Raw genomic sequence first — 55,293 nt, forward strand, 5'->3', positions numbered from 1 at the left:
TTCGACCTGGCATGCAACCGCGTCGCTACCGCCGGGGTGGCCGACCGGGTACGGATCCGCTTGCAGGACTACCGGGAGATCACCGGAACCTACGACGCGATCCTGAGCGTGGAGATGTTCGAAGCCGTCGGAATGGACTATTGGCCGGTGTTCTTCCGCACCCTGGAACGGTTGTTGCGTACCGGTGGACGGATCGGGCTGCAGACCATCACCATGCCGCATGACCGGATGCTGGCCACACGGCGTTCCTACACCTGGATCCACAAGTACATCTTCCCCGGCGGCATGCTGCCGTCCGTGCAGGCGATCGAGGATGTCCTGAAAAGGCAGACCGGGCTGCGGATCCTCGAGCAGCGTTCGCTCGGCGCCGACTACGCACGGACCCTGCGGCTCTGGCGTGAGCGGTTCCTCGAGCAGTGGCCGCGGATCGAAGCGCTCGGCTTCGACGATACCTTCCATCGGATGTGGGAGTTCTACCTCGCCTACAGCGAGGCCGGCTTCCTTGCCCGGTATCTGGACGACTGGCAGCTACGCATCGGGCCCTGAGACGGGCCGTCTCAGCTCAGCGGGAAGGCCATCAGCGGATCCGTCGTCGGCTGCGGGGAACCGCCCGCCGGTTCCAGGGTGAGGCCGACCTGCTCGGCACCCGGTACCGTCGGCGCGATCACGGGGGTGAATCCGTCACCGGCGCCGCGGTGCAGCAGCCCCGCCGAATACGCCTTGCCTCCGCCCATGAACCACAGCTGATAGACGCGATCAGCCGGGGCCGGTGGCATTCCGGTGACCAGCAGCACGGCCCGGTGCCTGCTCGGTGCGACCACGGCCGTGGCGGTGCCGCCGTTCGATGCGGTTCCCTTGGCCGACTTGGCATCCGGGGCGTTGATCACCGCACTCACGGCGGCCAGTCTGCTCTGTGTCCCCGCAAGGTCCCGGTCGGTGTGCCACAGGTCCACCCCGAGCAGCACGGCGGCGACCACCGCGGCGGCCGCGACCAGTCCGGTGATCCGCACCGTCCACCGGGCGGGCCGGGCCCGCCCGGCCCGCGGCCCGGCCGGGCCGAACTGTCTCGTCCGCGCCACCTCGGCGAGGACCCGTTCCCGCAGCTGCTCCGGCGTGCTGACGGCGGCCGCCACGCCGAGGCGTGCGGCGGTCTCCCGGAACTCCCGGACCTCACGGGCACAGTCCGGACATTCGGCGAGATGACGTTCGAACGAGGCGCGTTCAAGATCGTCGAGTGCGTCGAGCGCGTAGGCGCCGGTCAGTGTGTGCACGTCCGGATTCATCGTGCCACCCCCAAGCAGTCGCGCAACCGGATCAGTCCGTCCCGTAACCGGGTCTTCACCGTGCCGAGCGGGGTGTGCAGCAGTTCGGCGACCTCCCGATAGGTATACCCAGTGTAGTAGGCCATCGTCACCGACTGGCGCTGCAAATCGGTGAGCGAACCGAGACAGTGCCGGACCCGTTCCTGTTCGAGCCTGGCCACCGTCGCCTCGCTCACCTCGTCGTAGGGCCGTTCGGCCAGGACCTGCTCACGCTGGTCGCGCTGCTGCGCCGCCTGTTCGGAGCGCACCCGGTCGACGGCTCTGCGGTGCGCGATGGTCAGCACCCAGCTCTGTGCGCTACCCCGGGCCTCGGCATAGCGCGGCGCCTTCTGCCACACCTCGAGCAGCACCTCCTGCGCGACTTCCTCGGCATAGGCGGGATTGCGCACCACTCGTTCGATCACGCCGAGCACGCTGCCCGCGAACCGGTCGTAGAGTGCGGCGAATGCGGCCTGATCGCCGCGCGCCACGCGGTCGATCAGGTCCTCGGCGCTCGGCCGGTTCGGCCCCGCGGCCGCGCCGGCCGATGGTGCCCGCTCGTCCATGATGGCTCCCCTCAGGAGTCAGCGATGTCATCGATCATTCGGACTGACAACCGGGGACGGATTGGTGTCACACCCTGTTCGGGTGATCATCGCGGCATTTTCCCATCCGGCGGCAGTGCCGTTTCCGAAGTCCAGGCATGCGTCGAAGGCTGGGTTACGCGGCACGAGGAGTGGCGGCGGCGATGTTCGGGATCGGTATCGCCGAATTCCTCGCCGCCTTCCTCGGTGCGTCGTCCTCGCCGGTCGGGGCGGTCGCGCGGTTCGCCATCGACAGCGCGCCCGTGGCGGTCAAGGAATCCGCCATCCGCTGGTTCGGCACCGGCGACAAACTCGTGCTCGTCGCCGGGGTGATCCTCGTCCTGTTCGCCCTCTCGGTGGTCGCGGGCCTGCTGTGTCTGCGTTCCAGGGCGGGGGGCAGCGTGCTGATCGCGGTGCTGGGGATCGCCGGAGCGCTGGCGGCAGCGTCCGGTACCGGTGCGGGCCCGCTCGACGCGCTCCCCTCGCTGCTCGCTGCCTTGCTCGGTGCCGGTGTGTTGCGGGTGCTCACCAGAGGCCCTGGACCACAAGCGGTCGGCGAGCGAACCGGCGTGGACCGGCGGGTGGCGCTCGGTGCGTTCGCCATCGGTGCCGCCGGTCTGGCCGCCGGACGGCTCACCGGTGCCCCGGACCGGCCTGTGGCAGGAGTGCTACCCCGTGCCGCGGACCCGGCTCCGCCGCTGCCGCCGGGACATCGATTCGCCATACCCGGGCTGAGTCCGTTCCGGACCGCCAACGCGGACTTCTACCGGGTGGACACCGATCTGACGCTGCCCGCCATCGATCCCGGCGAGTGGGCGCTGCGTATCCACGGCGCGGTCGACAAACCGGTCGAACTGAGTTACCGCGATCTGCTCGCCAGGCCACTCGTGGAGCGGGACATGACGTTGTGCTGCGTGTCCAACGAGGTCGGCGGACCATATGTGAGCACGACGCGCTGGCTGGGGGTTCCCCTCGCCGCCCTGCTACGGGAGAGCGGGGTCCGGGCCGGGGCTGACCAGCTGCTGTCCATCTCCACCGACGGCATGACCATCGGCACCCCGACCGGGCTGGTCCTCGACGGGCGGGAGGCCATGCTCGTGGTCGGGATGAACGGCGAACCGTTGCCTCGCAAGCACGGCTACCCGGTCCGGATGATCGTCCCCGGACTCTACGGGTACGCCTCGGCGACCAAATGGCTCACCGAGCTGAAACTGACCAGCTTCGCTGCGGACCGCGCGTACTGGGTCCGGCGCGGTTACGTGGCGCAGGGTACCGCCAAGACCGCCTCCCGTATCGACGTTCCCCGTCCGTTCGCGCAGCTGCGGCCCGGTCCGGTCACGGTGGCCGGGATCGCCTGGGCCCTGCATCGCGGGATCGAGGCAGTACAGGTCCGGGTGGACGGCGGTCCGTGGATGCGCGCGGAACTGACCGCGGACGCCGGACCGGATCTGTGGCGGCAGTGGCGCTGGAGTTGGCGGGCCGACCCCGGCAGTCACCGCCTCGAGGTGCGTGCCGTGGACGGGAGCGGCCGCATGCAGACCGGCGACCGCGCCGAGGTCTTCCCCAGCGGATCGACCGGCTGGCACTCCGTGCTGGTCACCGTTTCCGAATGAAGTACGGATACCGAGAATGGAAGGAAAAGCCAATGCGGGCAACAAAAGCGGGAGTTCTCCTCATCGCCGGACTGGCCATGACCAGCCTGGCCGCGTGTGGTGGCCAGGCTGGCGAGAGCGGTCAGGGCGGGGCGAGCTCGCAGAGTTCCATGTCCAAGCCGGAACCGATGCCCAGTAGCTCGAGCGCGGCCGCTATGACCGGTCAGTTCGGACCGGCATGTGCGGCGGTCCCGAAGGAAGGAGCGGGCAGCTTCAGCGGGATGGCCGAAGCTCCGGTGGCCACCGCTGCGAGCAACAACCCGGTTCTTTCGACTCTGGTCACGGCGGTCAAGAAGGCAGGTCTCGTCGACACCCTGAACAATGCCAAGGGAATCACGGTGTTCGCCCCGGACAACGAGGCGTTCAAGAAGGTTCCCAAGCAGCAGCTCGATCAACTGCTCGCGGACAAGGACAAGCTCGCCAAGGTGCTCCAGTACCACGTGGTCGGTCAGCAGATCACACCACAGCAACTGGCAAAGGGCGAGTTCAAATCCCTTTCCGGGCAATCGGTGAGGACGAGCGGTTCCGGCGAGAACTTCACCGTCAACGATGCCGCGAAGGTCGCCTGCGGCAACGTCAAGACCGCGAACGCCACCGTATACATCGTGGACAGCGTGCTGATGCCGCCGATGTGACCGTCCTTGGTGGGTTTCCCGGGAACAGCGGGAAACCCACCCGGCCGAAGGGAGGGGATCTGTGCGACTGCTGGACACCGCGCTCGAGCGGCTTGTACTGCCGGGGTACAGCCGTATCGGCTATCGGCTCCGGGCGCGCGGCTGGCCGCGTGCGGATCCGCGTCCCGGTGCGCTGCGGGGCAGGACCGCGATGGTTACCGGAGCGAACTCCGGCCTCGGCATGGCCACGGCACGCGGACTTGCCGGGCTCGGGGCCACCGTGATCATGGTGGTGCGGGACCGGGAACGGGGTTATGCGGCGGCCAGGGCGATCGCCGCCGCGGTGCCCGGCGCGCGACTGCGCGTCGAACGATGTGATCTCGCCGATCTCACCGATATCGCCCGGTTCGCCGCCAGGTGCACGGGAACACTGGATGTCCTGGTGCACAACGCCGGGCTGTTACCCGCCGAGCGCACCGTGACGGCGCAGGGACACGAGCTCGCCTTGGCCACACACGTGCTCGGTCCGCTGTTGCTGACCGAATCGCTTCGCCCATCGCTTGCCGGGGGACGGGTCGTTTTCGTCTCCTCGGCGGGGATGTACACCCAGCCGCTTCACGATGCGGATCCCGAATACCGGACCGGGCGTTATCGTGGCGCGGTCGCCTACGCACGGACGAAGCGGATGCAGGCGGTACTCACCGCTCCGCTTGCTGAACGGCTTTCCGCCGACCGGATCTCGGTGTACTGCACGCATCCCGGTTGGGCCGACACTCCAGGCGTGGCCGAATCGCTACCCGGGTTCCATGGAGTGCTGCGGCCACTGCTGCGTGATCCCGATCAAGGGGCCGACACTGCGATCTGGCTCGCCGCGACGGACCCGGCCCCGGAAAGCGGCCGGTTCTGGCACGACAGGGCGCAGCGGCCGATCGACTACCGGCGCGGCACCCGAACCGGCCCGGACCGGGCCCGGCGTTTCCTCGACCGGTGCCTCGGCATCCTCGGGACGGCGCGGAACTGATGGCATTGCCGGGAACTTCCGGTGCCGCAGATGCGTATAGTGAGCATTCCCGGTGTGCGGTTTGCGGAGAGGAGTCATGGACCCGTCCCGATGTAGGAACGGCGGTGCCCATCGGCCGAGGCGGGTGGGCTCGTGTTCACCGCGCTGATCACGGTGCTGCTCGGGGTACTGGTCGTGGTCCTGGTGACCGCGCTGACCGGCTACTTCGTCGCCCAGGAGTTCGCCTATATGGCGGTGGACCGGTCCGGGCTGACGGTGCGCGCGAATGCGGGGGACGCCGGGGCCCGGCGCGCGCTGCGGATCACCCGCCGCACCTCCTTCCTGCTCTCCGGCGCCCAGCTGGGGATCACGGTGACCGGGCTGCTGGTGGGGTACGCGGCGGAACCGCTGATCGGGGAAGGGCTCGGCACGCTCCTCGGCGGTGCGGGGGTGGCCCCCGCGGCGGGGATCGCGGTCGGCACGGTGTTCGCGCTGGTGTTCTCCACGGTGGTGCAGATGGTGCTCGGCGAGCTGGTGCCGAAGAACCTGGCCATCGCCCGCCCGGAACCGCTCGCCCGCAGGCTGGCCTGGTCCACCGGGCTGTACCTGGCCGTGTTCGGCTGGCTGATCTGGCTGTTCGACCGGGCGGCGAGCCTGCTGCTCAAGGCGGTGCGGATCGAACCGGTGCACGATGTCGAACACGCCGCGACCGCGCGCGATCTGGAAGGCATCGTGGCGGCCTCCCGGGCGAACGGTGATCTGCCCGCCGAGCTGTCCGGGCTGCTGGAACGCACCCTGGACCTGTACGGGCGCACCGCGGGGCACGCCATGATCCCGCGCACCCGGCTGGTCACCATTCGCGCGGAGCAGCCGGTCGCCGAGGCCTACGCCCTGATGGCGGCCGGGCACTCCCGCCTTCCCGTGCTCGGCGAGGACGTCGACGATGTGCGCGGACTGCTGTGCCTGCGCGCGGTGCTCGAACTCGAACCGGACCGCGCGGTGACCACGCTGGCGGGTGAGCTGGCCACGCCCGCGCTCGTGGTGCCCTCGCTGCTGACCCTGCCCACGGTGCTGGACCGGTTGCGCTCCACCGGGAACGAGCTGGCCTGCGTGGTGGACGAATACGGCGGGCTTGCCGGGGTGATCACCGTGGAGGACATCGCCGAGGAACTGCTCGGGGAGATCGCCGATGAGCACGACAGCACCGAAGCCGACCGGATCACGCGCGCCGGTGATGCCTGGAGCCTTCCCGGGACCGCGCACATCGACGAGGTCGAGCGGCTGCTCGAACACCGGCTGCCGCGCGGGGACTACGAGACCGTGGCCGGGCTGGTGATGGCGAGCCTGCAGCGGCTGCCGGAGACCGGGGACACCGTGACCCTCGCGCTGCCCGCCCGGCCCGGCGCCGAGGAACCGGCCGGGCATCTCGTGGTCACCGTGGACGCGCTGGACCGGCGCGTTCCGGGGCGGGTCTCGCTGAGCCACTATCCCGCGGAGCACTCATGAGTACCGCGGTGGCCGTGTCGATCTCGGTGGCGCTGATCGTACTCAGTGCCTTCTTCGTCGCGGTCGAGTTCGCCCTCGTCGCGGCCCGCAGGCACCGGCTCGAAGAGGCCGCGGACACCAGCATCGCCGCGCGGATGGCGCTGCGCAGCGCCCGTGAACTGTCCCTGCTGCTCGCCGGTTCGCAGCTGGGCATCACGCTGTGCACCCTCGCGCTCGGCGCGGTCACCAAACCGCTGGTGCACGATCTGCTCACCCCGCTGCTGCACGGCACCGGGCTGCCCGCGACGACCGCGGATGTGCTCGCCTTCCTCCTCGCGCTGTTCGTGGTCACCTTCGTGCACCTGGTCATCGGGGAGATGGCGCCGAAGTCCTGGGCCATCGCGCATCCGGAGCGCTCGGCGACCCTGCTGGCGATCCCGATGCGCGGATTCATGTGGCTCACCCGGCCGCTGCTGCTCGGGCTGAACGACATCGCCAACCGCTTCCTGCGCCGCGCGGGTATCCAGCCGGTGGACGAGATGACCGCCGGGCAACGGCCCGAGGAACTGCGCCAGCTCCTCGATCACTCGGCACAGGCGGGCACCCTCGACCCGCGGCGCCACGAACAGCTCACCACCGTGCTCGATCTGCACACTCAGCCCATCGAGAGCATCGCCGGCGCCGAACCGGTGAGCATCCCGCCCGCGGCCACCCGCGAACAGATCCTGCGGGCCGCGCGGGAAAGCGGGCATCTGCGGCTGATCGTCCGGGACGCGCACCGGATCCACGGCATCGTGCACGTCCGGGATGTGCTCACCCGGCCCGCAACCACCACCGCGGCCGAACACCTGCGCCCGCACCTGACGCTGGCCCCGGAGACCCCCATCGCGACCGCGCTGACCGCGATGCGCCGGACCCATCAGCACCTCGCGCTGATCCGGACCGGCGAGCACACCCACGGCCTCGTGACGCTGCACGATCTGCTCGAACGGTTGCTGCCACAGACGCTGTCGCCGGAGGAAACCGCCTAGGATCCGGGGTCGTGACGAACCCGGAACAACCCTCGCCCCGGCCGGTAGCCCTGGTGACCGGTGCCGGGCGCACCGCGGGCATCGGCGCGGGCATCGCCGGTGCCCTGGCCGCCGCGGGCTGGGACATCGCGTTCACCTACTGGGACGCCTACGACCGGCGGATGCCCTGGGGCCCCGAACCCGGCGCGACCGAGGCGATCGCCGGTGCGCTGGCCGAACGGGGCGCGGCGCAGCTGGCCGTGGAAGCCGATCTCGCCGATCCGGACACCCCGGCGCGGGTGTTCGACGAGGTCGAGCGCGGCCTCGGCGCGGTCAGCGCTTTGCTGTTGTGCCACTGCGAATCGGTCGATTCGGATCTGTTCGGCACGACGGTGGAAAGCTTCGACCGGCATTTCGCGGTCAACGCGCGCGCCACCTGGCTGCTGATCCGGGAGTTCGGCCTGCGGTTCGCCGCGGCGCGGGGTACCGGCCGGATCATCAGCCTCACCAGTGATCACACCGCGGGCAATCTCCCTTATGGGGCAAGCAAAGGCGCGATGGACCGGATCACCCTCGCCGCGGCGCGCGAGCTCGCGCACCTCGGTGTCACCGCCAATGTCATCAATCCAGGTCCGGTGGACACCGGCTGGATGTCCGGGGAACTAAGAGCTCATTGCACAATGACGCCACCTGCTGCGCGGGGCCAGATCGGCGCCTCGCTGCGTTGTCGTCAATCACCATAGCTGCCGCTATGGCTCAATCCTCCGCCTTGCGATGCATCCAATCTGATCCCCGCTCGCGACGGAGGTCATTATGCAACGAACTCTGAAGGAAACCGTGCGGGATGCGACACCGCTCGGCAGGCTCGGCACCCCGCGGGACACCGCGCACCTCGCCGCTTTCCTCTGTTCGCCCGAAGGCCAGTGGGTGAACGGGCAACTGTTGCTGAGCAACGGTGGTCTCGTGGGAAGCTGAGCGCGGCACCGTGGAAAGGAGCGCGCATGCGCTGGAGTACCTTCGCCGACGAACAGGGCAGGGAACGGGCCGGAGCCTGGAGCGCGGCCGGACTGCATCCCGCGCCGGTCGGCGAGACCCTGCTCGGCCTGATCGAGGACGGACGGCTCCCCGAGGCCGCCGAACGGGCACTGGCCGAACCGGCGGTGGATCCGGATTCGGTCCGGCTACTGGCACCGATTCCCCGGCCACCGTCCATCCGGGACTTCATGGCCTTCGAGAACCACGTGGTCACCTCGTTCGCCGCGATCGGGGTCGAGGTGGATCCGTTGTGGTACCGGCAACCGGTCTTCTACTTCACCAATCCCGCAGCGGTGCGCGGGGCCACCGAACCGATCCCGGTCTCGCCGGGCAGCGCCGCGTTCGACTACGAACTGGAGATCGCCGCGGTGATCGGCCGGGAGGGCGCCGACCTCGATCCGCGCACCGCGATCGAGCACGTGACGGGCTACCTGTTGTTCTGCGACTGGAGCGCCCGGGATCTGCAGGGCGCCGAGATGAAGCTCAATCTCGGCCCGGCCAAGGGAAAGGACTCCGCGCACAGCTGCGGGCCGTGGCTGCTCACCGCCGATGAACTGGACGGTGCCGCGAGCATGTCCGCTTCGGTCAACGGCCGCCCGTACAGCGCGGGCAGTCTCGCCGATCTGTACTGGAGTTTCGGCGAGATGATCGCCTACGCCTCGCGCGGCACCCGGGTGCTGCCCGGGGACCTGATCGTCTCCGGAACCGTGGGCACCGGCTGCATCCTGGAGCTCTCCCGCACGCACGGCACCGAGGCGTATCCGTGGCTGCGGCCCGGTGACCGGGTGCGCCTGGAAGCACAGGGACTCGGCGCGATCGAGGCCCGCATCGAGGACGGCGCGCCCGTCGTCGCGCTGCGCGAGGGGGACCGATGACCGAGATCACCGTGCCGGGCAGGCCGCGGCTGCAGGAGGTTTCCGCGGACATCTACGCCTACGTGCAGCCGGACGGAACCTGGTGGATCAACAACACCGGGTTCGCCGTCGGCCCGCAGGGGGTGGCCGCCTTCGATTCCTGTTCCACCGAACGGCGCACCCGCGCGCTGCTCGAGACCATCGCCTCGGTGACCAGCGCGCCGGTGCGCACCCTGGTGAACACCCATCACCACGGCGATCACACCTTCGGCAACGCCCTGTTCCCGCAGGCGACGATCGTGGCCCACGAACGGACCCGTGCCGAGGCGATCGCGTTCGGCCCGGCACGGGAACTGCCCTGGTGGCAGAACCCCGAATGGGGCGAACTCCCGCTCGAACCGCCGTTTCTGACCTACACCGACCAGGTCACGCTGTGGTTCGGCGAGCTGCGCGCCGAGGTCCGCTATGTCGGTTCGCCCGCGCACACCAACAACGATTCGGTGATCTGGTTCCCCGAGCGTTCCGTGCTGTTCTGCGGGGACCTGGTGTTCCACGGCGGCACGCCGTTCCTGCTGATGGGCTCGGTCGCGGGCGCGATCGGGGTGCTGGAACAGGTGCTGCGGCCCTTCGGCGCGGAGACGATCGTGCCCGGCCACGGACCGGTCTTCCACGACGACGCGCCCATCGCGGACACCCTGGACTATCTGCGGTTCGTGCTCGATCTCGCCGAACGCGGGCACGCCGAGGGGATCCCGCCGCTGCAGGCCGCACGGGACACCGGGCTCGGCCGGTTCGCGGACTGGCCCGATGCCGAGCGCATCGTGGGCAATCTGCACCGCGCCTACGCCGAACTGGGCGGAACACCGCGCGGCGGCACCATCGACACCGCGACCGCGCTCACCGAGATGGTCGACTACAACGGCGGGAAACCACTGACCTGTCTGGCCTGAAGCCTCAGCCGATGGGCTGGCGCCGCCTGCCGATCAGGAACCAGCACAGCGAACCGAGGAACGGTGCACAGAGTGCGAAGATCAGCCAGACGATCTTCATCCCGCCGTCGATGTTCGAGAAGATGATGCTCACGAAGGCGGCCACGATGAACACCACATAGGCCAGGGCGATCAGGGTGAGGAAGATCGCCAGTCCGAATCCCAGTCCGGAGACGGAGTCGGCGAGGACGGTGGTGTGCGTGGCAAGCATGAGTACGTGATCCTTTCCCGATTGACGTCCTCACGCTAACCACACCGCGTGTTCTCCCACATCGGTCCGCGGTTGGATCGGCCATCCGACCGTGGACCGATGCTGACGAATGCCCTAGGATTAGGTCATGCGAACTGATCCTGGGTCGAGCGAACTGACGTTCACCGAGGTGGCGCGGCGCAGGCAGATCACCGCGGCCGCGATCGAGACGGTGGCCGAACTCGGCTACGGGAAGGCCTCGTTCGCCCAGATCGCCAAGCGCGCCGGGCTGAGCAGTCCGGGGCTGATCTCCTACCACTTCGCGAACAAGGACGAGCTGATCAGCCAGGTGGTCGCGGAGATATACGCGACCGGGGCGGAGGTCATCCACCCGCGCACGGACGGCGCGGAGACCGCCGGTGCCCAGCTGCGTGCGTACGTGGCGGGCAGCATCGCCTTCTACGATTCGCACCGCTCGCACATGCGCGCCCTGATGCAGATCCTGAACGGGCACCCGCAGGCGCGGGAACGCTGGTTCGACCGGCCCAACTCGGCCGAGCTCGACGGGCTGACCGAAGTACTCACCGAGGGGCAGCGCACCGGGGAGTTCCGCGATTTCCCGCCGCGCACGGTCGCGACGATCGTCCGGGATCTGCTCTCCGGCGCGCTGCTGCGGCTGCTCGGCACCCCGGATCTGGATGTTCAGGAATACACCCGCGAACTGGTCGCCCTGTGCCAGAGCGCTGTTCATGGAGGCTGCGCTGTCGAAGGGAACACGGCATGACCGAGATTCACGGCACGATCGCCCCCGGATTCGAGGCGGTCGGCGAGGCGTTCGCGCGCAACCTCGCCGAAGGAACGGAGGTGGGCGCGGCGGTGGCCGTGTACGCCGAGGGCAGGCCGGTGGTGGACCTGTGGGCGGGGCTCGCCGATCCGGAAACCGGCCGCGCCTGGGAACGGGACACCCTGCAGCTCGTCTACTCCACCACGAAGGCCGCGACCGCCGCCTGCGCGCTGCTGCTCGTGCAGCGCGGCGAACTGGACCCGGACGCGCCGGTCGCCGAATACTGGCCGGAGTTCGCCGCGGCGGGCAAACACGGCATCCCGGTCCGCTGGCTGCTCACCCACCAGGCGGGATTGCCCGCCCTGGATCGCCCGCTCGCCCGCGATGCCGCACTGGAGTGGGATCCGATGGTCGAGGCGCTGGCCGCGCAACGGCCGCTGTGGGAACCGGGCACCGCGCACGGGTACCACGCGCTCACCTACGGCTGGCTGGTCGGCGAGGTCGTCCGCCGGATTTCCGGGCAGAGCCTGGGAACCTTCTTCCGGGAGCAGATCGCCGAACCGTTCGGGCTGGACTTTCACATCGGGCTGCCCGTGCCGGAGCTGCCCCGGGTGAGCAGGCTCGTGCAGCCGCCACCGGACTTCGACCGGTCCATCGACCTGGACGCGCTCCCCGAACCGATCCGCGAGCTGGCCAGGGCGTTCGCCGATCCGGATTCGCTGACCCGGCGGGCTTACGGCTGCGTGGAACCCGCGCTCGACCACGACGCGGAGGCCGAACAGTGCGCCGAAATCCCCGCCACGAACGGCATCTGCACCGCCCGCGGGCTGGCGCGGTTCTACGCCGCGCTGATCGGTGAGGTGGACGGGCGACGGCTGCTCAGCGCGGAAACCCTCGCCGCGGCCACCACCGAACACACCAGGGGACCGGATCTGATCACGCACCTGCCGTTCCACATCGGACTCGGTCTCGGCCTGCCCACCCCGGAGACCGCCTGGTATTCGCCGAGCGCGTTCGGGTTCTCCGGGCTCGGCGGTTCGCTCGGCTGCGCCGATCCGGAGACCGGCCACGCCTTCGGGTACGTGATGAACCACATCCGCACCGGACCGGAGGCCGATCAGCCCGCGGCGAAGCTCACCGCCGCGTTGCTGAACGATTGCTGAAGATGCGCCCGGCAGGCCCCGGAAACTCAGGATTCGCACAGTTTTCCGGCTCAGCCTTGGCGTGGACGGCGGCGAACCGGTCGCCGCCGCACGCGAAGGAGGATGCAGATGCAGCACAGGACGAAGCTGGTCGGCGGGATCGCCGCCGCGGTGCTCGCGATCTCCGGTGTCGGTGCCGGGGTCGCGGCCGCGGAGACCCAGCCCGCCCCGCAACCCTCGGCAGACCAGCAGCAAGCCCAGAACCAGGACCAGAAACCGCAACCGGGCAAGAAGAAGCACCGGTCCCCGCTCGCCAAGGTCTCGCACGGCGAGCTGACCATGGAGGGCAAGAAGCACCGGGTGGTCGACATCCAGCGCGGCGCGGTGACCGCGGTCAACACCTCCTCGATCACGGTGCGCAGCTCGGACGGGTTCACGAAGAGCTATGCGGTGAACGACAAGACCAAGGTGCGCGCGGTGCCCGGGAAGAAACCGGAGAAGATCACCGATGTGCACACCGGGGACGAGGTCGGGATCCGCGCGGACAAGGCGGGGAACACCTCGACCGCGACCCTGATCGCCGACCGGGGCGCGGGCAAGTAGCGGCTCAGCCGGAAAGCGGCAGCGTGAGCTCGAACGCGGCTCCGCTGCCGCTTTCCGGTGCCACGCAACGAAGTTCGCCGCCGTGCGCGCGGGCGTAACCGCGGGCGATGGCGAGCCCGAGCCCGCTGCCCTCCGGGCGCCGCGCCCGCGCCGGATCGAGCCGGACCAGCCGGTCGAAGATGCGTTCCCTCTCCTGTTCGGGAACCCCGCGGCCGGAGTCGGTGACCCGCAGCAGGGCGAAACCGTCGGCAGCGCGGATATCCACGTTGATCCGGCCGTCCTCCGTGCTGGCCTGCGCGGCATTGTCCAGCAGGATGGCCAGGATCTGGGTGACCCGCGCCGGATCCGCGTACACCGTGGCCGTTCCGTGGACCGAGGCGCGCATCCCGTTGTGCGCCAACCGGATCCGCTGGCATTCCGCCTCGGCGAGTCCGTGCAGCTCGAGCGGTTCGCGGTCCAGGCCGATCCCGACATCCAGCTTGGCCAGATCGAGCAGGTCCTCCACGAGCTTGGCGGCGAGCCGGGATTGCCCGCGCAGCAGGGTGAGCAGCCGCTCCCGTTGCTCCCGTTCGAGTTCGCCACCGCCGAGCAGTACCTCGGCCACCGAGGACATTCCGGCGATCGGGGTGCGCAGCTCGTGTGCCGCGTCCGCGACGAACCGGCGGGTGCTCTGCTCCGATTCGCGCGCCTGATTCTCCGCGCCCTCCAAGGCGTTCAGCATCTCGTCGATGGCCGCGGCGGTGCGGCCGATCTCGGTGTCGGTGCGCCGCGGGGCGAGCCGGTTTCCCCGTTCACCGGCCGCGATCCGGCGCGCCATGCCCGCCATGGTGTCCAGCGGGGCGAGCGCCATCCGGACCACGAGGATGATCAGCACGGTGGTGGCGGCGAGCGCCACGATGCCGGTGATGATCAGTACCCGGATCAGCGTGCCCTGCGCCCCGGAGAGCAACCGGGTCTCCGGGGCGAGGATCAGCCGGGAGCCGTCGCGCAGCCGGACGGTCCTGCTGTCCTCGCGGTCCTCACCGGGCACCCGGCCGTAGACGCGGCCATCGGGCAGATCGAGCTCGGCGCGCACCGAACGCCGGTCGAGGCGGCGGACCAGTTGCTCCGGTGGTACCCCGCGCGCGTCGAGCTGGCGGGCGAGCCGCACCCGGTCACCGAGCACCGTGTTCACCGCTTTCGCCGATTCCGCGGAGAACAGCAGCCCGACGGCGAGCACGGTCGCGGCGAGGACCGCGAGGAACACCGCGAGCACGGCGACCAGCACCCGGCGCCGCAGCGAGGTCGTGACCAGGCCGGTCATTCCGCGGCCTCGGTGCGGAAGACATATCCGTTGCCGCGCACGGTGTGTACCAGGCGAGGGCCGTGCGCCTCCAGTTTCCGGCGCAGCGCGCTGACGTGTACCTCGACCAGATTCGGGTCGTACTCCTGATAACCCCACACCGCGTCGAGCAGCTGGGTCTTGCTGAGCACCCGCCCGCGGTGCGCGGCGAGGTAGTCCAGCAGGCGCAGTTCGGTGGCGGTCAGCTCGATCCGGGCACCGCCGCGCAGCACACTGCTCGACTGCGGATCGAGCACCAGCTCGCCGGTGTCCACCACCGCGGGCAGGCTTCCCGTTCTGCGCAGCACCGAATCCACCCTGGCGAGCAGTTCCTCCAGGACGAACGGCTTCACCACGTAGTCATCGGCACCGCAGCGCAGCCCGTGCACCCGATCGCCGACCGCGTCCCGGGCGGTCATGATCACCACGCCCGCGCTGCTGTGCGCGCGGATCAGCCCCAGCAGGGCGAACCCGTCCCTGCCGGGCAACCGCAGATCGAGCAGCACCAGGTCCGGATGGAACCGCACCAGTTCCTGTTCGAGCTCCGCCCCGTCGGCGCGGGCGAGCGCCTCGTGCCCGGCCCCGGTCAGCGCCGTCTGCACGGCGACCCGGATCGCCTCGGAGTCCTCGATCACCAGTACCCGTGCCATGGACACATTCTGTGCCCGGATAGGTGAAATCCGCTGAACGAGGGTGAGCGCACGCTCGCGCACACTATACGAACACGAGTGTTCGTGATACTTTCCGTGCCGGATTCGCCGCAGTCCGGAACTGCGGCACTGTGGAACGAGGGGACTCGTGATGAATCTGCTACGAAAACTGCGACCGATAGTGGTCGCGGGGGGGCGGTCCTGGCCCTGTTCGGGTCGGTGAGCGGTATCGCCTCGGCCGGGACCGCGGCACCCGAGGGCGGGGCGCACTACTACATCCTCATCGGCGGGACCTGCGATGGGCAGGCCGGAGTCTACGACCAGGCCTGGCTGCAGGGCGGGATCCGCAAGGTCGTGCAGTACCCGGCGGGAGCGGCCGGACTGCCCGGCTGCGACCAGACACCGATGGACCAGAGCGTCGCCGCGGGGCATACCGAGGGCGACCGGGTGGTGCAGGAGGCGTTCGGGGAGAACCCCGGCGCGGAATTCACCGTCGTCGGCTATTCGCAGGGCGCAGTCGTGGCCAACATGGTGCTGAACGACATCGCGGACGGGAAACTGGGCGTGGACAAATCCCGGTTCTCCGCGAAGCTCTACGCCGACCCGATGCAGCCGGTCGGCCCGCAGAGCAGGGGAATCAGCGCGGTGCTTCCCGCGGGGACCGGGGCGCCCTCACCGTTCGGCGGCTACGTCTCGTTCGGCCCGGGGCGCACCGACTTCGGCGGGATCCCCTACATCCGGTACTGCATCGAGACCGACGGGGTGTGCAATTTCGAAACCCCGGAGGCACCGGGCGGATACTTCGCCCAGCACCAGTGCTACCAGTGGCTGCGCCCCGACGACCACCGCTCGATCATGGGCGACACCCTGGCCGATGGCGTGTACAACAACGCGTCCACCCCGTTGCCAAGGCAGAACTGTCACCCGCCCACACCGCCCGCCTGATCCGCTACCGCTCGCCGAGCCTGGCCCCGAACAGTTCGCGGGCCAGGCTCACCAGCGGTTCGCGCAGTTCCGGAAGGCTGGCGCTGTCCCCGGCACCGAGCCGGGTGGTCACCAGCGAACTGGTCGCCGCGACAAGGGCCTCGCAGGCGAACCGGTCCCGTTCGGCGGTGACCCCGAGGATCCCGATCATCGCGTCCACGAACAGCCGCTGCACCGTGGCGCGTTTGGCCAGCGCCACCGGGCCGGCCGCGTAGACCTCGATCAGGAAGGTGCGGGCCAGTTCGGGCTCCGCGGCCAGGGTTTCCAGATAGCTCGCCAGTCCCCGGCTCCATCGCTGCAGGGCGGTACCGGTATCGCCGATCGCCTGCCGGGTCGCCGTACCGAGCCGTTCGACCACCGCGTCGTAGGCGGCGAGGAAACAGTCCTGTTTGTCGGTGAACAGCTCGTAGAAGGTCTCGCGCCCCACCCCGGAGCGCCGGAGTACCGCGGCCACCGAGGTCTTCACATAGCCCTGCTCGGCGACCACCCGCGCCATCGCATCGAGCAACCGGGCCCGCTGCACGGCGCTCACCTGTTCGCGGCTGAGCCCGTGCCGCCCGCGCGTCAGCTTGCCCTTCCCGTGCTCGCCGATCACGCTGACCACCGTAACAGCAACGGCTTCACGGCTCCGGCGCCGAGGAACCGAGTGCCGCTCGTGTCGCGTTCTCCCGCGGGTGGAACGCGGTTCTCGTCGGACTGCGCCAGCGGCCATCGGATGTGCGCAGCCAGGCCCGTGGCGCGGCGGCGAGCGCGAGCGCGGCGTCCAGCATCCGCAGCGGGAGATACAGCGGTGCCCAGAGCAGGTAGCGGAACCGCCTTTCGGCACAGGTCACGAACACGGTCAGGGCCACATCCGGGGCGAGCACCCCGATTCCGATGGTCTCCGGCGGTAGGACCGCGGCCACCGGCGGCAGCAGGAAGGACAGCACGGCGAGCAGCGGCGCGGCGCACAGCAGCACCCCGGAGAGCACCAGCTCGAAAAGATAGGCGGCGAGCGCGAAGCTGAACACGTCCGGGCGCGGCCGATAACGGCGCACCGCCTGCCAGAAACCGAGCGCCCAGCGGTGGGTCTGGCGGACGTATTCGCCGAACCGGTTCGGATCCTGGGTGGTGGCAACGGCATCGAGGACGAACGCGATCCGGCCGAGCCGGTTGCGGTGTACCTCGAAGGTCATGTTGAAGTCCTCGATCACCAGACCGGGTGCGTCGATTTCCAGGTAGGGCAGCACTTTCGTGCGGTACATGCTGGCGAACCCCGGCGCGATCGAGATGGCGTTCGCGTGCCGCCAGGCCTGGCCGAACTTCATCAGCCGCTGCAACAGGGAATAGACCCGGGCCCGGTGCGCGGTGAGCAGCTGGGCCAGCGGGGTGCGCGGGGTGGCGGACCATTCGGTGCGCGCGCAGCAGGCGACCACCACGATCTCCGGATCGTCGAACAACGGCAGCGCGCGCTCGAAATAACTGGGCGTGAGCCGGGAATCGGCGTCCAGCAGCAGCACCACCGAATACCCCTCGATCAGGCCGAAGTGCTCGATCCCGTAGCACAGTGCCCGTGCCTTGCCGATGTTCGCCGGGGTGCGGGCGATCCGGACCCCGGCGGATTCGGCGATCTCCTCGGTGCGGTCGGTCGAACCGTCCGAGATCACGTGTACCTGCCGCGGTGGCAGGGAAGCGGTGATCGCGGCGAGCGAATCGGCGAGTACCGGTTCCTCGTTGTGCGCGGCCATCAGCACCGCGACCTCGTCGCGCCCGACCGCACCCGCGCGCGGCCGGTGCCTGCCCGATACCGTGCGGTGCACCAGCCGCAGCCGGTCCTCGAGCAGCCGCAGCACCCCTGCGGTGGACCAGAAGGTGACGTTCGCGCCCACCACGAGCAACGCGAGCAGCCAGGCTGGGATCACGAAACGCTCCGCAGACTGGCGCGGTTCGCCGCGACGACCGATTCGATGATCTGCTCGAGCGAGTGCCGGGGCGCGAAACCGACCCGTTCGCGTGCCCGGGTGCAGTCCGGGATCCGGCTGGTCATGTCCTCGTATCCGGGCCCGTAGGCCGCGGAATAGGGCACCGTGACGATCTCGCTCGCCGATCCGGTCACCGCGATCACCCGCTCGGCGAGCTCGCGGATGCTGACCGGTTCCGCACTGCCGAGGTTGTACGCCGTGCCGTGCGCCGATTCCTCGGTGAGCAGGGCGTGCATCGCGGGCACCACATCGTCGACATGGCAGAAACACCGCACCTGACTGCCGTCGCCGAACACGGTCAGCGGCTCGTTCGCCAGCGCCTGGGCGACGAATCGGGGCAGCACCATGCCGTAGTGCCCGCGCTGGCGCGGACCCACGGTGTTGAACAGCCGCACCACCACCGCGCCGAGGCCGAATTCCCGGTGATAGCAATAGGTCAGCGCCTCGTCGATCGCTTTCGCGTCCGCATAGGACCAGCGATTCCGTTGCGGCGCACCGAGAACACGGTCGTCCTCCTCGCGAAGTCCCGGCTTGTCGTTCTTCCCGTACACCTCGCTCGTCGAGGCGAGCAGCATCGGAATACCGCGCTGGCGCGCCGCCTCCAGCACGGATTCAGTGCCGTGCAGATTGGTCCGCAGGCTGCGCAGCGGGTGGTCGAGGATCGCGAACACTCCGACCGCGGCGGCGAGATGGAAGATCCCGTCCACATCCCGGGCCGCGTCCAGTACGGTGCCGAGCTCGGCGGCCGAACCGGTGCGCAGCCGCAGCCGCGGATGCCCGGTGACCGCTGCGAGGTTGTGCTCGGCGCCGGTGGACAGATCGTCCAGCACCACGACCTCGTCGCCGCGGCGCAGCAGGTGCTCGCAGAGATGGGAGCCGATGAATCCGGCCCCTCCGGTCACCAGGTATCGCATGGGTACTCCGTTCCGTGTCATACGAGCAGGCCGGTGGTGCGCGGCAGCCGGTAGCTCGCGTCCAGCACGAGCGGGCAGTCGGCGAGCCAGTCGTAGTCGATGCCCTCGTGCAGGGTGTGCACCAGGACCAGATCCCAGTTCTGTTGCTGTGGCAGGGAAACCCCGCGCAGGAGCACGCCGTCCGCGCTCGGGAAGCTGTCCACGAGCGGGTCGTGGTAGCTGACCCGCGCGCCACGCTCCACCAGGCCGCCGATGATCTGGCGCGCCGGGGAATCCCGGATGTCGGCCACCCCGGGCTTGTAACTGACCCCGACCACGAGCACCCGCGCGCCCGCGGCCGCGTGCCCGGCATCGGAGAGCACGGTCAGCGCGCGGGCGACCACCTGCCCGGGACGGGCGGCGATCGCTTCCATGGCGGAGTTCAGCAGCGGGGTCGGATGGCGCGCGGCCCGCAGCTGCCAGAGCAGATAGTGCGGATCACAGGGGATGCAGTGCCCGCCGACACCGGGCCCGGGATAGAAGGGCATGTAGCCGTACGGTTTCGTCGCCGCGGCCTCGGTGACCGCGATCGGGTCGATGCCGAAGGTGCCGCAGATCCCGGCGAGTTCGTTGGCCAGCGCGATGTTCACCGCACGGAAGGAGTTCTCGTACAGTTTCGTCAGCTCCGCGATCTCCGGGGAATCGACGATGTGCGGATCGGGGGAGAACAGGGCGAGCAGTTCCGCGGCCCTTCGGGTGCACTCCGGGGTGATCCCGCCGACCACCCGCGGCGTCTCGACCTGGGTGTGCTCGGCGCGCCCGGGATCGATGCGCTCCGGGCTGAACGCGATGAACACCTCGGTTCCGGCCCGCAATCCCCGATCGCGCAAGGGGTCGGCGAGCAGTTCGCGGGTGCAGCCGAGGTAGGTTGTCGAGGTGAGCACCAGGGTCTGCCCGGGGCGTGCGGAGCGCACGACGTCCGCGCAGACCGCGCGCAGCGGGCCGAGATCCGGGGTGCGGCAGGCGTCCACCGGGGTGGGCACGCAGATCAGTACGGTGTCCGCCTCGGCCATCCGGTCCGGATCGGTGGTGAGCACGAATCGCGGGTCGTGCCGCGCGTTCCGGAGCAGCAGCCGGTCCGCGGGAAGCAGGTCCGCCGCGCCCTCGGCGATGACCGCGAGCCGTTCGGGACTGGCGTCGATACCGAGGATGCGGGTGTTCTCCCGCCACAGGGCGAGTGCGGTCGGCAGGCCGACGTAGCCCATCCCGAGCACGGCGACGGTGTGCGTGCCGGTCAGTACGGGTCTCGGTGCCGCATCGAGTGTGGTCATCCGGTTGCCTTTCGTCCAGTGCTGATGCCGCAGGAGCGTGCGATGTTGGCGGCCTCGAGCGCGTTGTGTACGCCGAGCTTGCGGAAGATGTGCCGCCGGTGCGTGCGAACGGTGTGTTCGGAAACCAGCAGTGTCTTCGCGATCGTGGGGGTGCTCTCGCCGGTGCTGAGCGCGGCCAGTACCTCGTGTTCGCGACCGGTGAGGCTGGCCAGTGGTCCGGCGGGCGATCCGGCGCGCAGCCGCTCGACGAGCGCGGCGACCTGTTCCGCGGAGAACCAGCAGGCGCCGGCAAGTACCGTTTCCAGCGCCGTGGTCAGTATCCCGGGTGCGGCTTCCTTGGCGACCCAGCCGTCGAATCCGGCGACCGCGGCGCGCACCGCGAGCTCGGTGCTCGTGCTCCCGGTCAGCGCGAGCAGCACGCAGTCGGGGATGGCGGTGGTGATCAGCCGGGCGAACACTTCCGGTCCGTGCGCCAGTTCCGCCACCTCGACGGTGACCACATCCGGGCGGGCGGCGTGCAGCCGGTGCAGCAGATCGGCGGCACCCGAGGCCGCGGAACCGGCGAGCACGACCCGGGCGGCGAGGCCGGGGATCTCGGTGCACGCGTGCTGCCGGTCGACGGCGAACACCCGGATGGTCTCCATGGCGTCCAAGCCAATCGCTTCGAGGCGCGGTTTTCCTCCCTCCCGCGCCGGAATTCCGGGCCATGCGGATCGATGAGCCGAACTCATGCATTCGCATGAGGCGGGAACCGCGCCGATCACGCAGGCTTGCGGGTATGCGCAAGCTCCTCGTGTTCGTGCTGTTGCTCGTGTTCGTCGCCGCGTTCGGCTCGGTTTCCGCCGCGTCCGCGACGAAGCCGACCGTGGTCACCCTGACCTTCGACGACGGCAACGCGGATCAGACCGCGGCGCTGCCCATCCTGCGGAAGTACGGCATGGTGGGCACCTTCTACATCATCACCGGATCGGTCGGCGAGCCGAACTACCTGACGCGCGCGGAGCTGGACAACATCGCGGCCGCGGGCAACGAGATCGGCGGGCACACGGTCACCCATCCCGATCTGACCACGCTGCCCGCCGACGAGGTCATGCGGCAGGCCTGCCTGAGCCGCTCGACGCTGGCCGGCTGGGGTTACCGGGTGACCTCCTTCGCCTATCCCTATGCCGCGGCGAACTCCGCGGCCGAGACCGCGGTCGCGAACTGCGGGTACAACAGCGCACGCGGGCTCGGGGACATCGCCTCGGCCTACGGCTGTAAGGGCTGCCCGCGCGCCGAAACGCTGCCACCGCGGGATCCCTACTGGTTGCGCGCGCTGGACGAGGTGGACCCGCGCTGGACGCTCGCGCAACTACAGGACACCGTGACCAAGGCGCGCGCGGCAGGCGGCGGACTGCTGCCGTTCACCTTCCACCACATCTGCGACGCCTGCGACGAGCTGGCCATCAGCCCGGCCCTGCTGGACCGGTTCCTCGGCTGGCTGAGTACCCAGAGCGGGGTTCAGGTGAAGACCATGGACCAGGCGATCGGCGGGCAGCTGCGCCCGATCGTGAACGCGCCGCCGGGCACGAACACCGGTCTGGTCAACGCATCCCTGGAGAACCCGGCGGGCGGCACCGGGCTGCCGGACTGCTGGATGGAAGGCGGCTGGGGCTCGAACAGCGCGACCTTCCGCAGGACCACCGACGCGCACAGCGGCAGCTCCGCCGAGGAGGTCCAGGTGACGAACTATCAGAGCGGGGACGCGAAACTGCTGCCCACGATGGATCTCGGCAGCTGCACGCCGAACGCGGTTCCGGGGACCGCCTATCAGGTAGGCAGCTGGTACAAGTCCACGGGAATCACCCAGTTCGCGCTGTACTACCGGAATTCCGCGGGCGGCTGGGCCTACTGGACCTCGAGCCCGTGGTTCGCGGCCGAGGGTGACTGGACCCAGGCGAGCTGGACCACCCCGCCGCTGCCCGCGGACGCCACCGCGGTCAGCTTCGGGCTCGCCCTGATCGCGAACGGAACCCTGGTCACCGACGATTATTCGTTCGGCCCGGCGCGGTGATCCGGCTCGCGCTGCCGGGAACGGTGCTGTTGCTGATCGTGCCCCTCGCGGGATGCTCGACCGGGATGGCCGAGTACCCGGTCCACCGCGACATCGTGGCGACGACGTTCTGGGTGGGTGAGCTCTTCGACGCGCGCGCGGCGGACGGCAGCCAGGTGTACTCGGCCTACGACTCGGCGTGGCGGCAGCACTACGGCGGCTGTGACGGTGTGGTCACGAATGGCAACTGTGAAACCGAACGAAGGTCATCGGAAAACGGTTACTTTCCCCGAAGGATGGTGCCGAAGGAAAACCCCTTCTATCTTGATTTGCCATTTGACGATATCGGTGATCCGCAGGCCTTCGCAATGCGTGCGCGGGTGGTGCCCTGGGCCGGGGAATTCGCCGGATCCGAAGGTGATCGCACGGTGAGCTTCATGAAGAACCGCTGGGTCCGGATCAGCAGAGGGCAGCGGGTCTGTTACGGCCAGGTGGAGGACGCGGGCCCCGGTGTTTACCACGACGCGGCCTATGTGTTCGGCACGGCGGCCCCGCTCAACAAACGGTTCAACGGCGCGGGAATGGATGTCTCACCCGCGCTCAACGGATGCCTGGGATTCACGTCGCTGAACGGACAATCCGATCAGGTGGACTGGCAATTCGTTTCCCGTGCGGAGGTCCCGGACGGACCGTGGTCACGGATCATTACCGAAAGTCCCGTCTTCCAGGGGCCTTAGGGCCATTCTTGAGTGAGGTTTCATCACCTCGGTAACTCCTCGTCGTTGGCGCCGATAGACAAATGTGTTGGCGTCTTGGCTCGCGCACTGGGAGGTCGCCGATGGTGTTGATTCCGTCCTCGCTGACGCGCTGGATGCCACCGGTCCGGATGCTGCTCTCCAGCGAGCTCGCCTGGTTGCTCGCCGTCATCGTGTTCGTGGAACTGGCGCTGCACGTGTTCCGGCTCGCCGAGGTTCCCGTGCTCGGTCTTCCCGGCACCGCGGTGGGAACCGCTCTCGCCGCCATGGGCGGAGTTCTCGCCCTGTTGTACGGGATGCTCGCCAGGGTGCACCGCGCCGATGAGCGGCTGCCCATGCTCGCGACCGCCTGGGCGGGTTTCGCGCTGATCGCACTGCCGCTCTGGGTGGTCGCCGCCGGTTCCGGGAACCGGATCGCCGAGGCAGGCAGGCTGTTCGCCACCGTACTGTTCCTCGGCCTGCTCGCCTGTGCGCTCGGTGCCCGCCGGTACCGCTGGATCTGCGGGCTGCGCGGGCTCGCGGGCACGCTGGTCCTGACCGTGGCGGTGCTCGTGCTGCTTGCGGTGACCCGGCCGGTGTGGCTGTGGCCGCTGACCGACTCGGTGATCCCGCTCGCCCTCGCGCTCGCCGCCGCGCTGGTGCTCGCGGCCGCGTTCGCCGTGCGGGGGGTGCGCGCGAAGGAACCCGCGCTGGTCCGGAACGGCCTCGGGCTGGCCCTGCTCGGCGCCGGCCAGCTGGCCGTGATCTCGGCGGGAACCGTGGCCACCGAGGCGACCTTGCTGCGGGTGCTCGGGCTGGCGGTGCTGATCTGGGGGCCATGGCGGGAACTGTGCGCGGCGATGCGCACCGATGCGGTGCGGGACCACGAGATCGGCAACGCGCTGGCGAATCTGGCCGCGGTCCCCGAACTGCGGGTGGAGCGCGAGGAGATGGCCGGTATCCTGCGCGCCGAACTCGGCAGGCTCACCGATCTCTACTACGAGCGGGGACACGAGCCGGGACTGGCCGAGGTCTCGGTGGTGCTGCACCGGCTCGCCGCGCTGCACCGGGTGCGCGGGATGGAGGTCAGCGTCGAGGTCCCGGAACGGTTGTGTGCCGCGCTGCCCGGTGCGGTGCTGACCCAGACGGTGAGCAACGCCCTGATCAACTGCGCACGGCACGCGGCGGGCGCTCCGGTGCGCATCGACGCCAGGGCGGACGGCGAACTGTGCCTGATCGACGTGACCGATTCCGGGCCGGGGCCGCGATCCCGGTCCGCTGCCGGTGGCCGGGGCATCGGTCTGGCGCTGAGCAGACGGCTGCTCGCCGGGCACCGCGGCAGCATCACGCTACGTCCCGCCGAGCGGGGTTTCGGCTGCACCGCACGTATCGCCGTACCACTCGCGGGCGCCCGCGCGTCATGAGCGCGCCGACCGTCCTGCTCGCCGATGATCACCGGTTGTTCGCCGAGGCAGTCGGTATCGCGCTGGTGGAGCGCGGTTTCACCGTGGTGGCGCGCGCGGGCACACTGGCCGAACTCGGTTCCGCGCTCGCCGCCTACGGGCCGGATGCCTGCCTGCTGGACCGGCATCTCGCCGACGGGGACACGCTGCCCGCGCTCGAACGGCTCGCCGCGGCGCACGAGCGGACGAGGATCCTGCTGTTGACCGCCGATTCGGATCCCTCCGGGGTGACCACCGCGCTGCGTGCCGGTGCCCGCGGCTATCTGCACAAGGTGTGCGGGATCGAACGGCTCGCCGCCGCGATCGCGGATGTGCTTGCCGGGCGGATCGTGGTCGAGCTGCCCGCGGGAACCGCACCGGAACCGGCCACCGGGCCGAGTGATCCGCGCAGGCTGGCCCGGCTGCTCACGCGCAGGGAACGCGAATGCCTCGCGCTGCTGGTCGATGGGCTGGACACCAGCGCCATGGCAGCGAAATTCGGCGTCGGCCGCACCACCGTGCGCAGCCATGTGCAGTCGCTGCTCACCAAACTCGGGGTGCACTCCAGGCTCGAGGCCGTCGCGATCGCGGTGCGTTATCAGCTGCTCGAGGAACGTGGCTCGTAGTCGGCGCGGAACAGGCACAGTGTGTTCCGGAACCGGTCGAACCGCCGCGCCATCCGGAGAACGGGGTTGCGGCCGAGTTTCGTCTCGCCGATCCGGTCCAGGATGGCGATGCGTTCACGGCAGCGCAGCCGGGGATTCCACCGCTCGATGTCCGAGCCGTCGCGGATTCCGGTCAGATACGGCGGATAAGCGTATCGGCGGCCGAGGACTTTCTTGGTCAGCTGGGTCAGCTTGGGCACCCAGGGCAGGAATCCGTCGAAGATCAGCTCACCACGGGGGAAGTGTTCGGTGAGCCGGTGCAGCAGCTGCCGTACCTCGTGCTCGGGCAGGTACATCAGCAGACCCTCGGCGATGATCAGCACCGGCTTTCCGGCGGGGATCCCGTCCAGCCACGCCTGTTCGGTCACCGAGGCGGCGATCATGTGGTAGTTCTCGTTCTCGCTGTAGAGCATGCGGCGCAGTTCGATGACATCGGGCAGATCGACGTCGAACCAGTGCACCCCGGTGGGCAGGGTGAGCCGGAAGGCCCGGGTGTCCAGCCCGCAGGCGAGTTGCAGCACGGTCGCTTCCGGGTTGTGCCGCAGGAAATCCGCGGTCCAGTCGTCGAACAGCTTCGGGCGCAGCGAACCGGCCGTCCGGCTGCGCCTGATGTGCGGCTTGTCGAGCTTCGCCCAGTCGTAGTCGATCCGCCGCACGGCCTCGGCCGCGAACCGGTCCCCGAGGATGGGCTCGGGATCGGCGCTGTCCAGGGCCCGCAGGTACAGCGTCACCAGCATGGTGGACTGCACACCGGTGAAATCGACCTTGTCGGTCCGCATCGCTCACTCCTCGTTGTTCGCGCGGTACTCCGCCCAGCGCTGCATGAAGCCCTCGGCGACCTCGGTCGCCGCGAACCGGCAGAAGTCCCGCAGGTCCGCGAGGCGCTCCCGCTGCTGGGTGCGCTGTTCACCGAGCACCGAGAGCCCGAACTCCGCGGCCTCGGCCCCGGCGTGCATGCGGGCGAGCTGTACCTGGAGCAGCTGGGTGAATCCGCCGGGCACGACCCGGTAGTAGTGCTCCCTCGAAGCCGAAGGGAGTCGTTCCACGAGCTCGCCCTCCTGCATCGGGCGGATCATGGTGCTGATCGAAGCCTTGCTCACCCGTAGCGCCGTGGCCAGTTCGGTCAGTGACTGCTCGGGCGGATCGCAGATCATCAGCCAGCCGTAGATCCGGCCGATGGTGCGCGGTGCGCCGACGGATTCCAGGAACAGCCCGATCCGTTCGACCAGCTCGGCCTCGCCCGAGGTCATCCATGCACCTGCCCGTCGTCATCGTTCAGAAGATTCTGAACGAACTGTACGACTGCGGAAGCGCGGCGGCAAGGGCTTGGCTGCCACAGAACAGCGGTTGACTGTGCGGGAATATCCGCGCTCTTCGATGGTCTGTTCGCGCCTGCGCCGCCTTACCGTGGACGACACGTTTTCCCGCTGTGCAAAGGAGCCGGCATGCCAAGCAGTTATGAGCACCTGATCGTCCGGGAGATGCGGAACTGCATCGGGGACTTCGCCAACGAGGGGGACGAGGCGGGCCTGCCGACCCCGGACAATCTGGGCGAGGGGCTGGCGCTGATGCGGTCCGCCGATGTGCCGGAGAGCCGGATCCACATGTCGCACATCTGGATCAAGGAGCGGGACACCCCGATCCAGTGGGTCGTCGAGCACGAGCACACCTACGACGAGGTGCTGATCTGGACCGGCAACAATCCCGATGACCCGCACGATCTGGGTGCCGAACTGTTCTTCGACATCGAGGGGGAGCGGCACATCATCAACACCAGCGGATCGGTGTACATCCCGGCTGGACTGCGGCACTGCCCGCTCGGCTTCAACCGGGTGGACCGCCCGTTCCGGTTCTCCGCGCTGTCGCTGAATCCCACCTACGTGTCGGACGAGCACGCGCGTCCCGCGTGAGCCCGCGATGGCACCGCGACGCGGCCGCCGGTTCGCGGTGGCCGGATTCCTGTTCCTGCTGCTGGGTTCCTGCGCGCCGCCGGTGACCCATATCGGCGCGGGCGGGATGCTGACGATCGGGATCCACGGCAACAGCGCGGAAACCCTCGATCCGGACAGCTCCACCTCGGCCGAGGCCGCGCAGGTACGGCTCGCCCAGCTGTTCGACGGGCTGACCAGGCTGACCCCCTCCGGGCAGGTGGTCTGGTCGCTCGCGATCGGCATGACACCGAACGCGAGCTTCGACGAGTGGACGGTCAACCTGCGGCCGAACGTGCGCTTCCAGAACGGGAAACCGTTCGGTGCCGATGACGTGATCTACAGCGTGCGCCGCACCCTCGATCCACGCCGGGCGGCCGCCGGCGCTTCGCTGATCGCGTTCGTGGACCCGGACGGGCTGACCAAGGTGGACGAGCACACCGTGCGGTTCCGGTTGAAGCGCCCGTTCTCGTTGTTCAAGCAGGTGTGGACGAGCTACTACCTGGTGATGCTGCCGCGCGGGTTCGATCCACGGCATCCGGTGGGTACCGGGCCCTTCGAATACCTCTCGGCGGAACCCGGCCGTGGTTCCACGTTCACCAGATTCGACGGATACTGGGGCAGGCGGGCGAAAATCGCGCGGTTGCAGGTGATGGATCTGCCGAGCAGACAGGCCGAGATCAACGCGCTGCAGGGTGGCCAGATCGACATCGCCGCACAGGTTCCGGCTCAGCAGGCCGATTCCGTGGCGCACACCCCCGGTCTGCGGGTGCTGGAGAGCCGCTCCAACTATCACATCTCGATCGGCATGCGCACCGATCTGCACCCCTTCGACGATGTGCGGGTGCGTACCGCGGTGCGACTGCTCGTGGACCGGGAACAGGTAGTGCGCAACGCGTTCAGCGGACGTGGCGCGATCGCCAACGATCTGGACATGCGCACGAATTCGTGTCCGCAGCCCGGTCCGGCACAGCGCGGGCAGGACATCGCCGAAGCGAAACGGTTGCTCGCCGCGGCCGGGGTACCGAACCTGGAGTTCTCCATCGCCACCGCGGACGATGAACCGGGGATGCTGGAACTGGCCCAGGTGGTGCAGCAGAACGCGGTGCGCGCCGGAGTGCGGGTGCACATCGACAAGATCGACACGGCCGGATTTCTCGCGCGCTGGAAGGAATGGCCGGTGGCGACCGGATACGATTCCGCGCCGTACGTGGACATCCTGCAGAGCACGCTTCTTCCCGAGGGGAGCAACAATCTCTCCCGGTGGGATGACAAGGAGTTCGGCGCGCTGGCGAACCGCTTGCTCAGTACCGGGAATCCGGTGGCACAGTGCGCGATCCGGCAGCGGATGGACGCGATCCAGCACGAGCGGGGCGGCACCCTGATCGCCGCGTGGAGCGACACGCTCACCGCGCATCGCGACACGGTGCACGGCCTGCCGGAGAGCCGATACCTTTCCCCGACCTATTACCTGACCGGTGTCACGGTCGGCGACTAGCTTTCCCGGCGCGAGGAGGCGCGGACATGGTGGCGAATGCGGAACCGCTCACCGGAAGCCGCCCGGTGCCGCGCGTGCTGCGCTGGCTCGGTACGCGGGTGCTGCTCGGGGTGCTGACCCTGTTCCTCGTGTCGGTGCTGATCTTCCTGGCCACCGAGGCGCTGCCCGGGGAAGTGGCGCGGATCGTGCTCGGGACCAATGCCACCCCGGAGAAACTGGCCGCGGTGCGCGTGCAGCTCGGCCTGGACCAGCCGCTGATCGCGCAGTACTGGCACTGGTTGCACGGGGTGCTGACCGGAGATCTGGGCACCTCGCTGATCAATCACTATCCGGTCGGCGAACTGCTCGCCGGACGGTTGCTCAATTCCCTGGTGCTCGGGGTGTTCGCGCTGGTGCTCATCCTGCCGCTCTCGCTGCTGACCGGGATGCTCGCCGCGCGGCTGCGGGACCGGTTCTACGACCGGGCGTTGCTCGGTTCCTCGATGATCGCCAACGCGCTTCCGGAGTTCGTCATCGGCACGGTGCTCGCCGCGCTGTTCGGTACCACGCTGTTCCACGTGCTGCCGCCGGTCGCGCTGATTCCGCCCGGTGACCTGCCCTGGTGGCATCCGGCGGATCTGGTGCTGCCGATCGCCGCGATGGTGATCATGGGCGTGGCCTATCTTTCCCGGCTGGTGCGGGTCGCGTTCCTCGATGTGCTGCAGAGCGAATACATCCAGCAGGCGGTGCTGAACGGGCTCTCGACGCGGCGGATCCTGTTCCGGCACGCCTTGCCGAACGCGCTCGCCCCGATCACCCCGGCCGCGAGCCTGGTCGCCGCGTATTCGCTTGCCGGGCTGATCGTGGTGGAGAACGTGTTCTCCTATCCGGGGATCGGCACCGCGCTCGTCGACGCGGTCGGTAACCACGATCTGCCGATCGTGCAGGCCATCGTGTTGTTCATGGCGGCGGCGTTCTATGTGCTGAACACGCTGGCCGATGTGCTGGCGAACCGGACGAGGAGGCGGCGATGAGCCTTGCCGCGGCAGGAAAGTATCTGCGCCCGGGTCAGGTCAAGGTCGGCCTCGTGCTGCTCGCCCTGATGCTGCTGTTCACCTTCCTCGGCCCGTTGTTCGCGCCGCACCAGCCGAACGGGATCATCGGCACCCCGTACGCGGAACCGGGTAACGGGCTCACGTTCGGCGCGGACACGGTCGGCCGGGATGTGCTCTCCCGAGTGCTGTGGGGCGGTTATCAGCTGGTGTGGATGTCGGTGCTCGCCGCGCTGCTCGGGGTCGCGGTGGGTGCGGGGATCGGGCTGCTGGCGGCGTTTCGCGGCGGGATACTGGAAACCTTGCTGATGCGGCTGATGGATGTGCTGCTCGCCTTTCCCGGGGTGCTGCTCGCGCTGCTGTTCGTCTCGATGCTCGGGCCGAGCAAACCGCTGCTCGTGCTGCTGGTCGCGGTCGGCCATCTGCCCGGGGTGGCCAGGGTGACCAGGGGCGCGGTGTTCCCGGTGCTGGAACGCGAACACGTGTCCTGGGCGCGCGCGGTCGGCCTGCCCGCGCGCACGATCCTGGCCCGGGAACTGCTGCCGAACGTGATGTCCCCGGTGCTGGTGGAATTCGGGGTGCGGCTGATGTGGTCGGTGGGCACGATCGCCTCGCTGAGTTATCTGGGCTACGGCATTCAGCCGCCGACCGCCGACTGGGGCGAGATGATCAGCAGCAACCGCAGCGCGCTCGGGATCCAGTCGCTGGCCGTGCTGGCGCCGATCGCCTGCGTGGCACTGTTCACGATCGGCGGAAACCTGGTGTCCGAAGGGGTTTCCCGGGTGATCGCCCGTTCGGAAGGGAGAGCCTGACATGCTCGAGGTGCGGGACCTCACGGTCGGACTCAGTGGTGGCGGCGCGGAGATCGTGCGCGGTGTCTCGCTGCACGTGCGGGCGGGCGAGATCATGGGCGTTGTCGGCGAATCCGGTTCCGGGAAGAGCACCATGGCCCTGGCGCTGCTCGGCTACGCCCGCCGCGGTACCGGGATCACCGGCGGCAGCGTGCTGATCGAGGGCACCGAGCTGCTTTCGCTGACGGGGCGCGAACTGCGTGCGGCACGGCGGGACCTGGTCGCCTATGTGCCCCAGGATCCGGGTGCCGCGTTGAATCCGGCCATCCGGATCGGGAACCAGCTCGCCGAGATCGGTGACCGCTCCGGTGTGGCTGAGCTGCTGGAGTCGGTAGGGCTGCCCGGTTCGCGCGAGTTCCTGCGCCGCCGTCCCGGTGAGCTTTCCGGCGGACAGCAGCAGCGGGTGGCGATCGCGATGGCGGTCGCGGCGCGGCCACGGCTGATCGTGCTCGACGAGCCGACGACCGGGCTCGACGTCTCCACCCAGCGCCGGGTGCTGGAACTGGTCCGGGAGCTCTGCCACGGTTCTGCGCTGGCGGGCGTGTACATCTCGCATGATCTCGCCGTGGTCGGCAATCTCGCCGACCGGGTCACCGTGTTGTACGCCGGGCAGATCATGGAGACCGGCGCGGTCGGCGCGGTGATCGGCGCACCGGCGCATCCGTATTCGCGCGCGCTGCTCGGTTCGGTGCCGTCCACCCGTGAACGCCGCGAACTGGTGCCGATCCCGGGGCGCGCCCCGCAACCGGGGGAAGCATCCGCGGGCTGCCGGTTCGCGCCACGATGTGCGCACGCGATCGACGAATGCCGCACCCGGGAACCCGCATTGACGCCCGCGGCTGCGGGGCATGCGGCGCGCTGCCTGCGTGTCGGTGAGCGGCTCCGCCGGGCGGAAAGCCTTGTGCTGCCTGCCAAGGAGATCACCGGGGACGCCGATGCGGTGCTCACCGTTTCCGGGCTGAACGCCCGCTACGGGGCGCGACAGGTGCTGTTCGACGTGTCCTTCGCGTTGCCGAGGGGGAACTGTCTCGCCGTGGTCGGGGAATCGGGCAGCGGTAAGACCACGATGGCCCGCTGTCTGATCGGCTTGCACGATCGCCAGGACGGGGAGCTGGGCTTCGCGGGGGACCGGCTGCCCGCTTCCGCGAGCGCGCGCGGGAAGGAGATGCAGCGCCGGATCCAGTACATATTCCAGAATTCGTACGGGGCACTGAATCCGCGGCATCCGGTCGGCGGTTCCATCGTCTTGGCGTTGCGGCATTTCTTCGGGCTGCGCGGCAAGCAGGCGGCCGAGCGGGTGCGGGACGCGCTCGAGCGGGTGGACCTGCCGGAGCGGTTCGCGCAGCGCTATCCCGCGGAACTGTCCGGCGGGCAACGGCAACGGGTCGCGATCGCCCGCGCGCTCGCCTGCGATCCCACGGTGCTGATCTGCGATGAGGTCACATCCGCGCTCGATGTCTCGGTGCAGGCTTCCGTGGTCGAGCTGCTGCGCTCGCTGTGCGATGACGGGCTTTCCCTGCTGTTCGTCACCCACGATCTCGGTGTCGTGCGCAGTATCGCGGACGGTGTGGTGGTGCTGAACCGGGGCCGGATCGTCGAGCACGGCCGGACCGATTCGATCCTGGGCGCCCCGGAACACGATTACACCAGGGCGCTGCTCGCGGATACCCCGGAGTTGTTCACGGCAGCCTCGCCAGGCGCCGTTCCAGGTTAGTCGGCCGGTATTCGGGTGGGGTGAATTCCGGTTTGCCGTTGTGGATGCGGACTTGCCATTCGGTGTGGTGGATGAGGGTGTGGTGGTGGGCGCAGAGCAGCACCATGTTTTCTTCGGTGGTGAGTCCGCCGTTGGCGTGGTGCTGGATGTGATGCGCTTGGGTGAGCGCCGGTGGTTTATCGCAGTCGGGGTGCGCACAGCCCTTGTCGCGGGCGATGAGTCGTCGTCGGAGTTTCGGTGGTGCGGTGCGATCCCGGCAGCCCATATCCAGCACTTCGCCTTCGCTGCCGAGGATGGTGGGGATAATTCCGGCGTCGCAGGCGATTCTGCGTAGTTGGGTGGCGGGGATAATGGTGCCGTCCATGGTTGTCGCGGTCCCGATGCCTTCGCGGAGTGCTTGTTCGGTCATGGTGACCATGATCGTGAACGGTTCCCCGCCGTTTTCGGGAAGACTCTCCGGGTTCGCCGCGAGCTGGACGATCTCGGCGAGGGCGTCGGCGTCGCGTTCGGCTGGGGTGCGGGTGTCGGGGGTGCCGCCGTTGGCTTCGCTGCTGCGGGGTTTCCCGAGCGCGTCGAGCACACTGCGGAGTTTCAACCCGGTTTCGTAGTCCAGGGTTCCATGTATGGTCCAGTTGTTGTGGCGCTGCTCGAGCCACAACTGTCGATCGGGCCGCGCCAGCTCGCGATCATCGGGTGCTTGCCCATCAGGGTCGAGGCGGGCACGCAGTTCCCGAATGGGTCGGCTCAACCCGCGTGGCCCGGCGTCACCGGCGATCTCGGCGAGCGCCTTTTCCGCGATCGGCCACGATTCACCGGTCAACACGTCCGCGGGAAGTTCGGCGGCAAATCTTCGTATCCGGTCCACATGCTCCACACCGACTTCACCACGGGAATACGCTTCCGCGGTGTTCGGCAAATCCGGCGCCAAAGGTTCGCCACTGATCCCGATCGTACCAAACAACACCCGCGCACGTTCGGCGATCCGGCGTGCTTCAGCACGGCTCACCCGCCCGATATCTTCCACCATCAAGGCAGGCGAACCGCGATACCCGAACTCCACCGAAGCGCCATGTTTGTCAAGCCACGCAACAAGATCCAGAACTGCGACCTCGGCGCGCCGCAATTCTGCGAACCGCTCACCAAGCTCGACAAGCATCTCCCGATTCGAGAGTGCCACTTCCATTTCCCCAGTGCTCATGACACCGATAATACCAGGAAAGCAGCGGCTATTCCGCAATCCCGGCGAAATAGCTCGAGTGGGTTAATTATGCGCGCTCAGCCATTCGATCACCGATCGCGCGGACCGATCGGGAGGAAAGATCGGATAGAAAACGTGCTCGATGGCGGCGTTACGGACGAGGAGTGCGCAGCGCCGGAACAGCCGCAGCCCGGCCGCGGTGAACGTGGGCAGTCCGGGGTCCCCGGCAAGGGCGAGGTCCGGGTCCGTCAGCAAGGGGTACGGCAGCCGCAGTGTTTCGGCGAGCGCGGATTGGTAGGCAAGGGGCTGACTGGAAAGCCCGTAGACCCGCTCGACGCCGAGCTGCACCAGTTCGGCGTAGTGAGCGCGCACATCGCAGTTGTGCGCGCTGCATCCGCGCGCCCCGGGAATACTGTCCCAGCCCTCGGGCATGTCCCGGCCCGGTTCCCCGGTCATGGGGAAGACATAGATCAGCGCGCGCCGTTCGCCGGAGCCGAGCCCGGCGAGGTCGACGGCGCGGTCGTCGGTCGAGGGCAGCGCGATCGCCGGGAGGCGGCGCCCCACGAGCCCGTTCGCCGCGCCGTCGTCGACCGGCCGCGGCAGGTCCGCGGGAAGGGTGAGTTTCGGGTTCCGCGCATCGAGCGGGCGCATGGTCTCGATCATGCGTTCGCTGGCCACGGTCAGCTGCGCGGTCAGCGCCTCGCGACGATCCAGAAGTGCGCGGACGGTGTCGTCCAGCCGCTCGATCGCACGCCGGTATTCGCCCAGCGTGGCCGGGCAGGAGTCCGCATGCTCGCTGCCCTCGTTGAGGCAGTCGACGAAGGGCCGGACGCAGTCGAGGGGGATCCCGAGCTCGTTGAGCTTGCGGATCTCGCCAACCAGGGCGAGCTGATGCTCGTCGTAGGTGCGATACCCGTTCGCGTCCCGTCCGGGAACCACGAGCCCGAGCGCCTCGTAACCGAGCAGCGCCTTGCGGCTCACACCCGAACGCTGCGAAATGGCGCCAATCCGAAAGCCAGTCACGGTCCGGACGTTAGACCTGTCCCCTGGGGGACAGGTCAACCGCGCGCTGCTCAGCCGAACTGGCCCGGCTGGTAGTCACCGGCGGGCAACTGAACGATGACGTTCATCCGGTTGTAGGTGTTGATGCAGGCGATCAGCGCAACCAGGGCACCGAGCTGTTCCTCGTCATAGTGTTCGGCGGCCCGCGCCCACACCTGGTCGGGAACCCCGCCGGCGGCGTCGGCGATCCGGGTGCCCTGTTCGGTCAGCTCGAGGGCGGCGCGCTCGGCCTCGGTGAACACCGTGGCCTCACGCCAGGCCGCGACCATGTTGAGCCGGGTCTGGGTCTCCCCGGCGTGCGCGGCGTCCTTGGTGTGCATATCGGTACAGAACCCGCAGCCGTTGATCTGGCTGGCGCGGATCTTCACCAGCTCCTGGGTGGCCGCGGGCAGTGCCGAGTCGTCGATTACCTTGCCGGCCGCCATGAGGTGCTTGATGAACTTGCGCATCGGGGCGTTCCCGAACGGGTTGAGGCGGGCTTCCATGCTGGGCTCCTCGGTCGTCTTCGATGGGACCCCCATGGGACAAGACGGTGAGCCCGAACGTGACAGGGAACCGAGGTGACCCGGATCGCGTCACAACTTTCATGATTCGCGATATAGGACGGTGTGGTCTTGTCGGGCTCGGGCTGTGCACGGTGCTCTCACTGACCGCATGCGGTTCGTCACCGCTTCCGCCGCCACCACCCGCGCCGAGTACCTCGGCCGAGGCCGACCCCGCCGTGGCGGACCAGCAGATCCCGGACGCGTTCGACAAGGCACGCGGCTGGAAAGCCGAGGATCACGGCACCGGGCTGGAGCGTCCGGTCGTGGCCGCGCGGTCCGGGTTGGTGCTGTTCACGAAATCGTTGAACGACGGGCGTATCCGCGTGCTCGCGAAGGACATGCGAACCGGAGCGACCCGGTGGACCAGCCGGCCGCTGAAGCTGCCGGACACCGGGCAGAACTATCACAGCGTGTCCACGAGCCTGTTCGGGACGACGAAGAACGGCAAGGAGTACGCGGTGCTCGCGGCCCCGGGGACTGAGGGTGGGGACACGGTGAACAAGCCGAAGGAGGTCACCACCCTGCAGATCTTCGATGTGGCCGATATGCGTGATCAGGGGACACCGGCCAGGGTGGTGACCGTGCCGGAGAGCGCGCAGGAGTTCATCCCGCAGAACGACGGGAACCTGCTGGTCCGGCTGGGTTCCTCCACCGCGGTCGTCGATGTGAGCAGTGGCCGGGACACCGGCTACCGGCATCAGGATGCCGCGCTGCACGCGCCGAAGGCCTGCGACTACGAGATCGGGGACTGCAATCAGGGCATCACGGTGTCCGGGATGACTCCGAAAGGCCCGCTGGTGCAGGGATTCGGCGCGTTCTGGGTACCCGGCGGCTGGTTCAGCGGGGATGTGCCGCCGCCCGGTGTGCATCCGGGTTCCGGCCTCGAAGAGGAAGTGCGGGCGATCGGAACCCCCGATGGGCGCTCGGTGGTGGCTGCCTGGCCGGGCGCGAACGATTCCTCGGACGACCGGGTCTGGGCGGTGCACGATGCGGCGACCGGGAAGGTCGAGGCCTCCGTCCCTTGTGCACAGTCCGATCTGGACGATTCCGGTTCGGGACGGCGCGGTGTTCCGGTGCTCTCCGGGGACGGCAGGTACCTGATCGCCGGCGAAGTGGTGTTCGATCTCGCCGCCAAGAAGGGAATCTGCCTTGCGGAGAACGAATCCCGCGAGGCGGTCACGGTTTCCGCGGTCGACAGGGACGGCACCGGCTACGGTACGGCGGGCAGTTCCCAGGCCACCGAGGGCGCGGTCCGGGTCTCGGTGGCGACCGGGAAGGCCACGGCACTGCCGGAGGGAACCAAGGCGCCGACCGAGATCACCGGACCTGTCGCGGTATTCGACGAGGAATCCGACGGCGTGTTCGTCTATCCACGGAAGCCGCGCTGATCAGCGCAGCCAGGGGCGTTTGCTCACCGCCATTCCGCCGCTGGTGACCAGTTCCTTCCACTTCGCCGCCACGCGCCCGGTCAGCACGGTCCGGTGTGGACGGTCGTCCGGGTAGACGAACTGGACGACGCCATCCCGGCGGCCGAGGCTGATGTTCTGCGCGAAGAACCGGAACCAGAGCGGTTTCGGCTGCTTCCCGCGCAGCGTATTGGCCAGCGCGTTGGCGGCGTAGAAGGCATTGGGTACACCGGCACCGCAGGCCATGCGGACCGTGGTACCGCGGGACTGCACCGCCGCGGCGTCCCCGACCACGGTGATCTCCGGGTAGTCGTGACTGCGCAGGAACTCGTCCACGGGAACCCGGCCGCTTCCGTCCACCGGGAGCCCACCGGAGGCGGCGATGTCCGGCGCGGCGAACCCGCCCGCCCAGACGGTCAGCTCGGCGGGCAGCGTGCCGGATCCCTCGAGCGCGGGACCGGCCGTGGTCACCCCGGTGCACTTCCGGCCGGTGTGCACCTGCACCCCGAGCCGGTCGAAGGCGGCACCCAAGTGGCGCCGCGCGGCGGGGGAGAGCCGGTGCCCCGGTTCGAACTCGTCGACGAGGTGCACCCGCAGCCCGGGATGGCACTCGGCCAGCTCGCTCGCGATCTCCATACCGGTGAGCCCGGCGCCGATCACCGCGACGCTTTCCTTGCCGGGCAAGGCATCCCGCAGCTGCAGCGCCTGGTCGTAGCCGGCGATGCCGTAGGTGTGCTCCGGTTCCGCGGCCGCGTGGCTGCCCAGCGCGTACACCAGACGGTCGTAACCGAGCATCTCCTCGTCCACGCGAATCTTCCGCGCGTCCGGGCGGATCTCGCCGACCCGGCCGATCCGCAACCGCACCCCGGGAGCAAGCAGGGTCTCCAAGGGGTGCACGCCGATGTCCTGGCCCGCCGCGATCTGGTGCAGCCGCACCCGTTCCACGAACACCTCACGGTCGTTGACCAGGGTGATCTCCGCCGCCGCACCGAGCAGCTTGGCCAGCCGGTTTGCCATGAACAGCCCGGCGTAACCTGCGCCGAGCACCAGGATTCGTGTCGTCATACCGAACAGACCGGGCAGCCCGCGCGGATCTGACAGAGTGTGCGCTGGATCACCGAAACCGGGCGACGAACTGTTGCAGCTCGGCGGGTTCGAACGCGGTCATACCGAGCTGACCGGCCAGGTAGCCGAGCTTTTCCGGGTTGAGCTGGATGTGCAGCTCGGTGATGCGCCCGTCGAGCACGCTGAGCCCGAGCGTGCCGAGCAACCGGTTCCCGGTGCCGATCAGCAGGGTGATCTCGCCGTTGGTCTCGATGAACCGCAGGAACGGGTCCGGCAGTTCGCCCAGCCTGCCGAAGGTGCCGCGCAGATACCGGGTGACCATGTCCCGGCCGGTGATCCGCTTGCGCGCGGCGGGCAGGTAACCGCCCGCGTCCGCGGTGGAGTTCGCGTCCTCGGCGAGCAGCCGGGTCAGGCCGTCCACATCGCCCTCGCGGGCCGCGTCCAGGAAGCGTTCCGCGATCGCGCGGGCCTGTTCGTCACAGGGTTCGAAGCGCGTCCGCTGATCCCGGACCAGTTGCTGAGCCCTGCGGTAGAGCTGCGCGGAATTGGCTTCGGAAATGCCGAGCAGTTCGGCGATCTCCGCATGCGGATAACCGAAAGCCGCGCGGAGCACGAACACCGCGCGCTGGGACGGGGTCAGCCGCTCGAGCAGGGTGAGCATCGCGATGCTGACCGCTTCGGAACGTTCGACCGTGCCCGGCACATCGCCGTCCGGTCCGGTGAGCACCGGCTCGGGCAGCCACTGGCCGACGTAGCTCTCCCGCTTCGCGGCCGCCGAGGTCAGCCGGTTCAGGCACAGATTGGTCAGGGTCTTCACCAGCCACGCTTCCGGTCGCTCGATCTCCGCGTGCGGCGCGCCCGCCCAGCGCAGATAGGCGTCCTGCACCGCGTCCTGCGCATCGGCCGCGGACCCGAGCATCCGGTAGGCGTGCGTGAACAACCGGGGCCGGGCCTGTTCGAACACCGCAACCGAATCCACGTCGCTCACCGTAGGTGCCCGGCAGCCTCCTGTCGAATAGCTCGCAGGGTTCCGGGCCGCGGAACCGGTGGTTGATCGGGTTCGAAACGCGGGTCTAGCGTCGATCCCGTCCTTACTCGGGGGCCGATTCTGCTACGGAGTGCGATCATGAACGGTAGTCAGAGCTTTGTCCGGCTGGACGCGGCGGTGTTGAACGGTGGCCCCTTCGCGGTTCCCCGGGTGTATCGCTTCGATCATTCCAGAGAACCCTCCCGGGTGGTCGTCGATTACCACGGTGGCCGGGAACATTTCGAGGAGACCGCGGAGACGATGCTGGTCGACGGCGACCGGCTGCCCGTGTACCGGTGGATCTACCGGACACGGACAGCCGAGTAGCCGTCATCCCTTGGCCGGGGGCTCGTACTTGATCGGATCGAGCGAGTTTCCTGGTGCGATCGAGGCGCAGTTGCTCTTCGGTTTCTCGCCGCGGAAGGCCTCCGGCAGTTTCAGTACCGTGTCCACGGCCCAGGGAATCGCGTCCCCACCGTGTTCGAGGGGACTTTCCTTGTACTCGACCGGGGTTCCCGCCGCGCAGTATTTCCGCGCGACACTGCGCACATCCCCGGCGACCATCACACCGTCGCCCCGGCCGATACCGGGTTTGTCGTTGTCGATGGTGCCGTTGAGCTCGCCGAAGGTGCCCTCGTGGAACAGCATCGGAACCGTCGGTGTGCCGTGACTGCTCATGATCACGTCATTGAGCACCTTGACCACCTCCGGAATGTTCTCCGGCTTCGGGTACCGCGGCTTGGTCAGGTCCGAGAACCTGAGATTGTGATGGACCTTGAGGAACGCGGTGAGTATCCCGTCCGCCATGGTGCCGACGATGCAGCCGTTCTGCGTCTTGGCGAACAGTTCCTTGCCGAGCGGGCTCAGGTACTTCTGGATGTCGATGCCGTAGGAGCGGGCGAGTCCGACGAAGGCCATCGGCAGTACGGCGGGCCAGACGAACTCGCCGTCGATGTACTTCGCGTTGTGGATCGGATTGGCGAAGACTCCGCCCGCGGAAGCGAGAACCAGGCGGGCATTGACATCCGGGGCGTACTTCGGTGCTTGTTCGGCGGCCCATTCGGTACCGATGGCCCCACCGGAATATCCGCCGAGCGCGACTTTCGCATCCTTGGTCAGCCCGGTGTCCGGGGAATTGACCGCGGCGCGCACGCTGTCCAGGACCTTCTTCCCGTTCTCCGGTCCGGCGGTGAAATGCAGTTTGGTGCCCTCGAAATCGGGAATGGCGACCGTGTAGCCACGGTTGAGGAATTTGAACAGCAGCGGTACGCCGATGGTTTCCCCGGTCGCGAGGAAACCCGGATCGAATCCGCCCGCGATCGCGTACGAGGGCTGGCAGTCCGGGCTCAGCGCGTCATAGGCGCTCTGATAGGAAACGAGCTTGTTCGAGGGTTTTCCGTTCGGTTCGTACACCGAGGTCACCGCGATATCGGGATTTCCCTTGGTGTCCACCGTCCGGTACTGCAGCTGAACGACCCGCACCGGAAGCGGAATCGTCTCCAGATGCAGATCGGTCGTCCGGGTCCGCAATACCGTTCCCGGCCGATAACTGCCCAGCGGTTTGTCCCCGGTGTACTTGTAGAACGGATCGTCCTGCGGTTTCGGCACCTTGCCGATTCCGAAAGTGGAGCTGTGCTGTGCGGCGCCGGTCCCCGCAGCCGCCGAGCCCACGCTGAAAACCGAGAGAGCGGCCACGCAGGCGGCCAGTATCCGAACCCGAAGACGCATCGTGCCTCCTAGAGTGCTGCCGGTGAGCAGTCAAACAAAGAGCCGATGATCTGACAAGACGCCTCACCAGTTTCGGGGAGGCATACGTGTGCCGATATCCGTTGCGCGGCAAGAGAAGTGGATCGTCAATCCGGAATTCCTCAAGAAGAGTCGAACGGTTGAACCGCCCGGAGCGATAGGCTACTCTCGAGTAGGTTCCGTGTCGAGCGCCAGGAAGCAGGCCTGATCATGACCGAGACCCTCGCGAAACCGGGGCGAGCCCGCCGGGACACGACCGAACCGCCCGCCATTCCCGGAGTGCGGCGCTCCTTCGTCACCGCGCGCTCGGTCGACTTCCACGTCACCGAATCCGGGCCGGAGGACGGGCGGCCGGTGCTCGCGCTGCACGGCTGGCCCGAGCACCACTACACCTATCGCGATCTGCTGGCGGATCCGCAGGAGGGGTTGCGGATCATCGCGCCGGACCTGCCCGGTTACGGCTGGTCGGGGATCCCGGCGCACCGGTGGAGCAAGGAGGACGTCGCCGCCGATGTGCTCGCCCTGATCGAGGCCATGGGGTTGCGGGACATCGTGCTGATCGGGCACGACTGGGGCGGAGTCATCGGCTACAAGCTGATTCTGAGCGCGCCGGAACACTTCGACGCCTTTCTCGCGCTGAACATCGCCCATCCCTGGCAGCGACTGCGCACCACGGTCCCTAAACTGTGGCGCTTCGCCAGCTACCAGGTTCCGATGGCCACGATCGGCGCGTTCCTCCAGCGCCGCACCAAGTTCCTGGAACGGGTGCTGTTCCCGCTCAGCGGCGGGGACGCGAAGGCACTCGATCCGGTCGCGGTACACAGCTTCTGCGAACGGTTCACGGTCCCCGAGCGCGCGAAGGTCGGCCAGGACACCTATCGGACCTTCCTGCGGCACGAGGCGGGGAAACTGGCCCGCGGTGCCGAGCAGCGCCGGGCGACGGTACCGATCAAGGCGCTGTTCGGCATCGAGGACTTCGCCATCCACCACGCGCTCGCCGATCCGCGCACCGCGAAGGCCGGGGAATACTCCCTCGAGCTGGTCGCCGGGTGCGGGCATTTCATCACCGAGCAGCGTCCCGATCTGGTGCGGGCGAGCCTTGCCGAGCTGGCGCGGCGGTATCCGGCGCCGCGCTGACCGCCTGCCACCGTGGTCGGGCAGCCATGCCGGATCTACTTTGGTCTATGGGCACACCGGCGGCGCTGACCTAGCCTTGTCGGGTGTCTGTGCCCCGCATGCCCGCGCTGCGCCGGTTCGCGCCCGTCCTGTTCCCGGTGTACGGCGCGCTGATGTCGATCACGCAGATCGTGGCGGAGGTCAGTTCGGGGACACCGCAGGGGGAACTGCTCGCGGACCTCGCCGTGCTGCTGCTCGCCTGTGCGTTGCTCGCCGGGCTGCCGCGCTGGCCGGTTCCGGTCGTGCTCACGCTGATCGTACTGACCGGGTTCGCGTTCACCGCGACCATTCCGGCCGCGATCGCGACCCTGGAGGTGGCTTCCCGGCAGCGTCCGAGGGTGAGCTGTCTCGTCGGTGTCGCCGGGATCCTCGCGCAGGCGATCTTCGGGCTGTGGCGGCCGATGCCGGGGCTGCCTTACGGCTGGTGGCTGGTCATCGTCGTGCTCGCGTTCATCGCCTTCATCGGTGTCGGGATGCTGATCCGGACCAGGCGGGCACTGATCGATTCGCTCGCCGAGCGGGCCAAACGCGCGGAGGCGGAACAGGGCAGACGGGTCGCGGAGGCGCGCATCGCCGAACGGGCCGCGCTGGCCAGGGAGATGCACGATGTGCTCGCGCACCGACTGTCCCTTGTGGCCACCTATGCCGGTGCGCTCGAGTACCGCGCGGACGCCGAACCGGCCAAGCTCGTCAGCGCGGCCGGGGTGGTCCGGGAAGGGGTTTACCAGGCCCTCGGTGAACTGCGCGAGGTGATCAGCGTGCTGCGCGAGGACACCGATGCGAGCGACCGGCCGCGGCCCGGGCTGGCCGAGCTGAACGAACTGGTGGCGGAGGCGCGCGCCGCCGGGACCCCGGTCCGGTTCGACTACCGGATCCGGGACGGGGAAACGCTTCCGCCCGCGACCGGGCACACCGGTTACCGGGTGGTGCAGGAGGGCCTGACCAATGCGCGCAAGCACGCCGCGGGGCAGGAGGTTCGGGTCCGGGTGACAGGGGAACCGGGAACCGGGGTGCGGATCGAGGTCAGCAACCCGGTAACCGGTGCCGATAGCTCGGATGGCCGGGGGACCGGGCTGATCGGGCTCACCGAACGCGCCCGGCTCACCGGCGGGAAACTCGATCACCAATTGACCGGTTCCGGGGAATTCCACCTCGATGCCTGGTTACCATGGGGCGGTGAGTCGTGAAATCCGCGTCCTGATCGTCGATGACGACGCTCTCGTTCGCTCCGGATTGACCTTCATGCTCGAAGGTGCGGACGGGATCTCGGTGGTCGGCGAGGCACCGGACGGCAATGCCGCGCTCGGCGCGGTCGACGCGCACGCACCGGACATCGTGCTGATGGACATCCGGATGCCTTCCGTGGACGGGCTCACCGCTACCCGAAGACTGCGCGCCAACCCGCAGCCGCCCGAGGTGATCGTGCTGACCACGTTCGACACCGATGAGAACATCCTGCGCGCGCTGCGGGCCGGTGCGGGCGGATTCCTGCTCAAGGACACCCCGCCCGCGCAGATCGTGGACGCGATCCACCGGGTGGCCACCGGGGACCCGATGCTCTCGCCCGCGGTCACCCGGAAGCTGATGGACAAGGTGGCCACCGATGCGAGCAGCTACGACCGGGCTCGCGCCGGGTTCGAGCGGCTCAGCGAGCGCGAACACGAGGTGGCACTCGCCGTGGCCCGGGGCAGGACCAACGCGGAGATCGCCACCGAGCTGCTGATGAGCGTGGCCACGGTGAAGGCGCACGTCTCGCGCGTGCTCACCAAACTCGAGCTGGGCAACCGGACCCAGATCGCGCTGCTCGCGCACGACGCAGGGCTGGCCTGAGACACCCGCCTCAGCCGCCCGGCTACCGGGCATCGACCGAAGGCTGATGTGCCCGCCCGGCGCGGGCTCTACCTTTCGTGGCAACCGAATGCGCTTGTCACGAAAGGGAAAGTCATGGTGCTGAGTCGCTGGGCCGTGATCTGCGGGATGCTGTCGGTGCTGTTCGGCAGCACGGCCTGTGCCGCCGAACCACCGCCGACGAAACCGGCGGATCCCGCGGTGGTGCACACCGATGCGGGATCGGTCCGCGGCACCGTGCGGGACGGAACCCGGGTGTTCCAACGGATTCCGTACGCCGCGCCCCCGGTCGGCAAGCTGCGCTGGCGGGATCCGCGCCCGGTCACCCCGTGGCCGGGGGTTCGCGATGCGACGAAGCCCGCCCCGTCCTGCGCGCAGAGCCCCGGGGCGATGGCGCAGCCCAGTGACAACGAGGACTGTCTCTACCTCAACGTCACCACGCCGTCGAAAAACCCGGGAAAGCCGAAACCGGTGATCGTGTGGATCCACGGCGGGGTCTTCATGAGCGGGACCAGCAACGGTTTCGACGCGAAGCGCTGGGCGAACCGCGGGGACGCGGTCGTGGTGACGATCAACTACCGGCTCGGCATGCTCGGCAACTTCGGGATCAAGGGGCTGCCCGGTTCCGGTACCTTCGCGCTGCGCGATCAGCAGGCCGCGCTGAAGTGGGTGCAGCGCAACGCGGCCGCGTTCGGCGGAAACCCCGGCAACGTCACCATCGCGGGCCAGTCCGCGGGTGCGATGAGCAACTGCGCGCACCTGACCTCGCCGACGGCCGCGGGCCTGTTCGGCAAGGTGATCATGCAGAGCGGATCCTGCGGGACGAACTGGCTGCGGAACTTCGACACCCCGCACAAGAAGGCGGGCGCGGTGTTCGAGCCGGTCACCGAGGTGCAACAGGAAGGAGCGCAGGCGGCGGCCGAACTCGGCTGTGCCGAACCGGATCCGCGTGCCACGATCGACTGCCTGCGCGCGCTCCCGGTCAAGCGGTTGCAACCGGTGCTGAGCCGTTTCGTGCATCCGGCCTACCACACCGCGGTGCTGCCGGAGAAACCCGCCGATGCCTTGCGGGAGGGCCACTTCCGCCGGGTTCCGGTGATCTCCGGGAACGTGCACGACGAGGGAACCATGTCCGCGGCAGGGTACGAGAACGGCGGGCCGATCAGCGAGCAGGCCTACGATTCCGTGCTCGGCGAGACCTTCGGTGCGGATCGGGCGAAGGTGGCGGCCGAATATCCGCGCGCCGCTTACGGTTCCGCGGCCGAGGCCTTCGCGGCGATCATCACCGATCGCAAGTGGAGCTGCACGCAGTACGCGGACTCGCGGAACATGGCCCGCTATACCCCGGTCCACCAGTACGAGTTCGCCGATCCCGCGCCGCCGCCGATGTGGGCCAAGCCGAAGATGCCGATGGGCAGCTACCACTCCTCGGACATCTGGTCCCTGTTCGATCTCGGCGGCTACCCACCGCCGTTCTCCGAGGACCAGCAGCGGCTCGCCGGGCGGATCGTGGACTACTGGAGCAGTTTCGCGCACAACGGCAAGCCAGTCGGCCCCGCGTGGCAGGCATTCCGCCCGGACACGAAGACGCCGTACGTGCAGTCGCTCGCCCCGGGCAAGGGCGGTATCCATCCGGTCGATCTGGCTGCCGAGCATCACTGCGCCTTCTGGAACAAGCTGGGGAAATAACCATGGACAACGGATTCACCGTCGACACGGACGCCTTGCGGGACGCGGCGAAGAAGACCGCCGCACTCGGCAAGGATCTCGAGGAGACCAGGCATCTGATCGTCAAGGCCGCCGATCATCCCGAAGCGTTCTCCGGAGGCGAGGGGCCGGGGCGCTTGTTCGAGGAACTCAAGCCGCGGTTCGAGGAGGTCTGCCACTACCTCGGGCGGGCACTCTCGGACAACGCGGAGAACCTCGAGCTCTCCGCGAAAGCGCTGCGCGAGGTCGCACACCGCTACGAGGAGAACGAGCACCGATCGGCCAGGGAGCTGGGCGCATGATCTTTCCAGGAGGAAGCTGGGCGGAGAAGATGGCCTATCACCGCGATACCTTTCTGCACGAGCTCCACGAAGGCCGGTCGGGGGATCCGCTCTTTCCCGATCCGGATGAGGAATGGGTGGCCTGGTGCGACGAGAAGCTGCGGTTCCTCTTCGACACCTTCGCCTCCGGGGATGCGGACGAGGCGGTGGTGATCGTGGAAAAGCTCGATCAGGCCGTGCTGCGGATCAAGGCGAACGTCCACAAGCATCTGGACCGGGCCAAGAGCGACACCGTCGACTGGCGGGGGGATACGGCCGACGATTTCCGGGACAGACTCGACGAGATGAACGATGCGATCAACAGCCTGCACGACTGCATCGACGGAACCAAGCGCGCCATGACGGGATATCGCGACCTGCAGAACAAGTTCCAGGATGGTGTGCTCGACTACATCGAGAGCAGTCACGATCAGCTCGACGCGGTCGAACAGGAGCAGCAGGAGAAGGCGGAGGAGGAGCAGCTCAACATGATCAGCGCGGTCGTCGACGTCGGCGAGGCGGCGAGCTCCGGAGACCTCCTCGGGGTCGGAGCCGCCATGGCGCACGCGGCGATCGACGACAAAACGCTGAATATCGGTGGATCGAGCAAGAAGGACGTTTTCGACTCCATGGTGGAGGAGGGGAACAAGATCCTCGATGACGCGGTCGATTCCCGGTACCGGATCGATCGCGGGCTGTACACCGTGCTGACCTATCTCACCGATATCGACAAGAAAAAGACCGGCGGAGTCGAGCAGGTGCGCCCGAAGCGGCCCAAGCTGATCACCGATGATTCCTTCGACCCGGACGAGTTCAGGCCGCAAGGACAACCACCGAAGGAGCGCGGCAAAGTGGACCGGGACGATCTCGTCGCCGCCCCGAAACCGGAGCGCGATGACCGCGAGGACCACCACGTCGACGTGCCGAGTCAGCCGCAGCCGCGCATGCCCGAGATTCCGCCTGGTGAATCGGGTTTCCTCATTCCGGAGGAGCGGCCGGACTACGAACCCTTGCCCACACCCGAACACGGCGCGGACATCTACCCCGAACAGTAGGAGCCTGCCATGCCCGATTCTGAGCTGGACGAGAAAGCGGCCCGGGTACTCAACCGCGCGGAACAGGCCAACCAGAAGCTGATCCGCAGGCGGGCCGCGCTGGAGTGGGCGGAAAAGCGGAGCGCGGCCATCGAGGGCACCGCGACCTCGGCGGACGGCCGGATCCGGGCGACCGTGGACAGCACCGGGCTGCTCACCGCGCTCGAACTGCCCGTGCCGTTGTCGACCCCGCCGAGCGCACTCGGCCCGGTCATCACCGCCACCGTCCGCAAGGCGGCGGCGCAGGCGCGGGATCAGGTACGCGCGACCTACACCGGGCTGCGTAACGAGGGAACGATCCCCGCCCTTCCCGGGCATCTGCTGCCCGCCCCCGCGGTGGCGGAGGCGCCGCAGCCCGCCCGGTGTGTGCGGCAGCGCCCGGTCGAGGCCGACCCAGGGGAGGGGCCGCCGGAAAGCTGGCTGGAACGCCGCCCCTGGTGATCGGGGTCAAGCGCCGACCGGCTCGCCGTGGCCCTGCCAAGGCCGGGCCAGAACGAGCAACGCCACCACGGAGAGCAGCACGAAACCGAGCACTACGACGGCCGTGGACAGCACGGTGGTGTTGCCGAAGGCGCCGGGCAGCGGTGCGGCGACCGCACTGAGCACGAACTGCGCGCCGCCCGCGATGCCCTGCAGCGGACGGGCGATATCGAACACGAGGATGTCCGGGGCGGCGGCGCACACCACGGAGAACACCGTGAACAGCGCGGAACCGGCGAGCAGCAGGCGCCGCCTGCCGAGGGCGTCGCTGACCGCGCCGAGCACGAGCTGACCGCGCCGAGCACGAGCTGACCGGCGGCGAGCCCGAGCAGGGCGGCGGTGAGGGAGAGCTGGACCGCCGTCTTCGAGGTCGCCAGCGAGGACACGATCTCCGGGAAGGCGGGCGCGTACATATCGGTGGCGAACGGGGAGATCGCGCAGAGCCCGCCGAGGACGAGGATCAGCCGTCCCGGGCCGGTCCGCGCGGACGCGGAAACAGTGCCAGAGCTAATTAGGTAAGGCTAGCCTATACAGTAATGCAGTAAAACTTGCATTAATGCGCTCAGTGGTGGCAGGCTTGCTCGTGCAGTTCCGATTACCTGAGGAGTGATTGACCGTGCAGCAGCTGCTTTTCCCGGACAACGCGAACTTCTGGTTCGAGACCCTGCGCTCGCTGGGCCACGTCGCCTACGGCGGGGCCGATATCGGCGAGGTGCTCTACACCGCGGGCCGGATCTCCGCCGGTGACTACGACGGCTGGTACGCCGAGTGGTCGGCGACCGCGGACCGGCTGTGGCAGGTGGCCGAGCAGGCGCGGCGCGAGGAGCGCACCGTCACCGCGCGGGACACCTATCTGCGGGCCTCGAACTACTACCGCACCGCGGAGTTCTTCCTGCACGGCAACAAGGAGGACCCGCGCATCCGGCAGTCCTACGACAGCGCGATCGCTGCCTTCCACCGCTTCGTGGAACTGGCCGACCCGGGGAGCATCGAGCGGGTGGAGATCCCGTACGAGGGCACCACGCTTCCCGGCTACTTCTACCCGAGTCCGCTGCCGGGGAAGCAGCCGCTCGTGGTGATGCACAACGGATTCGACGGCACCGCGGAGGAACTGCGGTTCATGGGCGCGCTCGCGGCGCAGGAGCGCGGTTACAACGTGCTGTGTTTCGACGGGCCGGGGCAGGCGGGTGTGCTGTACCCGCAGGGCCTGCTTTTCCGGCCGGACTGGGAGAAGGTCGTCGGCCCGGTGATCGACTACGGGATCGGCAGGCAGGAGGTCGATCCCGGCAAGATCAGCCTGTACGGGGTGAGCCTCGGCGGGGAACTGTGTGTCCGGGCGGCCGCCTTCGAGCCGCGGCTGGCCGCGGTCATCGCCAACGACGGGGTGTACGACCTCGGTGCCTTCGCGGCGAACTTCCTGGACGGTGACCGGGCCGAGATCGAACGGGCGCTGCGCGCGGAATCGGCCCCGGAGATCGATGCGGCACTGGAAGCCGCGATGCGCGCCAATCCCAGTGCCCGCTGGGCTTTGGAACACGGCCAGTTCGTGATGGGCGGGGACACCCCGCGGGAGTTCGCCTCCCGGGCACTGGACTACCACCTGCGGGACGGGATCGCGGAACGCGTCTCCTGCGCGGTGCTGGTGTGCGAGGCCGAGGAGGATCTGTTCTTCAAGGGGCAGCCCGAGCAGGTCTACAATGCACTGTCCACTTCGGACAAGACCTGGATGCGGTTCACCGAGGCCGAAGGCGCCGACGCGCACTGCCATCTCGGCGGGCAGCGCTACGCCTACGGCCGGATCCTCGACTGGCTCGAGGAGCGCACCCCGGTCAATCGCTGACCGGCTGGGCCGCCCGCAGTGCCCGGTCCACGAACACCTCGACGTGGGTTTCGGGCTCGTAGTTCCACATCGCGCGGAGATAGAGCGGCGCGAGGACCAGATCGAACACCATGTCCACCGTCGGCGGGTGCCCGCCGTTCGCGGCCTCCCGGTCCAGGGCGCGCTGGATCTGGGCGGCCCGGCTGCGCATGGAAGCCTCCGCCTGCTCGCGGAGTTCCGCGGAAACGGTGCCGGAGGCCGGGGACATCGCATTGGCCACCGCGTGGAAGAAGGCGAAGCCCTCCGGGCGGCGCAGTTGCTCGGCGACGGATCCGGCCCAGGCGAGCAGATCGGCGCGCAGATCCCCGGTGTCCGGGAACGGCCATTCCTCGACCAGTTGTGCGGTGGCCACATCGAGGAGCAGTGCCTCGATCGAACCCCAGCGGCGGTAGATCGTGACCTCGTGCACCCCGGAAAGCTCGGCGACCTCGCGCACGCTCGGTTCGGCTCCGCCCGCGGCGAGCAGTTCGCGCACGGCCGCGTGTACCGCGGCGCGGGTGCGTGCGGTGCGCCCGCCGGGACGTCGCTGCGGAGTGGAAGCCATGGCCTTACCGTATCTCCGTTCCGCGCTCGCTCGCTTCGAGCGCGGCCGCAACGAAGGAAGCGATGCGGGCTCGCTGCTCGCGCCGGGACCACGCGAGCACGAGGCGGCTGCCGGGCGCGTCGGTCACCGGGACACACACCACCCCCGGTGGCAGGGGTTCGACCAGCGAGCGGGGCAGCATCCCGATCACCCGGCGCGCCGTGACCATGTGCAGTAACTGGACCACATCGGCGACCTCAGGGCCGGTTCCCTCACCACCGGGCACCCCTTTCCAGCGCGGCCAGGTCTCCCCGGCCAGCTCGGCGCGGCGCACCGATTTCCGCCTGGCGAGCCGATGCCCGGACGGGAGGATGGCCACCCGGTCCTCGGTGCGCAGCGTCTCGCAGGCGAGGCCGTCGAGCTCGTCGAACGGCGCGTAGAGCAGGCCGACATCCGCCCGGCCGTCGTGCAGGAAATCGGCGCGATCGGCCGGGCCACTGAACAGGATGTCCACCTGGCGGGCATCGGGACGGCGGGCGTACGCGGCAAGGATCGGGGACAGCAGTCCGGCATCGCCGCCGGGCTTGAGCACGAACCGCAGTGGGGACTGGGCAGCACCTGCCTGGCGCGCGGCCCGCGCGGCGGCGCCGATCGCGTTCAGCGCGTGCCGCCCGTGCTCCTGCAGCGCCTCGCCCGCGGGGGTCAGTGCCACGTTCCGGCTGGAGCGGACGAACAGGGTGACGCCGAGCCGGTTCTCGATCCGCCGGATCGCCTTGGACAGTGCGGGCTGGGCGATCGAGAGGCGCACGGCGGCCCGGCCGAAGTGCAGCTCCTCGGCCACCGCGAGGAAATACCCGAGCTCGCGAGTCTCCAAGTCATCCATTCCTGTAGGTTATCGCAACAGAACCGATCGATCTTGGACACCACCGTCGTACCCGGGTTCAATCGGTGTCATGATCAACCATACGATGATTGTTTCGTTCAGCGAGCCCATTCCGGACGCCGAGCTCAATCAGTTCCTGAGCGGAATGAAAAAACTCATGCTCGATTCGGGGCACGTGCGCAGCGCGGCGGCCCACCGGCACATCCCCTTCCCCGGCGACGAACACGGTCCGGTGTTCCGCGCCAGCGCGATCGTGCGGTTCGAGTTCACCGACCTGGACGCGCTCAACGCCTCGTTCGCCATCCCGGATGTCGGCGCCTTCATCAAGCACTGGCAATCCCGGTACCCGTATCAGGTCGTCTGGGCGAACCACGAGGAGCAGGCATGACCGAGTTCGCGGGCAAGTCCGGTCTGGTGACCGGCGCGGGAAGCGGAATCGGCCGCGCCGCCGCGCTGGAGTTCGCCCGGCGCGGCGCCTCGGTCGGCGTGCTCGATCGCGATGCGCGCGCCGCGGCGGAAACCGTGGCACTGATCGTCGAACAGGGTGGCACCGCCGAGGCGATCACCGCCGACATCGCCGAGGAGGACTCCGTGCGCGCGGCCGTCGAACGGACCGCCGCGGCCTACGGCGGTCTCGACTTCGCCGTGAACAACGCCGGAACCTCCGCGCGCGGGCGGCTCGACGAGATGACCGTCGGCGAATTCGAGCGCGTGCTCCAGGTCAACCTGACCGGGACCTTCCTGTGTATGAAGCACGAGCTGCCGCTGCTCGGCACCGGCGGGGCGATCGTCAACCTCGCCTCCAACGGCGGCCTGTACGCGATTCCGAACGCTCCCGCCTATGTGGCCTCCAAGCACGGAATCGTCGGGCTCACCAAGGTCGCCGCGGTGGACTATGCCCCGCAAGGCATCCGGGTCAACGCCGTCTGCCCCGGCCCGACCCACACTCCCGGATTCGACGCGTGGGCCGCGGGCACCGACACGATCGCGATGCAGGAGGCGAGCACGCCGTTCGGCAGGCTGGGCACGTCCGAAGAGGTCGCTTCGGCGGCGGTGTGGCTCTGCTCGCCGCAGTCCTCCTATGTCACCGGGATCGCCCTCTCCGTCGACGGTGGGCGGCGGGCCTGATGCGGATCATCGCCGTCGAGGAACACATCAGCACCGAAGCCGTGCTGCGCAAGGCACACACGCTGGCGCTGCCGCCTGGCGAGGAGACCGAGGTCGAGCTGATGCGCACCGTCGAGCGCGCCGGGCCGCTGCGATCCCGGCTGCTCGATCTGGACGCGCGCCTGGCCGAGATGGACGCGCTCGGCCAGGATTTCGCAGTGCTGAGCCTGAATCCGCCCGGAGTGCAGCCGTATCAGCCCGCCGATGCGGTTGCCCTTGCCGGGGAGTTCAATGCGGAACTGGCCGCGATCGTGCGCGCGCATCCCGGCCGGTTCGCCGGGCTCGGCACCGTCGCCCCACAGGAACCGGAGGCGGCCGCGCGGGAGATCGCCCGGATCATGGGCCCGCTCGGGCTGAACGGAATCATGATCAACTCGCACACCCGGGGGCACTATCTGGACGAGCCGCGGTTCGCCCCGTTACTCGCCGCCGCCGAGGCCGAACGGGCGCCGATCTATCTGCATCCACGGGTACCGGGAATGGCGGCCGGGTACACCGACTACGGATTGTCCGGGGCGATCTGGGGCTATCAGGCCGAAGCCGGGCTGCACGCCATGCGGCTGATCTTGAGCGGAACCCTTGACCGGTACCCGGAACTGACCATCGTGCTCGGTCATCTCGGCGAGGGCATCCCGTTCTGGTTGCGGCGCATCGACAATCGGCACGCCTTCGCGCGCCGGGTGGCCGGTGCCGCGACCCCGATGCCCCGGCTCGAACTCACCCCGAGCGAGTACTTCCGGCGCAACTTCGTACTCACCACGAGCGGTATCGAGGATCCGGACGTGCTCGGGCTCGGCCTGCGCGCGGTCGGCGCGGACAACATCCTGTTCGCCATCGACACGCCCTACGAGGATCCGGAACGCGCCATCGCCTTCCTGCGCGAGGCCCCGCTCACCGCGGACCAGCGGGAGGACATCGCGCACCGCACCGCGGAACGGGTGTTCGCGCTGCGGTGACTCATCCGGCGTGCTCCAGCTCGAGCTTCGGTGCGGGTCTGCGGAATCCACGGGTCAGCACGGACAGCCAGGCGATCCCGATGGCCACCCAGATCCCGCCGATGACGAAGGTGATACCGGAAAGCGAGGTCCACAGCCAGCCGGTCAGCGCCACACCGATCGCCGGAACCAGGCCATACCGCAGCCAGGCGAGCGCATCCTTGTTGCGGCCGTCGAGCAGGTAGTGCTTGATCACACTCAGATTGACGAAGGAGAACGCGGCGAGCGCACCGAAGCTGATCACCGCGGAGGCCAGGTCGAGGGTGATCCCCAGTGCCACACAGGAGACCAGCCCGACGAGCAGGATCGCGACCGCCGGGGTCTTGAAGCGGGCACTGAGCCTGCCGAACAACCGCGGCGGCAGTACCCCGTCGCGGCCCATGGCGTACAGGATCCGCGAAACGCTTGCCTGCGAGGCCATCGCCGAGGCGAACGCGCCCGCGACATAGGCGGCGGTGAAGAACGAGGTCAGCAGGCCGCCACCGATATGGCGCAGCACATCGAGCGAAGCGGAGTCCACATTGGAGAACCGTTGCCAGTGCGGGAAAGCGAGGCTGCCCGCATAGGAGATCAGGATGAACAGGGCGCCGCCGATCAGCGTGGTCGCCATGATCGCGCGCGGAATCAGGCGACGCGGCTCGCGGGTTTCCTCGGCCAGGGTGGAAATCGCGTCGAAACCGAGGAACGAAAGGCACAGAATCGCGGCCCCGCCGAGGATCCGGCTCAGCGAGGTGTCCCCGCCGAAGAACGGTTCCGTCAGCGAGGGAGTGCCGTCCCCGGCGATCACCCGGAACGCCTGAACCAGGAACACCACGACGAAAACCGCCTGCGCACCGATCAGCACCAGATTCATCCGGGTCACCATCCGGATGCCGATCACGTTCAGCCCGGTCACCAGCACGATGGCCGCGAGCAGGAAAACCCAGCCCGGAACGGCGGGAAACTGCGCGTTCAGATAAATGCCGACGACCAGATAATTGATCATCGGGAGGAACACGTAATCCAGCAACAGCGCCCAGCCGACCAGGAAACCCGCATGCCTGCCGAACGACTGCTGTGTGTAGGTGTACGCCGAGCCCGCGAACGGATGGACTCGTGCCATGCGGCCATAACTGCTCGCCGTGAACAGCATCGCCACCAGTGTCACCACATAGGCGCCCGGCAGATGCCCGTCCGTGCTCTCGGTGACGACTCCGTAGGTGGTGAACACCGTCAGCGGCACCATGTAGGCGAGGCCGAAAACCACCAGCGCCGGCATACCGAGCACGCGCCGCATTCCCGTGGCGGTTCCGCTGGTCTGTTCGGCCACGCCTACCTCCCGGCTCTGGGACAGCGGGCCACATTCTGGCACTGACTGAAAATTCGGTCAATGCTCTGATCGGGAGCAAGTATCCGGCCGGAGTGGCGGTGGCCTATCGCGGGTGTTCCGCCGTGCTGCCGCCGAGCGGCATCTCGGGCAGGCCCAGCTTGCGGTGGTCCCAGGAACGCATGCGCTCGGCGTCCACGCGCACGGCGACCCGCTTGTGCAACATGGTCTCCACCAGCGGCTTGACTTCCTCGCTGTACGGGCCGTGGTAGCGCTCCCAGATGTCCACCCCGACCGCCCAGAGCGCGTCGGCGTCCTCGATGACCTCGGCATGGCCCTCGATGGAGACCCCGCGCAGCTTGTCGTAGGTGAGCCCGTCCTCGACGAGCACGGTGACCCGCGGATCGCGCCGGAGGTTGACGGCTTTCTGTGCCTTCGCCTTGGTTTCGAACCAGAGGACGCCGTCGAGGAGGGCGAACCACATCGCGACGGCGTGCGGGTGCCCGCTCGGGCCGAGCGTGATCAGGGTGGCGGTCCGCTTGCTCGCCAGGAATGCCGCGATCTCCTCCTGGCTCATCTCGATCTGCGAACGCTGATTAGTTCCCATTTCTTGTCCTCCTCGGTTGGCGTTGTCCCGGCGGCCCCGCGAAGATTCCGGTGACGACCTCGGTGAGCTGTTCTACGACGTCCTCGGTGCTCCAGCCGTGTTCGCCGAGCAGCCGCCGGGTGTGCCCGATATCGCCGAGCACGTTCAGGGTCAGGCGCATCGCCTGGATGAGCCGGAAATGCAGGGTGCGTGTCTCGATGCCGGGATTTCCGCGCCCCAGCAGTTCGAGGAAGGCCGCATTGCGTTCGAGAAAGGATTCCGCGACCGGGGCCAATTCCCCGTCCCCCGCGGCGAGCAGTCTGCCGACAAGGCGAATCCAGAATTCCCCTCCGGAGCCGAGCACCGTCACCAGGGGCCGCACATAGGCCTCGGCGAGAACCTCCACGGTGACCTCGGCGCCGGACAGTTCACGCAGCAGGGCTTCGCGTTCCCTGGCGACCTGGTCGATCCGGGCGCGCAGCACCGCGTCGAGCAGTGCCTGTTTCGATCCGAAGTGGTAGTGCACCGCGGCCACATTGGTGCCCGCCGCCTGCATGATCGCGCGCAGTGAGACCGCGCCGACACCGTGCTCGGCGAACAGGCGCTCGGCGGCCCCGATCAGCCGCCCCTCGGTGCTGTCCACGGTGACCACCACCGGAGGCTATCAACCGATTGAATCAGATGATAGAAATACTCAATCTTGATTGATTCCAATGAGTGCGGCATACTCCGGAGCGTGTCGACGACTGTGGACCACGAACACGCACTGCGCGGGGCCGCGCTACGGGTGACGCGCCCTCGGCTCGCGGTGTTGTCCGCGGTGCACACGCATCCGCACGCCGACACGGAGTCGATCATCAACCTCGTGCGCGCGGAGCTCGGCGGGGTTTCCCATCAGGCGGTCTACGACGTGCTGCGCGCCCTGACCGCCGCGGGACTCGTGCGGCGCATCGATCCACCGGGTTCGGTGGCCCGATACGAAGCACGGGTCGGCGACAACCA

Annotated in this window: 62 protein-coding genes (2 of these 62 only partly in view); 38 read left to right on the forward strand and 24 right to left on the reverse strand. The window is 68.6% G+C overall.

Annotated features, from left to right (window positions below; genetic code table 11):
• Positions 1–546, forward strand: the 3' end of a protein-coding gene (locus AD72_RS03820) for an SAM-dependent methyltransferase (RefSeq protein ID WP_031464970.1). The gene continues 657 nt to the left of window position 1, outside the view; only the last 546 of its 1,203 coding nucleotides appear in the window; its start codon lies beyond the left edge, outside the window; it ends in the stop codon at positions 544–546.
• 11 nt (positions 547–557) lie between these two features.
• On the opposite strand, the gene AD72_RS03825 is transcribed toward AD72_RS03820, so the two are convergent.
• Positions 558–1,283, reverse strand: coding sequence for an anti-sigma factor (locus tag AD72_RS03825; RefSeq protein ID WP_031464971.1), 726 nt, complete (start codon positions 1,281–1,283; stop codon positions 558–560).
• The gene (gene sigK / locus AD72_RS03830; RefSeq protein ID WP_031464972.1) at positions 1,280–1,867 is read right to left on the reverse strand and encodes an ECF RNA polymerase sigma factor SigK; all 588 of its coding nucleotides are present in this window, start codon (positions 1,865–1,867) and stop codon (positions 1,280–1,282) included. Before sigK ends, AD72_RS03825 begins: the two co-directional genes overlap by 4 nt.
• 137 nt (positions 1,868–2,004) lie before the next feature.
• On the opposite strand from sigK, the gene AD72_RS03835 reads away from it, so the two are divergent.
• From AD72_RS03835 to AD72_RS03870, 9 genes are all read left to right on the forward strand, one after another.
• Positions 2,005–3,498, forward strand: coding sequence for a molybdopterin-dependent oxidoreductase (locus AD72_RS03835; RefSeq protein ID WP_031464973.1), 1,494 nt, complete (start codon positions 2,005–2,007; stop codon positions 3,496–3,498).
• 32 nt (positions 3,499–3,530) lie between these two features.
• Entirely contained in the window at positions 3,531–4,172 is a 642-nt protein-coding gene (locus tag AD72_RS03840) for a fasciclin domain-containing protein (RefSeq protein ID WP_031464974.1), read from the forward strand.
• A 61-nt stretch (positions 4,173–4,233) separates the two neighbouring features.
• Positions 4,234–5,172, forward strand: a complete 939-nt coding sequence (locus tag AD72_RS03845) for an SDR family NAD(P)-dependent oxidoreductase (protein WP_031464975.1) — start codon at positions 4,234–4,236, stop codon at positions 5,170–5,172.
• Between the two features lie 132 nt (positions 5,173–5,304).
• A complete protein-coding gene (locus AD72_RS03850; protein WP_031464976.1) occupies positions 5,305–6,657 on the forward strand; it encodes a hemolysin family protein in 1,353 nt (450 codons plus the stop codon).
• Positions 6,654–7,667, forward strand: a complete 1,014-nt coding sequence (locus tag AD72_RS03855; protein WP_031464977.1) for a hemolysin family protein — start codon at positions 6,654–6,656, stop codon at positions 7,665–7,667. The genes AD72_RS03850 and AD72_RS03855 overlap by 4 nt, the downstream gene beginning before the upstream one ends.
• 11 nt (positions 7,668–7,678) lie before the next feature.
• Complete coding sequence (locus AD72_RS03860) at positions 7,679–8,389, forward strand: SDR family oxidoreductase (RefSeq protein ID WP_082468748.1); 711 nt, start codon at positions 7,679–7,681, stop codon at positions 8,387–8,389.
• 70 nt (positions 8,390–8,459) lie between these two features.
• The gene (locus AD72_RS35410) at positions 8,460–8,621 is read left to right on the forward strand and encodes an SDR family oxidoreductase (protein ID WP_082468749.1); all 162 of its coding nucleotides are present in this window, start codon (positions 8,460–8,462) and stop codon (positions 8,619–8,621) included.
• A gap of 26 nt (positions 8,622–8,647) precedes the next feature.
• A complete protein-coding gene (locus AD72_RS03865) occupies positions 8,648–9,556 on the forward strand; it encodes a fumarylacetoacetate hydrolase family protein (protein ID WP_031464979.1) in 909 nt (302 codons plus the stop codon).
• Entirely contained in the window at positions 9,553–10,485 is a 933-nt protein-coding gene (locus tag AD72_RS03870; protein ID WP_031464980.1) for an MBL fold metallo-hydrolase, read from the forward strand. Before AD72_RS03865 ends, AD72_RS03870 begins: the two co-directional genes overlap by 4 nt.
• Positions 10,486–10,489: 4 nt before the next feature.
• Here AD72_RS03870 and AD72_RS03875 read toward each other — a convergent pair whose 3' ends face one another.
• Entirely contained in the window at positions 10,490–10,735 is a 246-nt protein-coding gene (locus tag AD72_RS03875; protein ID WP_031464981.1) for a PLD nuclease N-terminal domain-containing protein, read from the reverse strand.
• A 127-nt stretch (positions 10,736–10,862) separates the two neighbouring features.
• Between AD72_RS03875 and AD72_RS03880 the strand changes: the two genes are divergently transcribed.
• From AD72_RS03880 to AD72_RS03890, 3 genes are all read left to right on the forward strand, one after another.
• Positions 10,863–11,498 carry a TetR/AcrR family transcriptional regulator gene (locus tag AD72_RS03880; protein WP_051897845.1) on the forward strand — a complete coding sequence of 212 codons (636 nt, stop codon included), beginning with the start codon at positions 10,863–10,865 and terminating at the stop codon, positions 11,496–11,498.
• Positions 11,495–12,661, forward strand: coding sequence for a serine hydrolase domain-containing protein (locus AD72_RS03885; RefSeq protein WP_031464983.1), 1,167 nt, complete (start codon positions 11,495–11,497; stop codon positions 12,659–12,661). The genes AD72_RS03880 and AD72_RS03885 overlap by 4 nt, the downstream gene beginning before the upstream one ends.
• A 108-nt stretch (positions 12,662–12,769) precedes the next feature.
• Entirely contained in the window at positions 12,770–13,243 is a 474-nt protein-coding gene (locus tag AD72_RS03890) for a hypothetical protein (protein WP_055731188.1), read from the forward strand.
• Between the two features lie 4 nt (positions 13,244–13,247).
• Here AD72_RS03890 and AD72_RS03895 read toward each other — a convergent pair whose 3' ends face one another.
• The gene (locus tag AD72_RS03895; RefSeq protein ID WP_031464985.1) at positions 13,248–14,546 is read right to left on the reverse strand and encodes a HAMP domain-containing sensor histidine kinase; all 1,299 of its coding nucleotides are present in this window, start codon (positions 14,544–14,546) and stop codon (positions 13,248–13,250) included.
• Positions 14,543–15,214, reverse strand: coding sequence for a response regulator transcription factor (locus AD72_RS03900; protein ID WP_031464986.1), 672 nt, complete (start codon positions 15,212–15,214; stop codon positions 14,543–14,545). Before AD72_RS03900 ends, AD72_RS03895 begins: the two co-directional genes overlap by 4 nt.
• A gap of 219 nt (positions 15,215–15,433) precedes the next feature.
• Between AD72_RS03900 and AD72_RS03905 the strand changes: the two genes are divergently transcribed.
• On the forward strand, positions 15,434–16,159 hold the full coding sequence (locus tag AD72_RS03905) for a PE-PPE domain-containing protein (RefSeq protein WP_231644724.1): 726 nt from the start codon (positions 15,434–15,436) through the stop codon (positions 16,157–16,159).
• A 4-nt stretch (positions 16,160–16,163) separates the two neighbouring features.
• Here the strand turns inward: AD72_RS03905 and AD72_RS03910 are convergent, their stop codons facing one another.
• The 5 genes from AD72_RS03910 to AD72_RS03930 are packed head-to-tail and all read right to left on the reverse strand — an operon-like array spanning position 16,164 to position 21,027.
• Complete coding sequence (locus tag AD72_RS03910) at positions 16,164–16,793, reverse strand: TetR/AcrR family transcriptional regulator (RefSeq protein ID WP_197284867.1); 630 nt, start codon at positions 16,791–16,793, stop codon at positions 16,164–16,166.
• 25 nt (positions 16,794–16,818) lie between these two features.
• A complete protein-coding gene (locus tag AD72_RS03915) occupies positions 16,819–18,099 on the reverse strand; it encodes a glycosyltransferase family 2 protein (protein ID WP_051897850.1) in 1,281 nt (426 codons plus the stop codon).
• The gene (locus AD72_RS03920) at positions 18,096–19,073 is read right to left on the reverse strand and encodes an NAD-dependent epimerase/dehydratase family protein (RefSeq protein WP_031464990.1); all 978 of its coding nucleotides are present in this window, start codon (positions 19,071–19,073) and stop codon (positions 18,096–18,098) included. Before AD72_RS03920 ends, AD72_RS03915 begins: the two co-directional genes overlap by 4 nt.
• 17 nt (positions 19,074–19,090) lie before the next feature.
• On the reverse strand, positions 19,091–20,383 hold the full coding sequence (locus AD72_RS03925) for a nucleotide sugar dehydrogenase (protein WP_031464991.1): 1,293 nt from the start codon (positions 20,381–20,383) through the stop codon (positions 19,091–19,093).
• Positions 20,380–21,027: a LuxR C-terminal-related transcriptional regulator gene (locus AD72_RS03930; protein WP_051897852.1), complete on the reverse strand. Its 648-nt coding sequence runs from the start codon at positions 21,025–21,027 to the stop codon at positions 20,380–20,382. Before AD72_RS03930 ends, AD72_RS03925 begins: the two co-directional genes overlap by 4 nt.
• A gap of 134 nt (positions 21,028–21,161) precedes the next feature.
• Between AD72_RS03930 and AD72_RS03935 the strand changes: the two genes are divergently transcribed.
• The 4 genes from AD72_RS03935 to AD72_RS03950 all read left to right on the forward strand — a co-directional run bounded on the left by AD72_RS03935 (position 21,162) and on the right by AD72_RS03950 (position 25,217).
• Positions 21,162–22,436 (forward strand): polysaccharide deacetylase family protein, encoded by a 1,275-nt coding sequence (locus AD72_RS03935; RefSeq protein WP_051897854.1) that lies wholly within the window; start codon positions 21,162–21,164, stop codon positions 22,434–22,436.
• On the forward strand, positions 22,433–23,152 hold the full coding sequence (locus AD72_RS03940; protein WP_051897856.1) for a hypothetical protein: 720 nt from the start codon (positions 22,433–22,435) through the stop codon (positions 23,150–23,152). The genes AD72_RS03935 and AD72_RS03940 overlap by 4 nt, the downstream gene beginning before the upstream one ends.
• 101 nt (positions 23,153–23,253) lie before the next feature.
• The gene (locus AD72_RS03945; protein ID WP_037344770.1) at positions 23,254–24,573 is read left to right on the forward strand and encodes a sensor histidine kinase; all 1,320 of its coding nucleotides are present in this window, start codon (positions 23,254–23,256) and stop codon (positions 24,571–24,573) included.
• Positions 24,570–25,217, forward strand: coding sequence for a response regulator (locus AD72_RS03950; protein ID WP_031464995.1), 648 nt, complete (start codon positions 24,570–24,572; stop codon positions 25,215–25,217). The genes AD72_RS03945 and AD72_RS03950 overlap by 4 nt, the downstream gene beginning before the upstream one ends.
• Here the strand turns inward: AD72_RS03950 and AD72_RS03955 are convergent.
• Complete coding sequence (locus AD72_RS03955; RefSeq protein ID WP_031464996.1) at positions 25,190–26,035, reverse strand: class I SAM-dependent methyltransferase; 846 nt, start codon at positions 26,033–26,035, stop codon at positions 25,190–25,192. The two genes, AD72_RS03950 and AD72_RS03955, sit on opposite strands and share 28 nt — an antisense overlap.
• A gap of 3 nt (positions 26,036–26,038) precedes the next feature.
• On the reverse strand, positions 26,039–26,506 hold the full coding sequence (locus AD72_RS03960) for a GbsR/MarR family transcriptional regulator (protein ID WP_031464997.1): 468 nt from the start codon (positions 26,504–26,506) through the stop codon (positions 26,039–26,041).
• 195 nt (positions 26,507–26,701) lie between these two features.
• Here AD72_RS03960 and AD72_RS03965 point away from each other — a divergent pair, with 195 nt between their 5' ends.
• From AD72_RS03965 to AD72_RS03985, 5 genes are read left to right on the forward strand one after another with little or no spacing between them, the layout of a single operon-like run.
• Complete coding sequence (locus AD72_RS03965) at positions 26,702–27,166, forward strand: hypothetical protein (protein ID WP_031464998.1); 465 nt, start codon at positions 26,702–26,704, stop codon at positions 27,164–27,166.
• A 7-nt stretch (positions 27,167–27,173) separates the two neighbouring features.
• Positions 27,174–28,682 carry an ABC transporter substrate-binding protein gene (locus AD72_RS03970; RefSeq protein WP_051897859.1) on the forward strand — a complete coding sequence of 503 codons (1,509 nt, stop codon included), beginning with the start codon at positions 27,174–27,176 and terminating at the stop codon, positions 28,680–28,682.
• Positions 28,683–28,708: 26 nt separating this feature from the next.
• Positions 28,709–29,695, forward strand: coding sequence for an ABC transporter permease (locus AD72_RS03975; protein WP_051897861.1), 987 nt, complete (start codon positions 28,709–28,711; stop codon positions 29,693–29,695).
• Positions 29,692–30,525 (forward strand): ABC transporter permease, encoded by an 834-nt coding sequence (locus AD72_RS03980; RefSeq protein WP_031465001.1) that lies wholly within the window; start codon positions 29,692–29,694, stop codon positions 30,523–30,525. Before AD72_RS03975 ends, AD72_RS03980 begins: the two co-directional genes overlap by 4 nt.
• A 1-nt stretch (position 30,526) precedes the next feature.
• Complete coding sequence (locus tag AD72_RS03985) at positions 30,527–32,278, forward strand: dipeptide ABC transporter ATP-binding protein (RefSeq protein ID WP_031465002.1); 1,752 nt, start codon at positions 30,527–30,529, stop codon at positions 32,276–32,278.
• Here the strand turns inward: AD72_RS03985 and AD72_RS03990 are convergent.
• The 3 genes from AD72_RS03990 to AD72_RS04000 all read right to left on the reverse strand — a co-directional run bounded on the left by AD72_RS03990 (position 32,244) and on the right by AD72_RS04000 (position 35,023).
• Complete coding sequence (locus AD72_RS03990; RefSeq protein ID WP_082468752.1) at positions 32,244–33,476, reverse strand: HNH endonuclease signature motif containing protein; 1,233 nt, start codon at positions 33,474–33,476, stop codon at positions 32,244–32,246. The two genes, AD72_RS03985 and AD72_RS03990, sit on opposite strands and share 35 nt — an antisense overlap.
• 63 nt (positions 33,477–33,539) lie before the next feature.
• Positions 33,540–34,499, reverse strand: coding sequence for a MerR family transcriptional regulator (locus AD72_RS03995; RefSeq protein WP_031465004.1), 960 nt, complete (start codon positions 34,497–34,499; stop codon positions 33,540–33,542).
• A 50-nt stretch (positions 34,500–34,549) separates the two neighbouring features.
• Positions 34,550–35,023: a carboxymuconolactone decarboxylase family protein gene (locus tag AD72_RS04000; RefSeq protein WP_031465005.1), complete on the reverse strand. Its 474-nt coding sequence runs from the start codon at positions 35,021–35,023 to the stop codon at positions 34,550–34,552.
• Positions 35,024–35,124: 101 nt separating this feature from the next.
• On the opposite strand from AD72_RS04000, the gene AD72_RS04005 reads away from it, so the two are divergent.
• Positions 35,125–36,471: a hypothetical protein gene (locus AD72_RS04005; RefSeq protein ID WP_156365038.1), complete on the forward strand. Its 1,347-nt coding sequence runs from the start codon at positions 35,125–35,127 to the stop codon at positions 36,469–36,471.
• On the opposite strand, the gene AD72_RS04010 is transcribed toward AD72_RS04005, so the two are convergent.
• Together AD72_RS04010 and sigJ are read right to left on the reverse strand one after the other, a co-directional pair.
• A complete protein-coding gene (locus AD72_RS04010) occupies positions 36,472–37,554 on the reverse strand; it encodes an NAD(P)/FAD-dependent oxidoreductase (RefSeq protein ID WP_031465007.1) in 1,083 nt (360 codons plus the stop codon).
• 49 nt (positions 37,555–37,603) lie between these two features.
• Positions 37,604–38,533, reverse strand: a complete 930-nt coding sequence (gene sigJ / locus AD72_RS04015) for an RNA polymerase sigma factor SigJ (protein ID WP_197284869.1) — start codon at positions 38,531–38,533, stop codon at positions 37,604–37,606.
• Positions 38,534–38,680: 147 nt separating this feature from the next.
• Here sigJ and AD72_RS04020 point away from each other — a divergent pair, with 147 nt between their 5' ends.
• Entirely contained in the window at positions 38,681–38,908 is a 228-nt protein-coding gene (locus tag AD72_RS04020; RefSeq protein WP_031465009.1) for a DUF5988 family protein, read from the forward strand.
• Positions 38,909–38,911: 3 nt separating this feature from the next.
• On the opposite strand, the gene AD72_RS04025 is transcribed toward AD72_RS04020, so the two are convergent.
• Positions 38,912–40,309 (reverse strand): lipase family protein, encoded by a 1,398-nt coding sequence (locus AD72_RS04025; protein WP_031465010.1) that lies wholly within the window; start codon positions 40,307–40,309, stop codon positions 38,912–38,914.
• Positions 40,310–40,537: 228 nt separating this feature from the next.
• On the opposite strand from AD72_RS04025, the gene AD72_RS04030 reads away from it, so the two are divergent.
• The 7 genes from AD72_RS04030 to AD72_RS04060 all read left to right on the forward strand — a co-directional run bounded on the left by AD72_RS04030 (position 40,538) and on the right by AD72_RS04060 (position 46,913).
• A complete protein-coding gene (locus AD72_RS04030; protein WP_051897873.1) occupies positions 40,538–41,464 on the forward strand; it encodes an alpha/beta fold hydrolase in 927 nt (308 codons plus the stop codon).
• Positions 41,465–41,547: 83 nt separating this feature from the next.
• Positions 41,548–42,690: a sensor histidine kinase gene (locus tag AD72_RS04035; RefSeq protein WP_231644725.1), complete on the forward strand. Its 1,143-nt coding sequence runs from the start codon at positions 41,548–41,550 to the stop codon at positions 42,688–42,690.
• Positions 42,680–43,333, forward strand: coding sequence for a response regulator (locus tag AD72_RS04040; protein WP_197284870.1), 654 nt, complete (start codon positions 42,680–42,682; stop codon positions 43,331–43,333). Before AD72_RS04035 ends, AD72_RS04040 begins: the two co-directional genes overlap by 11 nt.
• A gap of 114 nt (positions 43,334–43,447) precedes the next feature.
• Complete coding sequence (locus AD72_RS04045; protein WP_031465014.1) at positions 43,448–45,040, forward strand: carboxylesterase/lipase family protein; 1,593 nt, start codon at positions 43,448–43,450, stop codon at positions 45,038–45,040.
• Between the two features lie 2 nt (positions 45,041–45,042).
• The gene (locus AD72_RS04050) at positions 45,043–45,360 is read left to right on the forward strand and encodes a hypothetical protein (RefSeq protein WP_031465015.1); all 318 of its coding nucleotides are present in this window, start codon (positions 45,043–45,045) and stop codon (positions 45,358–45,360) included.
• Complete coding sequence (locus tag AD72_RS04055) at positions 45,357–46,433, forward strand: hypothetical protein (RefSeq protein WP_156365039.1); 1,077 nt, start codon at positions 45,357–45,359, stop codon at positions 46,431–46,433. Before AD72_RS04050 ends, AD72_RS04055 begins: the two co-directional genes overlap by 4 nt.
• A gap of 9 nt (positions 46,434–46,442) precedes the next feature.
• On the forward strand, positions 46,443–46,913 hold the full coding sequence (locus AD72_RS04060; RefSeq protein ID WP_051897874.1) for a YbaB/EbfC family nucleoid-associated protein: 471 nt from the start codon (positions 46,443–46,445) through the stop codon (positions 46,911–46,913).
• Positions 46,914–46,919: 6 nt separating this feature from the next.
• Here AD72_RS04060 and AD72_RS04065 read toward each other — a convergent pair whose 3' ends face one another.
• Positions 46,920–47,237 carry an MFS transporter gene (locus AD72_RS04065; RefSeq protein ID WP_031465018.1) on the reverse strand — a complete coding sequence of 106 codons (318 nt, stop codon included), beginning with the start codon at positions 47,235–47,237 and terminating at the stop codon, positions 46,920–46,922.
• 54 nt (positions 47,238–47,291) lie between these two features.
• On the opposite strand from AD72_RS04065, the gene AD72_RS37090 reads away from it, so the two are divergent.
• Both AD72_RS37090 and AD72_RS04075 read left to right on the forward strand, forming a co-directional pair.
• On the forward strand, positions 47,292–47,471 hold the full coding sequence (locus tag AD72_RS37090; protein ID WP_031465019.1) for a hypothetical protein: 180 nt from the start codon (positions 47,292–47,294) through the stop codon (positions 47,469–47,471).
• Between the two features lie 97 nt (positions 47,472–47,568).
• On the forward strand, positions 47,569–48,792 hold the full coding sequence (locus AD72_RS04075; RefSeq protein ID WP_031465020.1) for an alpha/beta hydrolase family protein: 1,224 nt from the start codon (positions 47,569–47,571) through the stop codon (positions 48,790–48,792).
• Here AD72_RS04075 and AD72_RS04080 read toward each other — a convergent pair.
• Complete coding sequence (locus tag AD72_RS04080) at positions 48,782–49,375, reverse strand: TetR/AcrR family transcriptional regulator (protein WP_031465021.1); 594 nt, start codon at positions 49,373–49,375, stop codon at positions 48,782–48,784. The two genes, AD72_RS04075 and AD72_RS04080, sit on opposite strands and share 11 nt — an antisense overlap.
• A gap of 4 nt (positions 49,376–49,379) precedes the next feature.
• A complete protein-coding gene (locus AD72_RS04085; protein WP_031465022.1) occupies positions 49,380–50,237 on the reverse strand; it encodes a LysR family transcriptional regulator in 858 nt (285 codons plus the stop codon).
• A gap of 70 nt (positions 50,238–50,307) precedes the next feature.
• Here AD72_RS04085 and AD72_RS04090 point away from each other — a divergent pair, with 70 nt between their 5' ends.
• The 3 genes from AD72_RS04090 to AD72_RS04100 are packed head-to-tail and all read left to right on the forward strand — an operon-like array spanning position 50,308 to position 52,360.
• A complete protein-coding gene (locus AD72_RS04090) occupies positions 50,308–50,625 on the forward strand; it encodes a hypothetical protein (protein WP_031465023.1) in 318 nt (105 codons plus the stop codon).
• Complete coding sequence (locus AD72_RS04095; RefSeq protein WP_031465024.1) at positions 50,622–51,365, forward strand: SDR family NAD(P)-dependent oxidoreductase; 744 nt, start codon at positions 50,622–50,624, stop codon at positions 51,363–51,365. The genes AD72_RS04090 and AD72_RS04095 overlap by 4 nt, the downstream gene beginning before the upstream one ends.
• Entirely contained in the window at positions 51,365–52,360 is a 996-nt protein-coding gene (locus AD72_RS04100; protein WP_031465025.1) for an amidohydrolase family protein, read from the forward strand. The genes AD72_RS04095 and AD72_RS04100 overlap by 1 nt, the downstream gene beginning before the upstream one ends.
• A 1-nt stretch (position 52,361) precedes the next feature.
• Here the strand turns inward: AD72_RS04100 and AD72_RS04105 are convergent, their stop codons facing one another.
• From AD72_RS04105 to AD72_RS04115, 3 genes are all read right to left on the reverse strand, one after another.
• Complete coding sequence (locus AD72_RS04105) at positions 52,362–53,708, reverse strand: APC family permease (RefSeq protein WP_031465026.1); 1,347 nt, start codon at positions 53,706–53,708, stop codon at positions 52,362–52,364.
• Between the two features lie 103 nt (positions 53,709–53,811).
• A complete protein-coding gene (locus AD72_RS04110; protein WP_031465027.1) occupies positions 53,812–54,312 on the reverse strand; it encodes a pyridoxamine 5'-phosphate oxidase family protein in 501 nt (166 codons plus the stop codon).
• Positions 54,302–54,943: a TetR/AcrR family transcriptional regulator gene (locus AD72_RS04115; RefSeq protein WP_343123695.1), complete on the reverse strand. Its 642-nt coding sequence runs from the start codon at positions 54,941–54,943 to the stop codon at positions 54,302–54,304. Before AD72_RS04115 ends, AD72_RS04110 begins: the two co-directional genes overlap by 11 nt.
• An 84-nt stretch (positions 54,944–55,027) precedes the next feature.
• On the opposite strand from AD72_RS04115, the gene AD72_RS04120 reads away from it, so the two are divergent.
• On the forward strand, positions 55,028–55,293 hold the 5' portion of the coding sequence (locus AD72_RS04120; RefSeq protein ID WP_031465029.1) for a Fur family transcriptional regulator. It continues 169 nt past the right edge of the window; only the first 266 of its 435 coding nucleotides appear in the window; the start codon lies at positions 55,028–55,030; the stop codon falls past the right edge of the window.

Origin of the sequence: Sciscionella sediminilitoris, assembly GCF_000737195.2 — a bacterium.
Lineage (GTDB): Bacteria > Actinomycetota > Actinomycetes > Mycobacteriales > Pseudonocardiaceae > Sciscionella > Sciscionella sediminilitoris.

Coding starts and splice junctions, on each gene's coding strand:
- AD72_RS03980 (WP_031465001.1), top strand. CDS start 29,692: ATGAGCCTTGCCGCGGCAGGAAAGTATCTGCGCCCGGGTCAGGTCAAG.
- AD72_RS04085 (WP_031465022.1), bottom strand. CDS start 50,237: ATGGATGACTTGGAGACTCGCGAGCTCGGGTATTTCCTCGCGGTGGCC.
- AD72_RS04100 (WP_031465025.1), top strand. CDS start 51,365: ATGCGGATCATCGCCGTCGAGGAACACATCAGCACCGAAGCCGTGCTG.
- AD72_RS03895 (WP_031464985.1), bottom strand. CDS start 14,546: ATGACCGGCCTGGTCACGACCTCGCTGCGGCGCCGGGTGCTGGTCGCC.
- AD72_RS04010 (WP_031465007.1), bottom strand. CDS start 37,554: ATGACGACACGAATCCTGGTGCTCGGCGCAGGTTACGCCGGGCTGTTC.
- AD72_RS04045 (WP_031465014.1), top strand. CDS start 43,448: ATGGTGCTGAGTCGCTGGGCCGTGATCTGCGGGATGCTGTCGGTGCTG.
- AD72_RS04050 (WP_031465015.1), top strand. CDS start 45,043: ATGGACAACGGATTCACCGTCGACACGGACGCCTTGCGGGACGCGGCG.
- AD72_RS03885 (WP_031464983.1), top strand. CDS start 11,495: ATGACCGAGATTCACGGCACGATCGCCCCCGGATTCGAGGCGGTCGGC.
- AD72_RS03950 (WP_031464995.1), top strand. CDS start 24,570: ATGAGCGCGCCGACCGTCCTGCTCGCCGATGATCACCGGTTGTTCGCC.
- AD72_RS04110 (WP_031465027.1), bottom strand. CDS start 54,312: ATGGGAACTAATCAGCGTTCGCAGATCGAGATGAGCCAGGAGGAGATC.
- AD72_RS03955 (WP_031464996.1), bottom strand. CDS start 26,035: ATGCGGACCGACAAGGTCGATTTCACCGGTGTGCAGTCCACCATGCTG.
- AD72_RS03930 (WP_051897852.1), bottom strand. CDS start 21,027: ATGGAGACCATCCGGGTGTTCGCCGTCGACCGGCAGCACGCGTGCACC.
- AD72_RS03855 (WP_031464977.1), top strand. CDS start 6,654: ATGAGTACCGCGGTGGCCGTGTCGATCTCGGTGGCGCTGATCGTACTC.
- AD72_RS04025 (WP_031465010.1), bottom strand. CDS start 40,309: ATGCGTCTTCGGGTTCGGATACTGGCCGCCTGCGTGGCCGCTCTCTCG.
- AD72_RS03975 (WP_051897861.1), top strand. CDS start 28,709: ATGGTGGCGAATGCGGAACCGCTCACCGGAAGCCGCCCGGTGCCGCGC.
- AD72_RS03965 (WP_031464998.1), top strand. CDS start 26,702: ATGCCAAGCAGTTATGAGCACCTGATCGTCCGGGAGATGCGGAACTGC.
- AD72_RS04090 (WP_031465023.1), top strand. CDS start 50,308: ATGATCAACCATACGATGATTGTTTCGTTCAGCGAGCCCATTCCGGAC.
- AD72_RS03890 (WP_055731188.1), top strand. CDS start 12,770: ATGCAGCACAGGACGAAGCTGGTCGGCGGGATCGCCGCCGCGGTGCTC.
- AD72_RS04080 (WP_031465021.1), bottom strand. CDS start 49,375: ATGGCTTCCACTCCGCAGCGACGTCCCGGCGGGCGCACCGCACGCACC.
- AD72_RS35410 (WP_082468749.1), top strand. CDS start 8,460: ATGCAACGAACTCTGAAGGAAACCGTGCGGGATGCGACACCGCTCGGC.
- AD72_RS04005 (WP_156365038.1), top strand. CDS start 35,125: ATGATTCGCGATATAGGACGGTGTGGTCTTGTCGGGCTCGGGCTGTGC.
- AD72_RS03960 (WP_031464997.1), bottom strand. CDS start 26,506: ATGACCTCGGGCGAGGCCGAGCTGGTCGAACGGATCGGGCTGTTCCTG.
- AD72_RS03875 (WP_031464981.1), bottom strand. CDS start 10,735: ATGCTTGCCACGCACACCACCGTCCTCGCCGACTCCGTCTCCGGACTG.
- AD72_RS04030 (WP_051897873.1), top strand. CDS start 40,538: ATGACCGAGACCCTCGCGAAACCGGGGCGAGCCCGCCGGGACACGACC.
- AD72_RS04095 (WP_031465024.1), top strand. CDS start 50,622: ATGACCGAGTTCGCGGGCAAGTCCGGTCTGGTGACCGGCGCGGGAAGC.
- AD72_RS03920 (WP_031464990.1), bottom strand. CDS start 19,073: ATGCGATACCTGGTGACCGGAGGGGCCGGATTCATCGGCTCCCATCTC.
- AD72_RS03840 (WP_031464974.1), top strand. CDS start 3,531: ATGCGGGCAACAAAAGCGGGAGTTCTCCTCATCGCCGGACTGGCCATG.
- AD72_RS03900 (WP_031464986.1), bottom strand. CDS start 15,214: ATGGCACGGGTACTGGTGATCGAGGACTCCGAGGCGATCCGGGTCGCC.
- sigK (WP_031464972.1), bottom strand. CDS start 1,867: ATGGACGAGCGGGCACCATCGGCCGGCGCGGCCGCGGGGCCGAACCGG.
- AD72_RS03835 (WP_031464973.1), top strand. CDS start 2,005: ATGCGTCGAAGGCTGGGTTACGCGGCACGAGGAGTGGCGGCGGCGATG.
- AD72_RS03985 (WP_031465002.1), top strand. CDS start 30,527: ATGCTCGAGGTGCGGGACCTCACGGTCGGACTCAGTGGTGGCGGCGCG.
- AD72_RS04060 (WP_051897874.1), top strand. CDS start 46,443: ATGCCCGATTCTGAGCTGGACGAGAAAGCGGCCCGGGTACTCAACCGC.
- AD72_RS04000 (WP_031465005.1), bottom strand. CDS start 35,023: ATGGAAGCCCGCCTCAACCCGTTCGGGAACGCCCCGATGCGCAAGTTC.
- AD72_RS03935 (WP_051897854.1), top strand. CDS start 21,162: ATGCGCAAGCTCCTCGTGTTCGTGCTGTTGCTCGTGTTCGTCGCCGCG.
- AD72_RS03990 (WP_082468752.1), bottom strand. CDS start 33,476: ATGAGCACTGGGGAAATGGAAGTGGCACTCTCGAATCGGGAGATGCTT.
- AD72_RS03945 (WP_037344770.1), top strand. CDS start 23,254: ATGGTGTTGATTCCGTCCTCGCTGACGCGCTGGATGCCACCGGTCCGG.
- AD72_RS03880 (WP_051897845.1), top strand. CDS start 10,863: ATGCGAACTGATCCTGGGTCGAGCGAACTGACGTTCACCGAGGTGGCG.
- AD72_RS03925 (WP_031464991.1), bottom strand. CDS start 20,383: ATGACCACACTCGATGCGGCACCGAGACCCGTACTGACCGGCACGCAC.
- AD72_RS03870 (WP_031464980.1), top strand. CDS start 9,553: ATGACCGAGATCACCGTGCCGGGCAGGCCGCGGCTGCAGGAGGTTTCC.
- AD72_RS04055 (WP_156365039.1), top strand. CDS start 45,357: ATGATCTTTCCAGGAGGAAGCTGGGCGGAGAAGATGGCCTATCACCGC.
- AD72_RS03865 (WP_031464979.1), top strand. CDS start 8,648: ATGCGCTGGAGTACCTTCGCCGACGAACAGGGCAGGGAACGGGCCGGA.
- AD72_RS03825 (WP_031464971.1), bottom strand. CDS start 1,283: ATGAATCCGGACGTGCACACACTGACCGGCGCCTACGCGCTCGACGCA.
- AD72_RS04020 (WP_031465009.1), top strand. CDS start 38,681: ATGAACGGTAGTCAGAGCTTTGTCCGGCTGGACGCGGCGGTGTTGAAC.
- AD72_RS03970 (WP_051897859.1), top strand. CDS start 27,174: ATGGCACCGCGACGCGGCCGCCGGTTCGCGGTGGCCGGATTCCTGTTC.